This window comes from Burkholderia cepacia (assembly GCF_001039005.1).
In the GTDB taxonomy this organism is placed as follows: domain Bacteria; phylum Pseudomonadota; class Gammaproteobacteria; order Burkholderiales; family Burkholderiaceae; genus Burkholderia; species Burkholderia theae.
Genome location: NZ_LDWR01000089.1, coordinates 1 through 57671, shown reverse-complemented (window position 1 = coordinate 57671; position 57671 = coordinate 1). Strand labels below are relative to the sequence as shown.

At 64.7% G+C, this 57671-nt stretch carries 52 protein-coding genes (1 of these 52 running past the window's edge); 25 read left to right on the top strand and 27 right to left on the bottom strand.

Annotation, left to right across the window (positions count from 1 at the left end):
• From VL15_RS36895 to VL15_RS36885, 3 genes are all read right to left on the bottom strand, one after another.
• Positions 1-872: the 5' portion of a hypothetical protein gene (locus VL15_RS36895; RefSeq protein ID WP_048251799.1), read on the bottom strand. The gene continues 97 nt to the left of window position 1, outside the view; the window shows 872 of its 969 coding nt (coding positions 1-872); its start codon is at positions 870-872; the stop codon falls past the left edge of the window.
• Between the two features lie 108 nt (positions 873-980).
• Complete coding sequence (locus VL15_RS36890) at positions 981-2624, bottom strand: DUF2334 domain-containing protein (protein WP_048251773.1); 1644 nt, start codon at positions 2622-2624, stop codon at positions 981-983.
• A gap of 12 nt (positions 2625-2636) precedes the next feature.
• Entirely contained in the window at positions 2637-2942 is a 306-nt protein-coding gene (locus tag VL15_RS36885) for a hypothetical protein (RefSeq protein ID WP_230684607.1), read from the bottom strand.
• 958 nt (positions 2943-3900) lie between these two features.
• Between VL15_RS36885 and VL15_RS36880 the strand changes: the two genes are divergently transcribed.
• Entirely contained in the window at positions 3901-5862 is a 1962-nt protein-coding gene (locus tag VL15_RS36880; RefSeq protein WP_053077784.1) for a glycosyl transferase family protein, read from the top strand.
• On the top strand, positions 5859-7553 hold the full coding sequence (locus VL15_RS36875; protein WP_048251769.1) for a bacteriophage N4 adsorption protein A: 1695 nt from the start codon (positions 5859-5861) through the stop codon (positions 7551-7553). The genes VL15_RS36880 and VL15_RS36875 overlap by 4 nt, the downstream gene beginning before the upstream one ends.
• Positions 7554-7588: 35 nt before the next feature.
• Here VL15_RS36875 and VL15_RS36870 read toward each other — a convergent pair whose 3' ends face one another.
• Positions 7589-8536, bottom strand: a complete 948-nt coding sequence (locus VL15_RS36870) for a hypothetical protein (protein ID WP_048251796.1) — start codon at positions 8534-8536, stop codon at positions 7589-7591.
• Between the two features lie 608 nt (positions 8537-9144).
• On the opposite strand from VL15_RS36870, the gene VL15_RS36865 reads away from it, so the two are divergent.
• On the top strand, positions 9145-9555 hold the full coding sequence (locus VL15_RS36865) for a GNAT family N-acetyltransferase (protein WP_048251768.1): 411 nt from the start codon (positions 9145-9147) through the stop codon (positions 9553-9555).
• A gap of 75 nt (positions 9556-9630) precedes the next feature.
• Here the strand turns inward: VL15_RS36865 and VL15_RS42385 are convergent, their stop codons facing one another.
• A complete protein-coding gene (locus tag VL15_RS42385; protein ID WP_155420379.1) occupies positions 9631-10107 on the bottom strand; it encodes a hypothetical protein in 477 nt (158 codons plus the stop codon).
• 312 nt (positions 10108-10419) lie between these two features.
• Entirely contained in the window at positions 10420-12720 is a 2301-nt protein-coding gene (locus tag VL15_RS36860; protein WP_048251766.1) for an NADP-dependent malic enzyme, read from the bottom strand.
• Between the two features lie 136 nt (positions 12721-12856).
• On the opposite strand from VL15_RS36860, the gene VL15_RS36855 reads away from it, so the two are divergent.
• Positions 12857-13828 (top strand): LysR substrate-binding domain-containing protein, encoded by a 972-nt coding sequence (locus tag VL15_RS36855; RefSeq protein WP_048251765.1) that lies wholly within the window; start codon positions 12857-12859, stop codon positions 13826-13828.
• A gap of 87 nt (positions 13829-13915) precedes the next feature.
• Here VL15_RS36855 and VL15_RS36850 read toward each other — a convergent pair whose 3' ends face one another.
• The 3 genes from VL15_RS36850 to VL15_RS36840 form a co-directional block, all read right to left on the bottom strand.
• Entirely contained in the window at positions 13916-14593 is a 678-nt protein-coding gene (locus tag VL15_RS36850) for a hypothetical protein (protein WP_048251794.1), read from the bottom strand.
• Between the two features lie 191 nt (positions 14594-14784).
• On the bottom strand, positions 14785-16365 hold the full coding sequence (locus tag VL15_RS36845) for an isocitrate lyase (RefSeq protein ID WP_048251764.1): 1581 nt from the start codon (positions 16363-16365) through the stop codon (positions 14785-14787).
• Positions 16366-16877: 512 nt separating this feature from the next.
• Positions 16878-17267 (bottom strand): hypothetical protein, encoded by a 390-nt coding sequence (locus VL15_RS36840; RefSeq protein WP_155420378.1) that lies wholly within the window; start codon positions 17265-17267, stop codon positions 16878-16880.
• Positions 17268-17612: 345 nt separating this feature from the next.
• Between VL15_RS36840 and VL15_RS36835 the strand changes: the two genes are divergently transcribed.
• Positions 17613-18794, top strand: coding sequence for a serine hydrolase domain-containing protein (locus VL15_RS36835; protein ID WP_048251761.1), 1182 nt, complete (start codon positions 17613-17615; stop codon positions 18792-18794).
• 99 nt (positions 18795-18893) lie between these two features.
• On the opposite strand, the gene VL15_RS36830 is transcribed toward VL15_RS36835, so the two are convergent.
• The 4 genes from VL15_RS36830 to VL15_RS36815 all read right to left on the bottom strand — a co-directional run bounded on the left by VL15_RS36830 (position 18894) and on the right by VL15_RS36815 (position 23643).
• On the bottom strand, positions 18894-20066 hold the full coding sequence (locus VL15_RS36830; RefSeq protein WP_048251759.1) for an NAD(P)/FAD-dependent oxidoreductase: 1173 nt from the start codon (positions 20064-20066) through the stop codon (positions 18894-18896).
• 192 nt (positions 20067-20258) lie between these two features.
• On the bottom strand, positions 20259-21410 hold the full coding sequence (locus VL15_RS36825; protein WP_048251757.1) for a branched-chain amino acid ABC transporter substrate-binding protein: 1152 nt from the start codon (positions 21408-21410) through the stop codon (positions 20259-20261).
• 368 nt (positions 21411-21778) lie between these two features.
• Complete coding sequence (locus tag VL15_RS36820; protein WP_048251756.1) at positions 21779-21970, bottom strand: CsbD family protein; 192 nt, start codon at positions 21968-21970, stop codon at positions 21779-21781.
• Positions 21971-22110: 140 nt separating this feature from the next.
• Positions 22111-23643 carry a helix-turn-helix transcriptional regulator gene (locus VL15_RS36815; RefSeq protein ID WP_048251755.1) on the bottom strand — a complete coding sequence of 511 codons (1533 nt, stop codon included), beginning with the start codon at positions 23641-23643 and terminating at the stop codon, positions 22111-22113.
• Positions 23644-24011: 368 nt separating this feature from the next.
• On the opposite strand from VL15_RS36815, the gene VL15_RS42940 reads away from it, so the two are divergent.
• The 3 genes from VL15_RS42940 to VL15_RS36805 are packed head-to-tail and all read left to right on the top strand — an operon-like array spanning position 24012 to position 24836.
• Positions 24012-24176 carry a hypothetical protein gene (locus tag VL15_RS42940; protein WP_196319669.1) on the top strand — a complete coding sequence of 55 codons (165 nt, stop codon included), beginning with the start codon at positions 24012-24014 and terminating at the stop codon, positions 24174-24176.
• 57 nt (positions 24177-24233) lie between these two features.
• Positions 24234-24584, top strand: a complete 351-nt coding sequence (locus tag VL15_RS36810; protein ID WP_048251753.1) for a BON domain-containing protein — start codon at positions 24234-24236, stop codon at positions 24582-24584.
• A gap of 54 nt (positions 24585-24638) precedes the next feature.
• Positions 24639-24836: a CsbD family protein gene (locus VL15_RS36805; RefSeq protein WP_048251752.1), complete on the top strand. Its 198-nt coding sequence runs from the start codon at positions 24639-24641 to the stop codon at positions 24834-24836.
• A gap of 366 nt (positions 24837-25202) precedes the next feature.
• On the opposite strand, the gene VL15_RS36800 is transcribed toward VL15_RS36805, so the two are convergent.
• A complete protein-coding gene (locus VL15_RS36800; RefSeq protein ID WP_048251750.1) occupies positions 25203-26231 on the bottom strand; it encodes a DUF1338 domain-containing protein in 1029 nt (342 codons plus the stop codon).
• 225 nt (positions 26232-26456) lie between these two features.
• On the opposite strand from VL15_RS36800, the gene VL15_RS36795 reads away from it, so the two are divergent.
• Complete coding sequence (locus tag VL15_RS36795) at positions 26457-27404, top strand: LysR family transcriptional regulator (protein WP_048251749.1); 948 nt, start codon at positions 26457-26459, stop codon at positions 27402-27404.
• A gap of 106 nt (positions 27405-27510) precedes the next feature.
• Here VL15_RS36795 and VL15_RS36790 read toward each other — a convergent pair whose 3' ends face one another.
• Complete coding sequence (locus VL15_RS36790; protein ID WP_048251748.1) at positions 27511-29640, bottom strand: TonB-dependent receptor; 2130 nt, start codon at positions 29638-29640, stop codon at positions 27511-27513.
• Positions 29641-30595: 955 nt separating this feature from the next.
• Here VL15_RS36790 and VL15_RS36785 point away from each other — a divergent pair.
• Positions 30596-32224: an NADP-dependent glyceraldehyde-3-phosphate dehydrogenase gene (locus tag VL15_RS36785; protein WP_048251746.1), complete on the top strand. Its 1629-nt coding sequence runs from the start codon at positions 30596-30598 to the stop codon at positions 32222-32224.
• A 63-nt stretch (positions 32225-32287) separates the two neighbouring features.
• Here the strand turns inward: VL15_RS36785 and VL15_RS36780 are convergent, their stop codons facing one another.
• A complete protein-coding gene (locus VL15_RS36780; protein WP_048251793.1) occupies positions 32288-32920 on the bottom strand; it encodes a LysE family translocator in 633 nt (210 codons plus the stop codon).
• A 593-nt stretch (positions 32921-33513) separates the two neighbouring features.
• Between VL15_RS36780 and VL15_RS36775 the strand changes: the two genes are divergently transcribed.
• From VL15_RS36775 to VL15_RS36750, 6 genes are all read left to right on the top strand, one after another.
• Positions 33514-33837, top strand: coding sequence for a hypothetical protein (locus VL15_RS36775; protein WP_048251745.1), 324 nt, complete (start codon positions 33514-33516; stop codon positions 33835-33837).
• Between the two features lie 88 nt (positions 33838-33925).
• Entirely contained in the window at positions 33926-34159 is a 234-nt protein-coding gene (locus VL15_RS36770) for a hypothetical protein (protein WP_048251743.1), read from the top strand.
• Complete coding sequence (locus VL15_RS36765) at positions 34156-34701, top strand: hypothetical protein (protein ID WP_048251741.1); 546 nt, start codon at positions 34156-34158, stop codon at positions 34699-34701. Before VL15_RS36770 ends, VL15_RS36765 begins: the two co-directional genes overlap by 4 nt.
• Before the next feature lie 88 nt (positions 34702-34789).
• A complete protein-coding gene (locus tag VL15_RS36760; RefSeq protein ID WP_048251740.1) occupies positions 34790-35275 on the top strand; it encodes a hypothetical protein in 486 nt (161 codons plus the stop codon).
• A gap of 242 nt (positions 35276-35517) precedes the next feature.
• Positions 35518-36981: a PepSY-associated TM helix domain-containing protein gene (locus VL15_RS36755; RefSeq protein WP_048251738.1), complete on the top strand. Its 1464-nt coding sequence runs from the start codon at positions 35518-35520 to the stop codon at positions 36979-36981.
• A 38-nt stretch (positions 36982-37019) separates the two neighbouring features.
• Entirely contained in the window at positions 37020-39137 is a 2118-nt protein-coding gene (locus tag VL15_RS36750; RefSeq protein WP_048251736.1) for a TonB-dependent receptor, read from the top strand.
• 70 nt (positions 39138-39207) lie between these two features.
• On the opposite strand, the gene VL15_RS36745 is transcribed toward VL15_RS36750, so the two are convergent.
• From VL15_RS36745 to VL15_RS36730, 4 genes are all read right to left on the bottom strand, one after another.
• A complete protein-coding gene (locus VL15_RS36745; RefSeq protein ID WP_048251734.1) occupies positions 39208-39573 on the bottom strand; it encodes a copper resistance CopC family protein in 366 nt (121 codons plus the stop codon).
• A 16-nt stretch (positions 39574-39589) separates the two neighbouring features.
• Positions 39590-40507: a transporter gene (locus VL15_RS36740; protein WP_053077785.1), complete on the bottom strand. Its 918-nt coding sequence runs from the start codon at positions 40505-40507 to the stop codon at positions 39590-39592.
• Positions 40508-40615: 108 nt separating this feature from the next.
• Complete coding sequence (locus tag VL15_RS36735) at positions 40616-40999, bottom strand: DUF2946 domain-containing protein (protein WP_048251732.1); 384 nt, start codon at positions 40997-40999, stop codon at positions 40616-40618.
• A gap of 193 nt (positions 41000-41192) precedes the next feature.
• The gene (locus VL15_RS36730; protein ID WP_048251730.1) at positions 41193-42437 is read right to left on the bottom strand and encodes an NADH:flavin oxidoreductase/NADH oxidase family protein; all 1245 of its coding nucleotides are present in this window, start codon (positions 42435-42437) and stop codon (positions 41193-41195) included.
• A 77-nt stretch (positions 42438-42514) separates the two neighbouring features.
• Between VL15_RS36730 and VL15_RS36725 the strand changes: the two genes are divergently transcribed.
• From VL15_RS36725 to VL15_RS36715, 3 genes are all read left to right on the top strand, one after another.
• Positions 42515-42973, top strand: a complete 459-nt coding sequence (locus tag VL15_RS36725) for a MerR family transcriptional regulator (protein WP_048251728.1) — start codon at positions 42515-42517, stop codon at positions 42971-42973.
• Between the two features lie 104 nt (positions 42974-43077).
• Positions 43078-43773, top strand: coding sequence for a hypothetical protein (locus VL15_RS36720; protein WP_048251726.1), 696 nt, complete (start codon positions 43078-43080; stop codon positions 43771-43773).
• A gap of 113 nt (positions 43774-43886) precedes the next feature.
• A complete protein-coding gene (locus VL15_RS36715; protein WP_048251722.1) occupies positions 43887-44207 on the top strand; it encodes a DUF1330 domain-containing protein in 321 nt (106 codons plus the stop codon).
• 84 nt (positions 44208-44291) lie between these two features.
• On the opposite strand, the gene VL15_RS36710 is transcribed toward VL15_RS36715, so the two are convergent.
• The 3 genes from VL15_RS36710 to VL15_RS36700 all read right to left on the bottom strand — a co-directional run bounded on the left by VL15_RS36710 (position 44292) and on the right by VL15_RS36700 (position 47320).
• The gene (locus VL15_RS36710; RefSeq protein WP_048251720.1) at positions 44292-45017 is read right to left on the bottom strand and encodes a tetratricopeptide repeat protein; all 726 of its coding nucleotides are present in this window, start codon (positions 45015-45017) and stop codon (positions 44292-44294) included.
• Between the two features lie 203 nt (positions 45018-45220).
• Positions 45221-46054, bottom strand: a complete 834-nt coding sequence (locus VL15_RS36705; RefSeq protein ID WP_048251719.1) for an NAD-dependent epimerase/dehydratase family protein — start codon at positions 46052-46054, stop codon at positions 45221-45223.
• A 213-nt stretch (positions 46055-46267) separates the two neighbouring features.
• Positions 46268-47320, bottom strand: a complete 1053-nt coding sequence (locus VL15_RS36700; protein ID WP_048251789.1) for an RNA-guided endonuclease InsQ/TnpB family protein — start codon at positions 47318-47320, stop codon at positions 46268-46270.
• A gap of 90 nt (positions 47321-47410) precedes the next feature.
• Between VL15_RS36700 and VL15_RS36695 the strand changes: the two genes are divergently transcribed.
• On the top strand, positions 47411-48409 hold the full coding sequence (locus VL15_RS36695; RefSeq protein ID WP_048251717.1) for a LacI family DNA-binding transcriptional regulator: 999 nt from the start codon (positions 47411-47413) through the stop codon (positions 48407-48409).
• A gap of 84 nt (positions 48410-48493) precedes the next feature.
• Here VL15_RS36695 and VL15_RS36690 read toward each other — a convergent pair whose 3' ends face one another.
• A complete protein-coding gene (locus VL15_RS36690; protein ID WP_048251787.1) occupies positions 48494-49786 on the bottom strand; it encodes an MFS transporter in 1293 nt (430 codons plus the stop codon).
• Here VL15_RS36690 and VL15_RS42935 point away from each other — a divergent pair.
• Genes VL15_RS42935 through VL15_RS36680 form a run of 3 tightly spaced genes read left to right on the top strand, consistent with a single transcriptional unit; the run spans position 49785 to position 52124 of the window.
• The gene (locus tag VL15_RS42935) at positions 49785-50153 is read left to right on the top strand and encodes a hypothetical protein (RefSeq protein WP_196319668.1); all 369 of its coding nucleotides are present in this window, start codon (positions 49785-49787) and stop codon (positions 50151-50153) included. The genes VL15_RS36690 and VL15_RS42935 overlap by 2 nt on opposite strands.
• On the top strand, positions 50107-51594 hold the full coding sequence (locus VL15_RS36685) for a DNA-3-methyladenine glycosylase 2 family protein (protein WP_048251715.1): 1488 nt from the start codon (positions 50107-50109) through the stop codon (positions 51592-51594). Before VL15_RS42935 ends, VL15_RS36685 begins: the two co-directional genes overlap by 47 nt.
• On the top strand, positions 51591-52124 hold the full coding sequence (locus VL15_RS36680) for a methylated-DNA--[protein]-cysteine S-methyltransferase (protein WP_048251714.1): 534 nt from the start codon (positions 51591-51593) through the stop codon (positions 52122-52124). The genes VL15_RS36685 and VL15_RS36680 overlap by 4 nt, the downstream gene beginning before the upstream one ends.
• A gap of 28 nt (positions 52125-52152) precedes the next feature.
• On the opposite strand, the gene VL15_RS36675 is transcribed toward VL15_RS36680, so the two are convergent.
• Positions 52153-52971, bottom strand: coding sequence for an AraC family transcriptional regulator (locus VL15_RS36675; RefSeq protein WP_048251713.1), 819 nt, complete (start codon positions 52969-52971; stop codon positions 52153-52155).
• 77 nt (positions 52972-53048) lie between these two features.
• Between VL15_RS36675 and panB the strand changes: the two genes are divergently transcribed.
• On the top strand, positions 53049-53900 hold the full coding sequence (gene panB / locus VL15_RS36670) for a 3-methyl-2-oxobutanoate hydroxymethyltransferase (protein WP_048251712.1): 852 nt from the start codon (positions 53049-53051) through the stop codon (positions 53898-53900).
• 19 nt (positions 53901-53919) lie between these two features.
• On the opposite strand, the gene VL15_RS36665 is transcribed toward panB, so the two are convergent.
• Complete coding sequence (locus VL15_RS36665; RefSeq protein ID WP_048251710.1) at positions 53920-54411, bottom strand: Lrp/AsnC family transcriptional regulator; 492 nt, start codon at positions 54409-54411, stop codon at positions 53920-53922.
• A 156-nt stretch (positions 54412-54567) separates the two neighbouring features.
• Here VL15_RS36665 and glmS point away from each other — a divergent pair, with 156 nt between their 5' ends.
• On the top strand, positions 54568-56397 hold the full coding sequence (gene glmS, locus VL15_RS36660; RefSeq protein WP_048251708.1) for a glutamine--fructose-6-phosphate transaminase (isomerizing): 1830 nt from the start codon (positions 54568-54570) through the stop codon (positions 56395-56397).
• Between the two features lie 117 nt (positions 56398-56514).
• Here glmS and VL15_RS36655 read toward each other — a convergent pair.
• Positions 56515-57671, bottom strand: a 1157-nt coding sequence (locus tag VL15_RS36655) for a fimbrial protein (RefSeq protein ID WP_329955987.1), incomplete at its 5' end; no start/stop codon positions are given.

Sequence of the window (57671 nt, the reverse complement as noted above, 5' to 3'; positions counted from 1 at the left end):
AACAGATAGACCTGATAGCCCCGATAGGCCAGGAGCTGCTTGCTCAATTCGTCGGCGCTGGCCGACCGGAAGCCACCATGCTCGGCCGGCCGGAAGGCTTCGGCGATGACCCGCACGCGCCGTTTGCCCAGGCGTGCCGTCAGCTCGTCGAGGTAGGTGCGCGCGACGGACGACTCGCGGGCATAAACGCCGCAGCCGTCCTGGAAGAACACCCCGACGTCGGCGGGCAGCCACGATACGAGCCAGTCCGTCAGCGCCTTTCCGCCGATATTGGTCTGGTCGTAGACGCTCACCCAAAGCGGACGAGGCAGCCGCTGCAGGATCTCGGCAAGCTTGGGCGCGTCCTGCCAGGTCGGATCGATTTCGACCGGGAAATAGTAGCCGGTGACATGCAGCGGGATCGGCGCGCGTGCGATCTCGACTGACTGGTCCGCGAGCGTCGACAGATGGGTGCGCGCACGTTTTTCGTCCTGATAGCCGGCGAGGCCCAGGATCACGTTTCTGGCCCACGGCTCGCGGCCGATGCGTTCCCAGTCGGGAAGGTGCGCCGCGGGTCGGATGCGGGTGTTGGCAACGTACGCGGTATCGTCGACGACGACCCATTGAACCAGCAGATCGCGCACGCCGAGCACCTGCCAGTTGCCGACGGGATTCGTCGTCGTGTTGTCCACCTGCCAGACGATGCCGTCGGCGTGAACGTCGTGCGCAGTCCAGCTGCATGCGGCCACGACGAGCGATGCGCCGATTGCCGCAAGCGTCGCCGACCGGGGCGAACGCGGCGCATCAGCGCGCCGGCGCGGTCGCCCTGCCAGCCGGAACCGGCTCATACGCCGTTGAAGCTTGCGCAAGGCCGGGACGACGGACGTGGTCATCGTGTTGGCTCCCCGGAAACATTCTTGCGTGTCATCGTAGCCGACCCAACGCAAACGTGCGACCTGCATGGCCGATGCGGGTCGCACGGGGCTGCCGCCACGCTCGCGTCACTTGGCCGTCGTGCCGTCCACGAACTTGTAGCCGAGATTCGCAATGCCGTTGACCAGGCTCTGGAAGTCCTTGTAGGCCGGCAATCCGAGTTCGGGTTCAAGCCAGTACGGGTGGAAGAAGAAGGACGCGAAACCGTCCCGCACCGCCAGACCGTATTGCGCATTGGTGATGAGTGTCTGCCACGTGTACGTGATGCACGAGAACGGGTCGATATTGCAGATGTTGTACTGGATACTGCCCATGTTCTCCGGAACGATCCGCTCACCGTAGTAATCGGAGTTGATGATGTACGGGAAAAACTGCCCGGCCGAAAAGTCCTGGTTGGGCGCACCCGTTCCGAGTTGCGGATTGGTCGCGGTGTAGTAGACGGCCCGCTGGAACGTCGTCGGGAACGTGAGGGCCGTGGCGGCCGCTGCATTCGGCGACATCTGGTACTGCGGCGCGGCCCAGCCGACGATCTTGTAGCCGTTGGTCGTGAACTCGAGGGCGCCGGCGGCCATTCTGGCTTCCGCCCATGGGATGGAGTCCTCATCGACAGGACGGTTCTGGACCGCAAACCAGAACTCATAATCGCTGCCACTGACCGCATTCTGGAGATTCGGCGTCGAGTCGTACTGGTGCGTATAGCCGTGCATCACGATCGAGCCACCGCGCGCGACCGCGTAGTTCAGCGCACTCTTGAGGCCCGTTGCCTGCGCAAGATGGATCGTTTCCGGCACGCCGCCGTTGTAATAGCCGTTCGGATCCGTATACACGGGAATGGTGGCCATCGTGAACGGGATCCTCTTCGAGTACAGGAAGTTCGTCAGCAAGGTCATCGAACTCGTCGTCGTATACGCATCGAGGTCCTCCAGACGGACGAGCGCACGGTGATTCACCGGTGCATTGGTCTGCAGGATGTCATGCAGGATGTCGCATATCACCAGGTATCGATCCGTCGGGCCGATATAGGAAAACGGCACATCCGCGAAATACCAGAGCTTGCCCGAGCGCATGACGTATGGCGCGGTTGCGCCGCTCGTGCTGTTCTTGATCGTGACGAGGGCTTGCGCCTTGGTGGCATCGACGACCTGGGTCAGCCCGACATCCGGGTCCGCGTTGATCGCGCCGGTCGACGCGTTATACGCGTAGTACTTGACCATCGACAGGTTCTTGTACGTGACCGTGTCGTAGAAGCCGGGATTCGGATTGCTCGACGATGGCGTCGTGTTCAACCCGGCAATGCCCTGGAAACTGAACCCGTAGGTCTGGTTGAACGTATAGGCCGTGTTCCATGCCAGCTGCCACAAGTTGTACTTGAACCAGACCACGGTCTTCGTGGCGGTCATCACGTCGCTCATGAACGCCGTCGGAATCGGGTTGTTGTAGTAGTCGCCGATGTAGAACGTGACGTCGTGGTTCGCGACCATCCCGGCCGTGTAGTTCTGGATCGGAACCAGATCGACCGTCGCATTGAAATGGCCAAGCAGGTTACGCAACATGATGCTGTACATCAGGCCCAGCTTCGAATACGGGTCGTTGGCCGGGTTGTCGTACAGCACGAGCGTATGCGCGGTGGTGGCCTGCGCGTGCGCCGTGCCCGGCAACGTCATTTGCGCGAGTCCGGCAAGCAGGGCTATGACGAGCAAGATCTTTTTCATGGCCGTGTCTCCCTAGTCGCGTTGGACGTTGCCTGCGTTGGTCTTGACGGACTTCCTGTCGAACTTGGGGCGCCCCGTCTCCTTGTACGCGGCCTCCCAATCCTCCTCGGACATGCCGGGCTTCACGTTGACTTGCGCGGAACCGTTCGGCAACTCAGGCGGCTTGATCTTATGGCCAGATGAATCGCTTTTCCCCTGCGCATTCGCATCCTGAACCGCGACGGTGAAGGCGAGCGCAGAGATTAATGTGACGAGTGATCCGACGGTGCTCAACCCGCGCCGAATATATCGATTGCGATGAGAAAGCATGATTTTCATCCTTTGATATGCAAAATAAGTTCATCTCGTTGGCGAAACGAGCACGGCGGCGTGCCATTCATAATCGTGGCGTTATGTCGTGATTTTTCCCGTGTGCCTGATACCGGATAAAAATCCGGAATCGGATAGTTTTCCATTCAAGCTAGAACCGTACCAACGGTCGCAAATGGGCATAGGGCCGAGACACCGGAATTGACGTGTCGCGGCGGCCCGATATTGTCTCGATAAAACGTTTCAGCCATGCAACGTGGCCGGCGCCGCAAATTTAATCTGACAAACGAGTGAATCCTGCTCGGACGATTCAGGGAAAACCAGTTGCTCCGCGCGCTCCGTAAATTACGACGTGGCAATCGACTCGGTGGCTCGCACGTGCAACGACGACTGGAGAGCCGGATTTTCAGGTTCAACGCGAATCGTTCCGGCCCATGATCGTATCAATCGCGCGACGAGTTCCCGATCGCTGCAGTCAGGGCCTGGCAGAGGGTCGGAAAATCACTTTTCATTGGATCAATCGAACGCGTGTTTCAGCACTGAAACATTTGGCACGGATTCGGCGGGACGATCCCGTCCGGCATCTCCCGACGCCCGGAAGGTCAAGGGCGGCGCGGCGATGGCGCACGACTTGCTTGATGAGCAGTGTATTGAGTAAACGGTAAACGGGGCGTGCTGCGAGGAGCTGAATCGCGCGTGGCTGCAAGCGTTGAAAAATACGGGGACGGAGGTAAGCACGCGCAAAACCGGCTTTCAAAAGTCACCCACTGAACATGTTTCATCTTTAGCGATGTTACGTGGTCGCATCGAAAAAATTCGACGCCGGATCGAGCCTTTTTGCGAGCGACGGAAATGAATGTGGCGCGAGCCGCGAAGTGGGTATGACGGGGTCGACGAGGACGAGGATGGTTTCGTCCTGCGTTGGTATGCGGGAGACGAATTACATACAAGATAAAATCGCGGATAAATGATGGACAATACAATATGGATTGCATATTTATATGCACTTAACGTTATTGCCATTATGACCGCAATCGTCATCTTGGTAAGCACACTGGATGACCTCACGCTTGACGCCTGTTACTGGTCATTCGAGATCGGGCGCATGCTGCGCCGAGAAAAAACACAGACGATTGATATCGGTATGTTGCGCGCCCAGGAAGAGCGTTATTTGGCGCTGATGGTGCCGGCGTGGAAAGAATATGACGTGATCGCCAAAATGATCGAAAACACATTGGCGACCATCGAATACGAGCGATATGTCATTTTCGTCGGCACCTATCACAACGACGCCGAAACCACGGCCGAGGTCGAACGGATGGTTCGCCGGTATCCGGGCCGCGTGACACGCGCAACGGTCATGAACGACGGGCCGACCTGCAAGGCCGATTGCCTGAACTGGATCATCGAAGCCATCCTGCGCTACGAAGCGACTCATCATATTCAGTTCGCGGGCGTCGTGATGCACGACTGCGAAGATGTGATTCATCCGGTCGAACTCAAATACCTCAGTTATGCCGTTGCGGACAGCGACCTGGTCCAGCTTCCCGTCCTGTCATTGCCGCGGAAATGGAACGAGTTCGTGGCCGGCTGCTATATGGACGACTTCAGCGAAACGCACCAGAAGGACGTGCCGGCACGAGCCCGCTTGACCGGCGTCGTCCCGGGCGCGGGCGTTGCGTCCTGCTACAGCAGGCGCGCCATCGAAGCGGCGATGAAAGAGCGCGACGGTTGTCCGTTCAACACCAGTTCGCTGACCGAAGACTACGACTTCAGCTTTCGGTTGAGAGACCTCGGGATGAAAGAAACCTTTGCCCGCTTTCCGCTGACGGATATCACGCACGACGCAGGGGCCGCGCGTGCGGACGGCAGAGTCGCCAATCGAAACCTGCTGGCCACGCGCGAGTATTTTCCAAAGACATTTCGTACCGCCTATCGGCAGCGTGCGCGCTGGATTCTCGGCATCTCGTTTCAAGGCTGGGAACAACTCGGCTGGAAGGGCAATTTCCTCACCCGCTACATGTTCTTCCATGATCGCAAGGGCATCGTGACGTCGCTGTTCTCGGTGGTTGCCTATGGTGTGCTGATCAATTTCGTATCGATTGCGGCGCTTCAGAAATTCGGTCATGTCGTCCCCGTCAGCGGCGCTCTCGTCACGGTAGGCGACTGGATCGCCCCGCTGCTCTGGGTGAACACCGTCATGCTGTTTGCCCGTGCCGGGCAGCGCTACTACTTTGTCAGCAAGCTGAACGGTCCGGTCCAGGGGCTGCTGTCGATTCCGAGGATGTTCGTCAACAACCTGATCAATTTCTATGCGGTTTGCCGGGCATGGCGCATCTATATCGGCCACCTGGTAAGCGGCAAGCCCATCGCATGGGACAAGACCAGCCATACCTATTTGTCGAACGCAGAGCTCGGGAAAGCGCGCCTCAAGATTGGCGAGATCCTCGTCGGTTGGGGTGTGGTCTCGCTGGAGCAACTGCAGGCAAGCCTGGATAAACAGCTGACATGCGGCAGGCGGCTCGGCGAACTATTGATCGAAATCAGCGCGATCTCCACCGAATCGCTGGCGGACGCGATCGCGGAACAAGCGGAACTCCCCCGCGTGAGCCTGGGCAACGTGGCGGTCGGCCACTTCGCGGACTCGCTGGCGTTCGAACTGCAGTACTCGTATCGGGCGGTCCCGTTTTCGACCGCGGACGACGGTACGTTGAACGTCGCGGTCGGGCGGCCGCTCACGCCGGACGAACAGGATGTCGTGCGGCGCGGCGCAAAGGCGAACGTCGCCTATTTCATTGCCTGCGATGCCGAGATTGCAGCCGAACTCGCCCGACACTCGCGCTTCGTCGAACTCGCACGAGCACGCGACGCCGATGATGCAGCGTTGCACGGATCCCTGGTGAAAAAACCCTCGGGAGAACAGGCGTGAAACGTTCCCGACTCCCGATCCCGGCTGGCCTCTCGCGCTGCATCCGGCTGAGCGCCTTGGCGCTCGCCGTGTCGCTGGCCTGGCAAGGCCCGGCCTACGCCACGCAGCCGCTCACCCGCAACGCTTATCGCCTCGCCGATAGCGCATACAAGGCGATCAGCGCCGGCGACCTGCCTCGCGCTGAAGACTATGCGCGACGCGCCCTCAAGATTCAGCCCGGAAGCGAACAGCTCGGGCTGCTGCTCCTCGACGTCTACAAGCGGGAGGGAAGGATCGACGAAGCGGATGCGATGGTGGAATCGTTGCGCGTTCGTTTTCCGAAGAGCGCGGCGGTCATGGCCGAGCATGGCTACCTCGCGCAGCGGCAGCAGCGTTACGACGTGGCGTGCAGCGATTTCTCTGCCGCCGTCGCGACGGGCAAATGGAGCAAGGAGCAGCAGCGCAACCTGCGCCTTGCATGGTCGGATAGCGCGCTCGCGGCGAAGCGTCCGCATGAAGCCGGCGTTGCACTGGCGCCGTTGGCCGATGAACAATCAGCCGTGGTTCAACTGCGTATCGCGCAGTTGAGCCTGATGTCCGGCGATCGCGACAGCGCGATCCGCGTGGCGAATCTCGCCGCCAGCGACGCGACGACGGACGGCGAGCGGAAGATGGCCGAGTCGATCGTGACGCAGGCCCAGCAACCCGAGCAGTCGCCGGAAACGCCGGTGGACAATACCGCGCAACAGAAGCTGCAACAGGCCTATGACCTGCTGCGCGAGCACAAGGATCGCGAGGCGCTCGACGCGTTCCAGGAAGGTTTCGACGGCGGCGCGGGCAACGCGATGAACTACGCGGACGCAGGGTATGCGGCCAAGCGTATCGGTTTGAACGAGCAGTCCGTCCAGCTGTTCGAGCATAGTCTCGACGCCGACGAGGACGAACACAAGTTCGACGCGCAGCACAAGTTCGGCTATCGGCGAGAGGTCGAACAACTTCAGCGCACGTGGGGTTTCGTGCTGAGCGCGCCTTACCAGTCGGCCGCGTTCGGCCCGCAAGGCACCATCAGCGTGCTGCAGCCGGGTATCGAGGCGTACTGGCAGCCGCCGAAGATCGGTTACCAGAACGGACGCATTCTCCAGTTCTTCCTGCGCGGATACGGCACGGCCTACGACGGGACGGGCAACGTGACGGGCATGCCGACCGTACAGGGTTCGGTGGGCGTGCGTTACAAGCCGATACCCGACCAGAACGTCGTGTTGACGGCCGAGCGGCTTTTTCATGTGGGCAGCCTGTCGATGACGGACTGGCTGATGCGCCTGGGCTATTCGTCGGAAGCGGGCACCGACCTGCAGGTCACCGAACCGAGCTGGCGCAGCTGGCAGGCCTATGTCGAAGGTGCGTACTTCATCAAGGCAGGCCGATACATCATTTATTCGGAGTTACGTTACGGGCACACCTGGCGCCTGACGGCGATCAGCGACAGGCTGACCGTCTATCCGCATGCCGCGGTGGCCGGCGATCACGACAACCGCGAGCTGGACAAGACCGCAATCGGTGCGGGGCCCGGTGTCCAGTTCCGGTACTGGTTTCGCGAAGGCAAGTACAGCGCACCGGCGAGTTATCTCGATGTGACGGTGCAATACAGGTTCCCGTTGACGTCAGCGGCACGCGCACGTGGTCTCGTGGTACGCGCGACATTGTGGTTCTAACCGACTTCGCTGACGCTTGTGTACGGAACGCGCGATCAGTTGGGGGACTTAAGGGTGATGATGGTTTGACGCAGCAGCTGGAAGTACGAGCTCGTCGTGTACGGGAGCATCTGTTCGACGTAGTTCCACCAGAAGAAACCGCCGATGAAACGCGGGTCGTTCATGGTGTTGACCATCGGGTAGTACGTCTTGATCAGGTTCTGCTGTACCGACGCCGGCGCGGACGTTTCCGAGGTACCGATTTCGCCGAAGCCGACCTTCGCGTTCGGGAAGATGCTTTCCAGCGCCGCGAAATCGTTCTTCCACGTCGGGTTCAGCCCCGGGCAATCCTGGTACGGGTAGTAGCTGAACAGCGCGTAGTCGGCCTGCTGGCGAACCGTCGAGGACAGGAACGTCGTCGGCCAGGTCTTCCAGTAATCCAGGGGTTTCTCCCAGCAGTTGTTGCCCTTGCTGTCGTCGTTGTAGTACAGCGTGATCGCAGTCTTGCCGCCGTTCGATTTCACGATCGTGTTGGCCGCGGCGACCATCTGGCCGATCTGCTGCTCTTCCGAATTGACCACCGAGTTCGTGCCGCTCGGGTCGTTACGCAGCCATTCGCCGTTGATTTCGTTGGCGATCTCCCACACGTCGACGGTGTTCTTCAGTTGCGACACCAATTCCTGCGTTCTCGCCTTGTACGTGGCGAGATCCGTCGGGAAATAGTAAGAATCGTAGACCTCGCCCATCACGTATGCGACGGCGTGCAGGCGCAACAACGGAGCGTAGTAGTCGGCAGCCGACGTACCCGGATCGAACACGACACGCACGGTCGGCCGGTACGGCAGGTTCTGCAGCGACGCGATGATGGAATCGAGTTTCGTCAGGTCGTCGAGCGTGACGCCGTAGACGGGATTCTTCAGAGGTTCGACCTGGGCTTGGGCCGACTGGGACAAGGGCAAGAGCCCTGCATAGGCAATGCACGCGGCAATGGCCGTGCGCGAGATGTTTTTCGTCAGTTTTTTCAAAACGTCCTTCCGTCCGAAAGTAAGAAGAAGCGCGATTTTAGACGAAAATAAAAGCTAATTATCGGACGATATCGACAGAAATGGCGACGGAACGGCGCGAGGCCGGAATCCGAGGCGTGGGTGTCCGCGCATCACGCAGGGGAAGTTGCGACACGATGCCGCAGGGAGATATTTCCAGCATCCCTAAACGAATTTCCAACAACATTGGATCGCAACGCGGCCGAATAGTGAAACCGGTCACCACCCGGGTCCTGCTGCTGTGCGATGGATTGCGAACCGATCGTCGCCCTGCTTCGGACGGTCAATCAGGTAGATGCGTCGCGATCGGCTTCGATCGCAGTCAATGCCGCCATGTTCACGATCGGCTGCACCGTCGGGCTCGAAGTGAAGATGTTCACAAGGCGTATCGACGTTCGGACACCTGCCACGACAACAACGTGGACAGCCGGGAAAGCAAGATATCCTTCCCTCCCACGACCGCGGACTGAATGCGGACGCGCATGCCATTCTTCAATTGAGTTGGTCGGACCTGGCGCTGCTCGACGGGCACGCCCTGTCGGCCGGCGCGATCACCTGGAAGGGTTCACATGGAGTACGTCATCCATCAGGAAGTACCGTCAGTATCGACCTACATCGAGATTCGCCTCGCTGCCGGGTTGAGCAGAAAGTCGGAGCAAGCTGCGTCGATCGGGTTGAAGAACGGCCTCGTTAGCGTCGTGGCGTACTTGGGGAGTGTCCCGGTCGGCATCGGTCGAGTGATTGGCGACGGCGGGTGCTTCTTCGAGATCGTGGACATTGCCGTATTGCCGGCTCACCAGAAGAAAGGCGTGGGCGATCTGATCATGCGAGCGCTCATGCGCTACATTCACGAGAATGCGCCGCCTACCGCCTATGTCAGCCTGATGGCGGATCATGGGACGCCGAAGTTCTATGAGCGCTATGGCTTCCAGCCGTCAGTACTACCTGAAAAAGCGGGGATGTTTCTCCGCATCAAATAATGGAAAGGCCGCGCTCTGCGCGCCAAGCGAGCGGGAAACAACGACTGCTGCCGACCCAAAGCCGACTATCGAGACTCAGGAAAGCAGACGCTCAACGTGGAAATAACCGGACTGCGCGGCTTGCCGCGTGGGTCCGATTGATTGCAGGGTTAAGCATCGGCCGAAGCTTGGGCGGTAGCCGGTGACCGAAATTGCACGATGAACACCAATGCTGCCGAGAGCAGGCACGCAATGAATAGCAGAAGGATTCGAACAACATCCACTCCCGCCACGGACCACGCCCCCCCCGGCCACAACTGACGAGAACTCACTAAACAGCGTGCGGTAGCGTTCAAACGGGACGAAGACGCACCACGCCAAAGTAGCCCAACATCCCGCACGGATGTAAAAGAAAAGCGACGCGACAAGAAGCAGAACGACAACCAGATGCTTGACCATGGAGAAAAGCTGAGCACCTTCGAGATTGCCCCACTCAAGCCCGACAGCGGTCAACACAACGTAGGTAACCAGAGGCAGTGCCACAACGTACACGAACTTTGGTCGGTCGGACATCTTGCGATTTCCTGCTAAGTTTGAAAGACGCATGATTTTTGTTTTCGGAAGCAGTCTTGCTCCCTAACTCCTCGCTGTGCGCCGTTACTCCAGCCCGCCATATTGCCGAAGAACCTCCCCGGTGAGCGACATTGCGGAAGATGAGCTCGGAAATCACGGCCATTAAAACTCCGCAAAAATTGGCCACTCGGATCATGAGCATAACCGCATCGATCTGGAATGTCCGTAATCGGGGATATTCGCCACTGACCGCTCCTGGCCGATTGCCGGCAAACGTGGGGGGCCGTAGCCTCCCCCACAAAAGCCAATCAATCAGGCAGAAGCACCCCGATTCGCCTCGATCACCGTCAACGCCGCCATATTCACGATCCGCCGCACCGTCGCGCTCGAAGTGAGAATATTCACCGGCGCATTGACGCCGAGCAGGAACGGCCCGACCGCCACGTTGCTGCCCGCCTCGGTCTTCAGCAGGTTGTACGCGATGTTCCCCGCATCCACGTTCGGGCAGACCAGCAGATTGGCCGCCCCCTTCAGCGGCGACATCGGCAGCAGCCGCGACCGCAGCCCTTCATCCAGCGCGCAGTCGCCGTGCATCTCGCCGTCGGCTTCGATATCCGGCGCCTGCTCCCGGACGATCTCCAGCGCCCGGCGCATCTTCACGCCCGAAGCCGCACTCCCCGAACCGAAATTCGACCGCGACAGCAACGCCACCTTCGGCGTCAGGTCCAGCCATTCCATCTGCCGGGCCGCGGCGATCGTGAATTCCGCGATCTGCTCGGCATCGGGGTTGTCGTTGACGTGCGTATCCACCAGCGCCACCGTCCGCTGATCGAGCAACAGGATGTTCATCGCCGCGTAGGTCGACGCACCGGGCTTCCTGCCGATCACTTCGTCGACGAAGCGCAGGTGGTTGTGATACTCGCCCACCGTCCCGCAGATCATCCCGTCCGCATCGCCGAGCCGCACCATCATCGCGCCGATCAAGGTCAGGCGACGCCGCATCTCGACCCGCGCCATTTCCTTCGAAATGCCATCGCGGCACCGCAGCTCCCAGTACGTCGTCCAGTATTGCGGGAACCGCTCGTCATATTCCGGATTGGTCACCTCGACATCCTGGCCGAGCCGCAGGCGCAGGCCGAATCGCTCGATGCGCGCCAGCAGCACCTCCGGGCGGCCGACCAGGATCGGACGGGCCAGCTTCTCGTCGACGATGACCTGCACGGCGCGGAGCACACGCTCGTCTTCGCCTTCGGTAAAGACGATCCGCGCCTTGCCGCCGTCACGCACGAGCCGACGCGCCGTCGCGAACAACGGCTTCATGAACGCGCCGGAGTGGTAGACGAATTGCTGCAGCTGCTCGACGTAGGCATCCAGATCCGTCAGCGGGCGCGTCGCCACGCCGCCTTCCATCGCCGCCTTGGCCACGGCCGGGGCGATACGAACGATCAGGCGCGGGTCGAACGGCTTCGGAATCAGGTATTGCGCGCCAAACGCGACGTCGTATGCGCCATAGGCCGCCGCCACGACTTCGTTCTGCTCTTCCTCGGCCAGCCCGGCGATCGCGTGAACCGCGGCGATCTCCATTTCGCGGGTGATCGTCGTCGCGCCCACATCCAGCGCGCCGCGGAAGATATACGGGAAGCACAGGACGTTGTTGACCTGGTTCGGGTAGTCCGAGCGGCCGGTCGCGATGACGACATCGTCGCGCGTCGCATGCGCCAGTTCCGGAAAGATCTCCGGCGTCGGATTGGCCAGCGCGAGGATCAGCGGACGCGGCGCCATCGCCTTCAGCATCTCCGCGCTCAGGATCCCGCCGACCGACAGGCCCAGGAACACATCCGCGCCGCCGATGACTTCAGCCAGCTTGCGTGCATCGGTTTCCTGCGCAAAGCGCGACTTCGCCGGGTCCATCAGCGTGGTCCGGCCGCGATAGACGACCCCTTCGATATCGGTCACCCAGATGTTTTCGACCGGAAGCCCGACGTCGACCAGCAGGTCCAGGCAGGCCAGCGCTGCCGCGCCGGCGCCCGACGTCACGACCTTCACTTCCTTGATCGACTTCCCGACGACCTTCAGCCCGTTGATGAACGCGGCGGAAACGGTAATGGCGGTGCCGTGCTGATCGTCATGGAAGACGGGAATCTTCATGCGTTCGCGCAGCTTCTGCTCGACCGTGAAGCATTCCGGCGCCTTGATGTCCTCGAGATTGATGCCGCCGAAGGTCGGTTCGAGGCCGGCGATGATGTCGACCAGCTTGTCCGGATCGGTTTCGTTGATCTCGATGTCGAAGACGTCGATCCCCGCGAACTTCTTGAAGAGCACGGCCTTGCCTTCCATGACCGGCTTGGACGCGAGCGGACCGATATTGCCCAGACCGAGCACCGCGGTGCCGTTCGTGATCACGCCCACCAGATTGCCGCGGCTCGTGAAGCGGTGCGCCTGCAGCGGATCGGCCGCGATCGCCTCGCACACCCCCGCGACACCCGGGGTGTAAGCGAGCGCGAGATCGCGCTGGGTCACGAGCGGCTTGCTCGCGACGACCGAGATCTTTCCCGGGGTCGGAAATTCGTGATAGTCGAAGGCTGCCTGCTGCTGCGTCTCGGTCTGTTTCATGTTTTTCGGTCCGGGCACGGGCGCCAGGCCAGTCCCGGCGCGATCCATGAAGGTGATTCTAGGGATCCGCCATAAGGGGATGATTCTGTTTTAATATCGGTCCATCACTTTTTCATGATGGTTGCGTGGTCGGCCGATGACATTCGATGCGAACGACGTGGTCAGGCGGCTGAGCGCGCGCCTGAAGATGCGGCATCTGGTGCTGTTGCTGCAGATCCAGCAGCACGGGTCGCTGACGCGCGTCGCGGAGCACATGGCCAGCAGCCAGCCCGCCGTGACGAACGCGCTGTCCGAACTGGAGAGCATGTTCGGCACGCCGCTGTTCGAGCGCTCATCGCGCGGCATGCGGCCCACCGCGCTCGGCGCGGTCGTGCTCGAACGGGCGAAGGCGATGATCAAGGATCTCGATCACCTCGCCCGCGAAATGGAGACCGTCGCCGCCGGGCATGCGGCGCACCTGCACATCGGCGTGATTCCGTTCATTTCCGGCCAGATGCTGTCGGCGGCGCTCAAGCGGCTGCAATCGCGCATGGAGCGGCGCCTGACCGTGACGATTCACGAAGGCACCAGCGATCAGCTCCTGCTGCAGCTCAAGGACCACAGCGTCGACATCGTGATCGGGCGCGCGTCCTCGGCGATCGATCTGGGCCAGGTTTCCTTTGAAGTCCTGTACCAGCAGCAGCCGCGCATGATCGCGAGCCGGCGTCTTGCCGCCAAACTGGCCCGCACGACGCTGGACTGGAACAAGCTGCACGCGCTCGACTGGATTCTCGGCGCGCCGCATACGCCGATGCGGGAACAGGTGACCGACCTGTTTCTGTCGGCGGGCATTCCACCACCGGTTCCGGTCGTCGAAAGCTACTCGTCGAAGCTGATCGGCGAAATGATCGCGTCGAGCGACGAGGCCGTATCGATCGTGCCGGCCGATATCGCGGAGGAACTGGTGCGGATTGCCGGCGTGGCGATCGTGCCTTACTCGCTGGTCTGGACGCTGCCGCCGATCGCGCTGTTTACCCGCGCCGCCGACTCGCACTCGCCGGCGCGCGATCTGCTCGTCGACGCGCTGCGCGAGGTATGCAAGGCGACGTACGGGGATGCGCAGCGGTAACGCTTCCGGCGCCGGCCTTGAACGGCGCTTCGGGCCCGCCGGGAACGGTCATTCGCCCCGACGGATACTCGATGCACCCGCGGCAAGCTACTGGCCAGCGGCGAGGCGGCGCAGTATTTCCCCACGCTCGGCGCTCAGCACATGATCCGAGCCCTCGCCCCTGTCATAGCGCGTGGCTGTCCGGTAGGAAAACCGCTTTTTGTACTGACGGGTTGCGGGATCGAACGTCCATGCGTCGACGTCGAAAAAATGCTTGTCGAAGTGACTCTCGTCCTTGGCCCACACATAGTCGGCCCGAACAAACAGCGGATACGGCGAGATGTCCGGCACCTTCCACATCGCGCGATCGGCCATCTCCGTTTCGGTGATGACCGGCATCAGGTTCTCGATCGTTCCGTTCGCGCCGTAACGCAATACCGCAACGCGCTCCAGCATCCCGCTGCCACCGCCCGAGAACATCCCCGAGAAGAACACCCACGACCCGCCCGATGCAATCGGCAGCCGTTCGGACCGTGGGTTCAGGCCGAACTGATACCGCTCCTTTGTGGAACCGGGAACCGGAGCCGGTGGCATCTCGAAGCACGGGGCACGGTCTGGAAGCATGCAGAGTTTCACGCCGGACAGCGGGAGCCCGTCGGCATCGAGCTTGCCTTCCGTCTGGGTGAAGCGCGGGAACGCAGGTTCGCCGGCCGCCGCTCGAACATCGGCGATGCCGACGACAGAAATGCTCAAGATCACCCCGAGCGCCTTACCGACCCAGCGCATGCACGCCCCCTCTCTCATGTATTGATTGCCGCGGATTGTCGATGATCCGGCCGCGCCTGTCGAATGGACGGTGGCGGCGCTGCCCATCGAAGCGCACAAGAGCATGTTTGACGAGAACCGCGCGAGCCATCTCTCCGAACAAAAAAAACGCCAACCCGAAGGTTGGCGTTTTGCCCGAGGTACGACCGGTATCAGAACTGATTCATCGTGTTGTCCTTACCCGCCGCCTTCAGCGCCGCTTCGCCGCTGAAGTATTCCTTGTGGTCGTCGCCGATGTCCGAGCCGGACATGTTCTGGTGCTTGACGCAGGCGATACCCTCGCGGATTTCCTTGCGCTGCACGCCGGCCACATAACCGAGCATGCCCTGGTCGCCGAAGTATTCCTTGGCCAGGTTGTCCGTCGACAGTGCGGCCGTGTGGTACGTCGGCAGCGTGATCAGGTGGTGGAAGATACCCGCTTCGCGCGACGCGTCGGCCTGGAACGTCCGGATCTTTTCGTCGGCGAGCGCCGCCAGTTCGGTCTGATCGTATTCCACGCTCATCAGCTGGGCGCGGTCGTATGCCGACACATCCTTGCCCTCGGCCTTCATCGCGTCATACGCCTGTTGACGGAAGTTCAGCGTCCAGTTGAACGACGGGCTGTTGTTGTACACCAGCTTCGCGTTCGGGATGACCTTGCGAATCTCGCTGACCATGCCGCCGATCTGCGCGATATGCGGCTTTTCGGTTTCGATCCACAGCAGGTCGGCGCCGTTCTGCAGCGACGTGATGCAATCCAGCACGCAGCGCGCTTCGCCCGAGCCGGCGCGGAACTGGAACAGGTTGCTCGGCAGGCGCTTCGGACGCAGCAGCTTGCCGTCGCGCTTGATGACGACGTCGCCGTTGCCCAGTGCGTCGGCCGAGATTTCGTCGCAATCGAGGAACGCGTTGTATTGGTCGCCCAGGTCGCCCGGCGTGGTGGTCACGGCGATCTGCTTGGTCAGGCCGGCGCCCAGCGAGTCGGTACGCGCCACGATGATGCCGTCGTCCACGCCCAGTTCGAGGAACGCGTAGCGGATCGCGCGGATCTTGGCCAGGAAGTCCTCGTGCGGCACCGTGACCTTACCGTCCTGGTGGCCGCACTGCTTCTCGTCGGACACCTGGTTCTCGATCTGAATGCAGCATGCGCCCGCTTCGATGAACTGCTTGGCCAGCAGGTAGGTGGCTTCCGCGTTGCCGAAACCCGCGTCGATGTCGGCGATGATCGGCACGACGTGGGTGACGTGGTTGTCGATCTTGTCCTGGATGGCGGCCTTGGCGGCGCCTTCGGCTACATCCAGCTGGCGGAACAGGCCGCCCAGTTCACGGGCGTCGGCCTGGCGCAGGAACGTGTACAACTCGCGGATCAGCGCGCTGACGGAGGTTTTTTCGTGCATCGACTGGTCCGGCAACGGGCCGAACTCGGAGCGCAGCGCAGCCACCATCCAGCCGGACAGGTACAGGTAGCGGCGCTCGGTGCTGTTGAAGTGCTTCTTGATGGAGATCATCTTCTGCTGCCCGATGAAACCGTGCCAGCAACCCAGCGACTGCGTGTACTTGGACGGGTCGGCATCGTACGCGGCCATGTCGGCGCGCATGATCTTCGCGGTGTACTTGGCGATATCCAGGCCCGTCTTGAACTTGTTCTGTGCACGCATGCGAGCGGCGTACTCGGGGCTGATGGCATTCCACGCGCTGCCGTGGTTTTCTTTCAAACCGGCAACTGCCTTGATGTCGTCTTGATACTGGGCCATGTCAATCTCCTGGGAGCAAAGCGCGTTTGAGTAAATGGTTGAGCCTGCCGCTCCGTTTCTCGAAGCGAACTGCATGACTCAATAGTAACGCCGCCTCGATGCGCTTCGGTGAAGTCTTATATAAGACATAAGAGATAATTTTCCGTTATTTTTCAATGAGATAGGCATCCGTTTTTGCGATGCAAAACAAGTTTTCAAGCGGCGAAAAAGGGACACTGCGGGAATTCGACGTGGATTCCGCAATGCGAAACGCCCTTTCGGCTGCTGGAGGAAGGCGCAAACACGGATGGCTCGGGCAGCGATTGCCGGCGCCGACAGCAGCCCCTCCCGCCAGCCAATAAAAAAAGCCCGACAAAGTCGGGCCAATGAGCGAGATACAAGGAGAGATCCCGCTCACCCCACATCGAGCGGTCACGCCGCGCTACACGATGTCATTGAGATCCGGGCGCGCATGAACCTGCGATCGATCATCGGTCACCATGCTTGGCCGGGAAGAGTTCGGTGATAAGTGGCTATTGCGAAACGGGCGCGCCGGATGCCCCGTCCGCCGGCATTGTCGGGAGCGGCACGGCCGCCGTGTTGTTCGCGCCGCCGCCCGTTGCACTCGGGGTGCCCGTGGTGCCGGATTGTCCGCGGCGGCCTCGGTGCGAGCCACGCACGACCGCAGGCTCGCTCGCTGCGATCGGCCGCATCGGCGGATGCGCGATGTACTGGAAGTTTTCATTGATCGCGCTATTGCCCGTGTCGTACTGCGGGTGCACGAACACGCTGCTGACGACGGGCGCACTGGCCTGCGCGAACGCGGCCGGCACGACGAACATCGCGGCGCTTGCCGTCGCCGCGCTCAACGCGACGATGCGCACGAGCGAACCGGCATCACGACCTGTCGGGCGTACTGTCACGCTACGTTTCTCCAATGTGCATCCGGTCGGCGACGGTTCGATCGCCTGTCACGCCCGCTCGAAAAATGGGCCCGCGCGAGAGCGCGCGGGCCGAGCGGAGGTATCACAACACCTTGGGGGGACAAGGCGAGGCCAGTCTAGCCCGTGTCGCCGAAAAGAAGATTTCATGCCGGATTACAGCTATTACCTCATATGACGAAGCATTGGCCGCCGTCGTTCGTCAGCCCGCGTAACCGCGTGGCGTGTTACTCGCCGGCTTCGCTTCGGGCCGATGGATGGGCGTCGTGGCATATCCGGCGAATGCCACCTAATATGTCGACCAGCCCCCTCACGACGGAGCGCTTGATGATCCCCTCCCCAGCATCGTCACAACAGTCTCCTGCCGATCCGGCGCTCGCCGGGCGCGTCGACGCGGTACTGTCCCGTCAACTCGACACGCAGCGCCTGGTCGGCGCGGTCGTCCTCGTCGCACGGCACGGCGAACTCGTCTATCGCCGCGCGGCCGGGTTCGCGGATCGCGAATCGCGCACGCCGATGCGCGAAGACACCCTGTTCAGACTCGCATCGGTGACGAAGCCGATCGTGTCGACGGCCGCGATGGCGCTCGTGGCACAACACAAGCTGTCGCTCGACGACGACGTCACCCGCTGGCTGCCCGATTTCCGTCCGGCCCTGCCCGACGGCAGCGTGCCGGCGATCACGGTGCGCCAGCTGCTCACGCATACCGCCGGCCTCGACTATCGCTTCGCGGAAGCCGACGCGAATGGCGCGTATGCACGCGCGGGCATCTCCGACGGGCTCGATGGCGCATCGATCACGCTCGGCGAAAACGTGCGCCGGATCGCGAGCGCACCGTTGCTGTACGCACCCGGCACAAGCTGGAACTATTCGGTCGCGCTCGATGTAGTCGGCGCGCTGATCGAGGCCGTCTGCGGCGTGCCGCTCGCGGACGCCATCGATGCGCTCGTGCTGCGCCCCCTCGGTGCCCGCGACACGAGTTTCGTCGCGGCTGATCCCGCACGGCTCGCGACACCCTACGTCAACAACACGCCGCATCCGCACCGGCTCGCCGAGAACGAGACGGTCCCCATCTTCGAAGGGATGGTCGGCGTGACGTACTCGCCGTCGCGCGCGCTCAATGCGAAGGCTTTCGCGTCGGGCGGTGCCGGGATGGTCGGCACGGCCGGCGACGTGCTGAATGTGCTGGACACGCTGCGGGCGGGCGGCGGCGCACTGCTGCCTGCCGCGCTGGTCGACGAGATGGGCCGCGTACAAACCGGCGACCTCGATCTGCCGGACCTGCCCGGCGCGGGTTTCGGGATCGGCTTTTCGGTGCTGCACGACCCGCAGGCAGCCGCATCGCCGGAGTCCCCGGGCACCTGGCGCTGGGGCGGCGTCTACGGTCACTCGTGGTTCGTCGACCGCGCACGCGGGCTCACCGTCGTGTCGCTATCAAACACGCTCTACGAAGGCATGAACGGCCAGTACACGGTCGATCTGCGCGACGCCATCTACGGCGCCCCGTAACAGGCGAAAAAAGACGAAAAAAGGCCCGACACAGTCGGGCCAATGGGTTTGAGACACAAGGAGAATCCCGCCCACCCCATACCGGGCGGTTACGCCGCGCTACACGACGTTCTTTTCGACGATCGGCCGGTTTTCCAGCACACGCGCCCAGCCGAGCGACGACAGGTCGAGCGTTTCATAACGCCCGCCCAGAATCAGTTCACTGACACCACGCCCGGTCGCGGGCCCCTGCTGCAGCCCGTGCCCGCTGTAACCATTCGCGAACACGACGTTGTCGAGCGCCGGGTGATAACCGATGATCGCGTTGTGGTCGAACACGTTGTACTCGTAGTACCCGGACCAGCAGTTCTCCACGCGCAGCGCCTCGAACTCGGGCACGCGATTCGCGAGCGTCGGCCAGATCACCTCGTCGAACAGGTCATGGTCGACTTCATCGAGCGGCAGGTCGTCCGGGTCGCGGTCCGGGCTCGGCGACGTGCCGCAGATGTACGTGCGCCCTTCCGGCCGGAAATACACGCCGGTCGGGTCGATCAGCAACGGGCAATCGGTGAGCTTCGCCGGCGACGACACGTTGAAGATGCTGCGGCGCCGCGCATAGACGGGAATATCGATGCCCATCATCGACGACAGCGTGCGCGTCCATGCACCGGCCGCGTTGACCAGCGTGTCGCACGCATGGCGCTCGCCGTCACCCGTCACGACATGCGTGATCTTCCGTCCGTCGCGCACCACCGACTTCACATCGGCCGGCACATACCGCACGCCCAGCGACTGCGCTTTCTTGCGCAGCGCCTGCACGAGCCCGTAGCCGTCGAACCAGCCTTCGCCGCTCACGCCATACGCGCCCGACACGAGATCGTCGACGTTCAGCCACGGAAACTTCGCGCGCAGCGCATCGCAATCCATCAAGCGGATATCCGCGCCGAGGCGGGTCTGCAGCGCATGATTCTCGCGCAGCGTCGCATCGCCCGCCGGCGTCGCGAGGAACAGGTAACCGCCTTCGTGCAGATCGATCGACGGCCGGTTGCCGTCCACTTCGAGCCGTTCGCCGATCGTGCGCAGGAAGTCGATGCCGAACAGCGACATCTCGATCGACAGCGGCGTCGAGAACTGCTGGCGAATCGACGCGGCCGACAGCGCCGACGACGATCTTGCATAGGTGGGGTCGCGCTCGATCACGGTCACGGATACCGTGGGATCGGTGGCGCGCAGGAAATAGGCGATCGAACTGCCGATCACACCACCGCCGACGATGACGACTTGAGAACTCACGACTGACTCCAGTTGCACATAAAAGGCGCGGCCAGCCGGCCGTGCCCGAAGGTTGTTCGTGCCGCGTCGTGCGCGGCGCCGCGCGGGCAGACTTCCCGGCCAAGGCCCCCGGCGTGCGCCGCGATCGCAACCGATCGCTCAGGGTATTTCAGCACGTCCGGCAGCGCCGCGAAAGCCTGCTCGCGCTCGGGTTCAGTCCGCCGATTTCGTCGTGACGGGCTGCCACGCGGCATTCTTCACTTCATACAGCGTCGAGCTCGGGTTCTTCAGGTCGCCCGTGTTCGTGAACGCGATCGTGCCCGTGATGCCGTCGTAGCGCGTGCCCTTCAGCGCGCCGTTGAAATCGGCCGGCTTCGTCGAGTTCGCCTTCTGCATCGCGTTGATCGCGATCCACGTCGCGTCGTACGCGAACGGTGCATACGCGAGCATGTCGACGCCGTACTTCTGCTTGAATTTCGTTTCGAACTGCTTGCCCTTCGCGAGACGCGACAGCGGCTGCCCGTATTCCCACACGGCCGCGCCTTCCGCCGCATTGCCGGCCAGCTTGATGAAGTTCGCGTTCATCACGCCGCCGCCCGCGAGGAACTGCGCACGGATGCCGAGCTGGCGCATGCGCTTCACGAGCATCGCCGACTGTGCGTCGAGCCCGCCGAAGAACACGAGATCGGCATTCGTGCTCTTGATCTTCGTGAGCTGCGCGCTGAAGTCGACGGCCTTGTCGTTCGTGAATTCGCGCGCGACGATCGTGCCGCCGTTCGCCTTCACGGCCTTCTCGAACTCGTCGGCTTCGCCCTGGCCGAACGCGGTGCGGTCGTCGATGATCGAGATGCGCTTCGCCTTGGTCACGCTCGCCGCATAGGCGCCCGCGTTGCCGGCGTTCTGCGTGTCGGTCGCGATCACGCGGTACACGGTGCCGAGCCCGGCGCGCGTGATGTCGGGATTGGTCGCCGACGGCGTGATCATCGGAATGCCGGCCTTCGCATAGATCTTCGATGCGGGCAGCGTCGTGCCCGAATTGAAATGCCCGATCACGACGGCCACCTGTGCATCGGCGAGCTGCTGCGCAGCCTGCACGCCGGTGCGCGGATCGCTCTGGTCGTCCTGCGACGCGACGACGAACTTCACGGGCTTGCCGCCCACCGTCGTATGCGCGGCGTTCGCTTCGTCGACGGCCATCCGCACGCCGTTCTCGATGTCCTTGCCGTATGCAGCGCCGCCGCCCGTCAGCGGGCCGGCCACGCCGACCTTGACGACCGTCTCCTGCGCATGGGCCGCGCCCGTCTGGAACGCGAGAAGCGCGGCAGTCAATGCGACGCCGGAAAGCGAACGAATACGGAACGTCATGGCAGTCCTTCTTCTGTGAGTCGGGATGCAACGCGCGACTGCCGCGCGTCGGCGACCTCCCGCACGCCGGTGATTGCGTCCGCCGCCGAGGCGCCGTTCAATGCGCCCGACCCGCCGGCCGATCACCGCGGTTCCGTCTCCGAAGAACCTTACGCCGCGAAAGAGGTGAATGGATTGTGGGTAGCCAATACCGGAGCAGCAAACGAAATATCGGAACTATGTAGTGAGGATTTGTCATCAAGTTTCGCGCGCCCGAACGGCACACGGCCCGCGCGACGGCGGGCCGTGAATCGATGACATCAAAGGGGTATCGCGCCGGCGCCCGCCCATCAAGGCCGGTCGTGGTCATGCCGACGGCGCATCATCGATCAGTGCCGATCCGTGCGCGTAGGCTTGCGCACCGCATCGGCCGCCGCGCCGGCCTTCTCCTGGATCTTGCCGGCCTGCTGTTCGGCGACGCCGTCCGCTTCCGTCTTGCGGTCGCCCGTCACCTTGCCGAGCGCTTCCTTGAGCGATCCCTTGACCTGCTTCAGCTTGCCTTCGATACGATTCCTGTCCATGGTCGTCTCCTGCGATGGTGGGAGAGAGCCGGCGGCGTGACGGCCCGCGCCGCACCGCCGAGTGAACAGGTTCGCAGGCCTGCGCCGCGCGTGGCAGATGCGAATGCACCGGCACGCATGGTGCATTCGTACCGACGGCGTCAATCCTTGCCTTTCGCGCCGCCCTTCTCGCCGCGCGCGCCGTTCGCTTCGGCCGCGCCGACGATCCCGCGCTCGCGCGCCCACACGATCGCCTCGCCGCGACTGTGCACGTCGAGCTTCGCGTAGATCGTCGCGACGTGATTGCGCACGGTGTTCGGCGCGAGCCCGAGGCGGCCGGCGATTTCCTTGTCCGCGAGGCCGTGGCACAGCAGGTCGAACACGTCGCGCTCGCGCGCGGTCAGGTCCGACAGTTGCGCGCCCGCGTCCGGCGCATTCGCGCGCCGCACGTTCGCGAGCTTCTCGATCAGCGTGCGGCTGAACCACGACGCATCCTGCATCGCGGTCTCGATCGCGTAGACGAGCTCCATCTCGGTGCGCTTGCGATCGCTGATGTCGAGCAGCGCGACGAGCAGGCAGTCGCGCCCGTGAATCGCGACGGGGTCGGCCGACACCACGCAATCGCGCACGTCGCCGTCGCGCGTGCGGATCTGCACGTCGGCGTTGCGCACGTTGCCGTCGCGTGCGAGCCGCGCCTCGATACGCTGCCACGCGCCGCGTTCGGCCCACAGCCCGATCTCGTCCGCGGATTTGCCGAGCAGGTCGTCCTGCGCATGGCCCGTCATCGCGGCGAACGCGCCGTTGACGTCGAGCAGCTCGAAACGGTCGGCCGTGACGATCGCGGTCGCGACCGGCGCCATCCGGAACGCCGTCGCGAACCGCTCCTCGCTCTGCCGCAACGCGCGCTCGGCCTGCTTGCGCGGCTCGAGATCCATGAACGTGAACAGCATGCAGGCCTCGTCGTTCATGTCGATCGGCTGCCCGGCGACGACCACCGCCTTCGTGCTACCGTCCGCGCGCTTCAGCACGGCCTCCATCTGCGGGATCGTCGCGCCCTCACCGAGCCGCTCGATCGCGAGTTCGCGCCGCTCGGCCTGTTCGAGCACGTCGACCTCGTACACCGAACGGCCGAGCACGTCGTCGCGCGCGTGGCCGGTCATGTCGAGAAAGCCCTGGTTGACCTTCACGTAGCGCAGATCGTCGAGCCGGCAGATCACGGCCGGCGCCGGGTTCGCGTTGAAGGTGCGCTCGAAACGCTCCTCGGCGCTCGCCCATTCGGTCGCGTCGTGCAGCACCAGTGCGAGGCAATCGGGCTCGCCTGCCGCGTTCGTCAGCACGAGGCTGCGGATCCGGTGAACCCAGCTCACGGTTTCGTCGGCGGCCGATTCGACTTCGACCGTCACGTCGCTGAACGCCTCGCCCGCGATCACGCGATCCATCGGATAGTGGCCCTCGCGCACCGGGTGGTTGTTCCGGTAGCGCAGCCGGAAACGCTCGCGATATTCGGTGACGGTCGCGCCGAGCGCCTTCAGCTCGGTCACGCCATGCATCGCGAGCGCGGTCTCGTTCGCCCAGACGATCCGCTGGTCGGGCTCGACCAGGATCACGCCCTCGGTGAGCCCCGCGATGATCTGATGCAGCTGGCGCCGGTCGGTATGCGACTTGAGCGCCTGTTCGTTCACTTGTTCGTTCATCGAATCGTTCCACGTGATCGGTATGGCCGCGGCCGCGTCGCCTCTTCGTCGACGCGCGCCGGACGGCGCGTGTGGCGATGATCGCTTGCCGCGCATGGGCGCAACAGGCGCGAATGCACTATCCGCCATAGTACATTCGCACGGCACGCCACCGCCGTACGGTACCCCGCCGATCCGGCAAGCATCCGCCGCGCACGCATTTCCCCGCACCGCCGGCAACACGTACCCACCCGCCCCATCTCCGCCCCCCGTGCAAACGCACTAGCCGATCCGGTGAATTTGCGCGATGTCCGCATGCGTTCGCCCCGGTACGCTGGTCCTGCATCGGCGCTCATGCGCTGCCTTCCGAACCGCAGAGGAGAAGCACGATGAAACTTCATCAGACACCCGATCCGACGCGGCCCGAACCGCATCCGGACAGTCCGCCCGAACCGCCGCCCGGCACGGACCCGCCGATTCCGCTGCCGCCCGACTTTCCGCGCCCGGACATCCCGCCGCGCGAACCCGGCTACGACACGCCGATCGTCCGGTAACGGATCACGCGGTTCGCACTCACCCATTCAACACGTCAACCGACGGAGAACCCGACCATGAACAAGACCCAGCCCCTTTCGACGCTGCTCGCCGTCAGCGCGGCTTTCCTGCTGAGTGCCGCACCGCTCACGAACGCGATTGCGCAGGACGCGTCGGCCGACAACGGCATGAAGGCCGAATCGAGCCAGCCCGTTACCGACACGTGGATCACGACCAAGGTGAAGAGCCAGCTGGCCGCCACCGACGGCGTGAAGAGTTTCGACATCGGCGTGAAGACGGTCGACGGCACCGTCACGCTGACGGGCGTGCTGCCCTCGAGGATCGCCGTGAAGAAGGCGATCGCCGTGTCACGCGCGGTCAAGGGCGTGAAGCACGTCGACGCATCCGGCCTGAAGGCGAAGGCCTGACCTCCCGCGCGGCGGCTGCCGCGCGGTTATCCCCCTTTTCGACAGGAGCACACGATGAACGAGGACAAGATCAAGGGCCAGTGGAAGCAGCTCACCGGCAAGCTGAAGGCCAAGTGGGGCAAGCTGACCGACGACGATCTCGCGGTCGCGGAAGGCAATCGCGACTATCTGGCCGGCAAGATCCAGGAGCGTTACGGGATCGCCCGCGATGCGGCTGAGAAGCAGTTGAAGGAATTCGATCGCGAGTTGTAACGCCACCGGTAGCCTCACCCCGCCGCGGCGCCGTCGGCGTCGCGGCCACCAGGACGACGACATGGGCAAATATCTGATCGCCTGGCTGCTCGGCGTGCCGGCCGGGCTGCTGGTACTGTTCTACCTGATCACCCACATCTTCTGACGGCTCGGCGCCCGGCGCGCTCCGCCTGTCTCTGCAAACTCCCCACCCACCCGACTACGCGATCGACGGTGGCACGGCGATCCACCGTTGCCGACCGAACGGCCGCGCGCGTTCCGCCGCATCGCGGCCGCCCAACGCAAATCGGGCAGGACGCATACGCGCCCTGCCCGATCGGCTCATCGCTTCGGCAGCGGGGCGCGACGCACCCCGCTTCACGTCCGTTATTTCGCCGCGTTCGCCGTCATCTTGAAGATGCCCTGCGCGTTGCCCGCATCGAAACGCAGGTCGGTCACCCAGCGGCGCGCCGCCTGGTCGAACGTGCGCTTGCGCGTGATGAACTCGTAGAACGAACCCGGCACGTTGCGCTTCACCGTGCCGCCGTCGCGCGTGCGGAATTCGCGCTCGACGGTATCCGCGCGATAGGCGGTCTGGAACACGCGGCCCGAGCGCGAGCGCTCGACTTCCGGCTTCATCGGCCGGCCCTTCGCCTTCTCGTCGTCGGACAGCTTGAACACGTCGGTCACGCGGTCGGTCGCATGGTTGAACGCGTTGCCTTCGGTCGAGATCCACGCCATCTCGGCCGATTCCAGCAGCAGCGTTTCGTAGTCGAGCTCGTTCGGCAGGTCGTGCTGGCGGGAGAATGCGCCGACGATCTCCGGCAGCAGTGCGTGCGCCGCGTCGAGCGACAGCCAGCCTTCGCGTTCGACTTCCCACAGCATCGCGACGGCTGCCGGCGACAGCGGATCGCGCGACGAGCTGACGACGTTCGTCACGGCCTGCTGGAATTCTTTCGAGAAACGCTCCGGATGCAACTCGCTGACGAAGAACTGCGCGATCTCGTCCGGTGCGTCTTCATGCGCATACGCGCGGCCGGTCATGCCGAGCTTGTCGAGCGGGTAACGGCCGTTCAGGCGGAAACCGAGCGGACGCAGGATGCGCGTGAACGCGGCTTCGCCCGGCGGCAGCGCGCCCGTGTGCGGCCAGCGCACCGTGCGCAGCGCGCCGTGATCGAAATAGACCGAGCCGCCGCTTTCGATCGCGTCGGCCGTGTACGCGCGGCCGTTCGCCGAACGTTCGAGCAGCCCTTCGAACAGCGCCATGTTCATCGCCTGCGCGATTTCCGCGCGCGTCACGACGCCGTCTTCCCATTCTTCGAGGATGGCCGGCATGTTCAGGGTCGAGAACAGGGCGTCGGTCTTCGCCTGTCCCAGCAGCTTCGTCAGCAAGCTCTCGATATTCGGATTGCGCATCAGGATTCTCGTCTCGGGGGACCGCCGGCAAACGTGCCGGCAACTCGTCGGCCGGCCGCCCCACGGGCGCCTGACCTTGCGTGGGGAGCATTATTCAAAGGGTTGCAGCCGGGCGTAAAGCGAGATTAAATTGACACGTGATGAGTTTTTGGAATTATTGGCCGTCCCCGATCCCGCTCGCCGGCCCGCGCCGGGCGGGTCCGTTCGTCAGACAAATCGAGCATCATGCGTAAATTCAAGATTCCCAACATGGGCGCGCTCGTGGCTTTCGAAGCCGCCGCGCGCCACGAGAGCTTCACGCACGCGGCCAAGGAGCTGTTCCTGACCGAAAGCGCGGTATCGCGCCAGATCGCGACGCTCGAGGCCAGCCTCGGCGTGCGGTTGTTCGCGCGCGTGAAACAGCGCGTCGTGCTGACCCGCGCCGGCAAGCTGTACGGCACGCAGGTGCGCCGCGCGCTGGAAACGCTCGACCGCGACACGCTGTCGATCATCGCGCACGGCAGCGGCGGCGGCTACCTGGAGCTTGCGGTGCTGCCGACGTTCGCATCGCACTGGCTGATCCCGCGCATCAAGAGCTTCTACGACCGCACGCCGGACGTGCGCGTGAACATGGGCAGCCGCACCGACCTGTTCTCGTTCGAGGACACGCACTTCGAAGCCGCGATCCACTACGGCAAGCCGACCTGGCCCGGCACGTCGTCCGACTACCTGTTCGGCGAGGAAGTCGTGCCGATCTGCTCGCCCGCGCTGCTCGACGGGCCAGTCGAGCGCGTGGAGGATCTGCTGGCGTACCCGCTGCTGCACTCGACGACGCGCCCCGGCGCGTGGGCGCAGTGGTTCGAGGCGCACGGCGTCGAGGACATCCGCACGATGCAGGGCGTGCGCTACGAGCTGCATACGATGCTGATCAGCGCGGCCGCGGCCGGGCTCGGAATCGCGCTCGTGCCGAAGTTCTTCGTCGAGGAACAGTTGCAGCAGCTCGGCCTGATCGTGCCGTGCGACGCGGCGACGGTCGGCGATTCGGCGTACTACCTCGTGTATCCGACGGAGCTCAGCCACAGCAAGCCGCTGGAGCTGTTTCGCGGCTGGCTGCTCGAGCAGGCGAGCGCGTATGCGGCGCCGGAGGGGGATGTGGATGGCGTCGACGTGGAGGACGACGAGGACGTTGAATAGCGGCGCTACCCGCCTTTCATGCTCGACACGTCATCGCTTTCCGGATCATGAGCAGTGAAATGCAGGTCATCCTGAAGAAGACCTGCATTGTCGCGCAGCGCGTGCGTTACATGTGCCACTTCACCGTGGCGGTCAGCGTCCGCGGATCGCCGGGCATGTTGTACAGGTCCGCGTTGCCGTGCGCGGCGATGAAGTAGCGGCGATCGAACAGGTTGTCGAGCGTGAGCGTCACGTCGACCTTCTTGCTGCGATAACCGGCACCGAGGTTGAACACAGTGAACGACGGCAGCGTGACGAGATCGCTCGCCGACGTATAGCGCGCCGACTGGAACTGCATGCCGGCCGCCGCATAGAAGCCGTACGGCAGCTCGCGCTTCAGCCACAGGTTCGCGCTGTGGCGCGGCATCAGCCCCGGCGTGTTGCTCGACACCGCGAGGCCGGCCGCCGTCGATTGCGCCGAACCGTCGACCGTGCCGTTCAGGTACGCGTAACCCGCATACACCGACCACTTCGGCGCGATCTCACCGGTGAAGCCGAGCTCCATCCCGTGCACGTGCTGCGTGCCGATCGGCAATGCATAACCGGGATTCGCGGGGTCGCCGATCTGCTGGTTGGTCTGGCGCATGTCGAACAGCGCGACGCTGGCCGTCGCCTTGCCGCCGAGATCGAAACGCGAGCCGAGCTCATACGCGGTGGTCTTCTGCGGTGCGAGCGCCGCGCCGTTCGCGAATGCGCCGGAGCTGATCAGCGTATCGGCGAGCGGCGAGAACGACTGGCTGAACGACCCGTACAGCGTCAGCCAGTCGAGCGGTTCGTAGATCAGGCCGACACGCGGGCTCCACGCGTGATCGGTACGGTCGAGATTGACGTTCGACGACGTGTAGTCGTGGCGGATCTGGTTCAGATAGTCGAAGCGCAGTCCCGCGAGCACCTTCCAGTGTTCGGTCAGCGAGATCAGGTCCTGCGCGTAGACGCCCGCGAGCCCGACGACGGTCGACGCATTCGTCTTCGCACGCGCGCCGGTCGGCACGCCGGGCAGGATCACCGGCTGCGGATTGAACAGATCGTAGGTCGCGACCTTCGACACGCTGTAGATCGTGTCGAACTTCTGCTGCTGCGACAGCTCCAGCCCGTACAGCAGTTCATGGCGCATGCCGAACAGCGACGTCTTCTGCGTGATCTCGAACAGGCCGTCGATACCGTGGTCGGTGCGTTGGCGGGTCGACTGGTCGAGCGTCACGACCGGGCGCGCGGCGGTCTTGATCGGCTCGTACGTGACGTAGTTCTTGCGTTCAAGCGAGAAGTCGTACGCGCGGATCGCGCCATGGAACGACAGCGAATCGCTGAAGCGATGATCGAGCGACACGGTCGCGCTCTTCGCGGACACGTCGTTGTACGAGCTGCTCGCCGCATCGGCCGAGCCGTAATACGTGTTGATCGGCACGTCGACCGGCCGGCCGAGATACGCGGGCAGGCCTTGGTCGGACGTGCGGCGGTCGTGCAGGTAATCGAATTCGACGTTCAGCACCGTGTCGCTGTCGAGCTTGAACTGCGCGGACGGCGCGATTGCCTGGCGGTTGAGCTGGAACTGGTCGCGAAAGCTGTTCGAGTTCTCGGCCGCGCCGGTGATGCGGAAACGCGCCGCGTCGTTCGCGTTCCAGCCGAGGTCGAATTCGCCGCGCCGCTCGCCGTGCGTGCCGAGCGTCACGCCCACGTCGCGCACGGGGTTCGCCTCCGGCCGCTTCAGCACGCGATTCACGATGCCGCCCGCCGAACCGCGACCGTACAGCACGGCCGCCGGCCCCTTCAGCACCTCGACGCGGTCGACGTTCGACAAGTCGCGATAGTAGAGCGCATCGTCGCGAATACCGTCGACGTACTGATCCGTGATGCTGTTGAAGCCACGGATCGTGATCTGGTCGCGCTGGCCGTCGCCGACCGAGAAGCCGACGCCCGGCACGTTGCGCAATGCGTCCTGCATCGACGTCGCGTTCTGGTCCTCGATCACCGCGTGCGGGACGACGTTCACCGTCTGCGGCACGTCCATCAGCGACATGTCGGTCTTGGTCGCCGCGCGCGAGTGGCCCGCGTCGTACGACGCATGCTCGGCGGCCGCGTTGACGGAAATGGCAGGCAAGGTCGCCGCGGCGTCGCTCGCTTGCGCGGATGCGGTGCGTGCGCCGGCCAGCGACGTGGCGATCAGAAGCGCATGGCAGGCGCTTTTGTTGAGTTTCATCGTTGAAGTAGAAGCTGAAGGAAAACGGCGAACGGAAACGCGTCCGGCCAACGCGCGAACCCCGCGACGCATCGACCGGCGAAAGCCTTTCCGTGAAGACGAGAGGGCGCGCGGGGGATCGCCCCGCCGCGCATGCCGACCGGCGAACAGCCGGCGCGGATGGATGCCGGCCGGCGCAACCGGCACGAAAAAAGCCGTGACATCGGGTTACGGCTCGTAACGGAGCGAAATATTAAACGAGAATGATTCGTGTTTTCGATTAATTTTTTGTGTCGCGTGCGACGTGTCGCCTGCCCGCAACGTGCGGACGCATTGCGCTCCGGATTCCTGACGAATGCCTTTCGTTTTCGCGATATCGATTCACGCGCCGCCGAAAGCTCAGCGAAAGAATTCGATCTACCGCATCAAGTACATCGTGCGGAAACGGTCACGCAGAAGGTGGGATTCGGGATACGGCGACGGGGAGATTGGAGAGGATCACGAAGGATCCGGTGAAGCTGGCGGCACGCATTCGAGGTCCGGTGCGCGCCGGACCGGGCAATCCCGACCCGGCGCTCCGGGCAGCCGACCTCGCATCGGCAGCGCGGCGGACCTTCTTCTCTTATTCACTACGTCTGCTCTCTCAGGCTCGCTTCATTTTTTTCTTCGCCGCGCCGCGCCATTATCCGCCCAATCTGGTCAGCGGGAAACGTTTGCGGGTGCGCCGGGCACGTTATTCCCGCTATTCGGCAACAGTCTTTCTGAATACTTACGGATCGCGCGACACAGTTCGGCAATTCTTGCATTCGCGTCGGCGTTCCTTTTTAATGGAACTGGTTCCAGTCGCTGATTCGGCCATGTCCTCGCGTGACGCTTCGTCGTGTGCGCGTCATCATGCCGATTCAGGATCGAGGATCGCTCAGCTCAGGATTCGCATCGCCCGCCCTTCCCGGACACCCCGTCAAACGAGACCGTCATGCCCGATTCCGCCTCCCTGCAGCAGCTGTTTCCCGCCTATCAGGACATCCCCGCCGAATTCCGGCTGAGTTCGCCGATCCACCAGCGCGTGTCGCTCGTCGACGGCGAACTGCGGCCGTGGGACGGCACGACCAAGACCGTGCTGTCGCCCGTGTGCGTGCGGCAGGCGGACGGCAGCGTCGAGCAGATGGAGATCGGCAGCTACCCGGTGATGGGCGAAACGGAAAGCGACGCGGCGCTCGACGCTGCGGTGCGCGCGTACGACTCGGGCCGCGGCGAGTGGCCGACGATGAAGGTCGAGCAGCGCATCGCGTGCATGCAGGACTTCATCAAGCGGATGGTCGCGCAGCGCGAACTGGTCGTGAACCTGATCATGTGGGAGATCGGCAAGAGCCTCGCCGATTCGCAGAAGGAGTTCGACCGCACCGTCACGTACATGACGCAGACGATCGATGCGCTGAAGGAGCTCGACAACGCGAACTCGCGCTTCGTGATCGCGGAAGGCACGATCGGCCAGATCCGCCGCACGCCGCTCGGCGTCGTGCTGTGCATGGGCCCGTACAACTATCCGCTGAACGAAACCTTCGCGACGCTGATCCCCGCGCTGCTGATGGGCAACACCGTGGTGTTCAAGCCGCCGCAGTACGGCACGCTGCTGTTCGAGCCGCTGCTCGAAGCGTTCCGCGACGCGTTCCCGAAGGGCGTGATCAACACGATCTACGCACCGGGCGCGGTGGTCGTGCCGCACATGCTCGCGTCGGGCAAGATCAACGTGCTCGCGCTGATCGGGTCGAGCAAGGTGGCCGATCACCTGAAGAAGCAGCACCCGAAGTCGCACCGGCTGCGCGCGATCCTCGGCCTCGACGCGAAGAACGCGGCGATCGTGCTGCCCGACGCCGATCTCGATCTCACCGTGAAGGAATGCCTGCTCGGCGCGCTGTCGTTCAACGGCCAGCGCTGCACCGCGCTGAAGATGCTGCTCGTGCACCGCTCGATCGTCGACGAATTCCTGAAGCGCTTCACCACCGCGCTCGAACAGCTGAAGATCGGCATGCCGTGGGAAAAAGGCGTCAGCATCACGCCGCTGCCCGGCATGCATCGCACGGCCTACATGACGGACGCGATCGACGATGCAAAGGAAAAGGGGGCGCAGGTCGTCAACCACTCGGGCGGCGAGTTCAGCAAGACGCTGTTCTATCCGGCCGTCGTGTACCCGGTGTCCGAAGGGATGAAGCTGTACCGCGAGGAACAGTTCGGGCCGATCATTCCGGTCGCGCCGTTCGACGACGTCGACACCGCGCTCGACTACGTGACGACGTCGGATCACGGCCAGCAGGTCAGCATCTTCGGTTCCGACCCGGCGCAGATCGGCGCGCTCGTCGATCCGCTCGTGAACCAGGTGTGCCGCGTGAACATCAACTGCCAGTGCCAGCGCGGGCCCGATGTGTTCCCGTTCGCGGGCCGCAAGGATTCGGCCGAAGGCACGCTGTCGGTGAGCGACGCGCTGCGCGCGTTCTCGATCCGCTCGATGGTCGCCGCAAAACAGACCGACGGCAGCAAGCAGCTGCTCGACTCGATCGTGTCGGACCACTACTCGAAGTTCATCAATACGGGCTTCATTTTCTGAAGCACCCGTGATGCGCGAACCCTTCGCCGTGCGCCGATGCGGCGGAGGGTTCGTTCCGGCAAGCTACACGTTCGACGCCAGCAGCCGGATCCCCGCCACGCCGAACACCACGGCGAGACACGCTTCCATCGCGCGCCGGCCGCGCACGTACAGCCGGCGTGCGCCGTCCATCGAGAACACGAGCGCATAACCGCCGAACACCAGGCACCCGATCACGAGGCAGCCCGGCACGACGGCACCGTGCGACGCGCCCGCGCCGTTCGACGACAGCGCGACGATCGATACCCATACGAGAATGGCTTTCGGATTGGTCAGGTGCAGCATCGCGCCGCGTACGTAGAAACGCGACAGCCGCTGCTCGCGCGCCGCATTCACTGATGCCGCCGCCGGGCCCGCCAGTGCCGTGCGCCCCGACTTGAACGCGAGCCACAGCAGATACAGCCCGCCGAAGATCTTGATCGCGACCAGCAGTTTCGACCACGCGAGCAGCGCGGCCGACACGCCGAGCGCCGCCACCGTCGCCCAGCACATCGACCCCGAAATGACGCCGAGCGCGAACGCCAGCGCTGCCTTGCGACCCTGGTTCGCGGCGACCGACATGATCGCGAGATTGCTCGGCCCGGGGCTGGCCGTACCGATGAAATAGGCCGTGTAGGCAAGCAGCAGGTTGGCCGAGAAGAAGGCGTGGACGCTCATGTCGAACCTCGCAGGGATGATCCGCAGATTGTTGGCAAACGCGCGCCATCTGCCCATGGACAATTGCGCGGCCAATCGCTGGGCCAGTTCGATGGCGGCGCGGCCGGAGCGCCGCTCGCGAAACCGTCTCGGTTCTGAAACAACTGGCGCATTCGCCGCCGGTTCCGCCGAGCGAGGGCGGCCCTCTCACACCATGCTTCCGACAAGCCGAACGCGTTGCCGGCGCAGGCGGCACGCGCGGGCCGGCACGTTTCGGCCTTCCGCCGGTGGCAACGCGCAACGCGTTTTATTCCGGCGTTACGTTACATCCGTGAAGCATTTCACTGCATCGAGCCGCTCGGTACGCCCGACGTCTTCCGCGCCCCGCCTGTAGACGCCCTCCTCGGCCGCCTCCGCAACCCAGTACCAGCGGGACTCGCCGACCGGTGCGGTAGCGCGGCTCAACATTGCTCAACAATCGGATCGCGGGGCTGGTACGGAACCTGCATTCCGTTCCGATAAACGCCGCGCCGGTCATCGCGCGGCCATGAGTCCACCCTCGGGCGCGTCCACCGGATACGCCCGAACGATCCGCGCAAGCAACGAGGCCCTTCATGGATGCGCTGCCCAATTCGTCCGACACGTCGTTCCAGCTCTTTCTCGCGAAGCTGCTCGAACAGCCGTTGCCCGACTGGACCGAAAAACAGCAGATGGAGCTCGAGATGGCACGCACGCTGTCCACCGAGATGGTTCACCTCGCCGAAGACATGCGTGCCCGCACGCCCGATCTCGCGCGCTGCCTCGTGCTGCTCCGCTATGCGAAGGTGCTCGACTTCATGCTGACGTCGCTCGCCGCGCACCGCGACATTCACCCGCAGACGCTGCGCACGCTGTTCCGGCTCGCGAACCTGAAGGTCGACGACGCGTATCCGGCTTGAGCCGGCGCCACGCATCGGCCGCCGCGGCCGGCAATCACGGCACGGGCGGCCCTTCCCGCTTCGCGCGAATGCCCGACGACATCGCCGCATGAGCATCAGGAACCGACAATCCCGGTTGGTCGGCGAACTCGGCATCTTCGTGAAGCGCTACGGACGTCGGGCGCAGAAGCATGTCGATCCGAACGATCGCCGCTACGATCACGACGTCGAGCGCACGATCGCGCGGCTGTCGCCGGCCGCCCTCTCCGATCTGCTGGTTGGCGATGATTTCAGCGAAGACGACGCCGCGGCCGGTTCCGCCGATACGAGACGCATCCCGTGAACGCCGCCGACTTCGACCGGATCTGGCCGGCCATCTGCGATACGCCCGCGTGGTCCGTGACGAAAGGCCAGGGCAGCTTTCTCACGTTCGAATTCGGGGAACCCGCGCTGCATGTCAGGGAGCCGCTCGTCGGTTCGCCCGACCTGTCCGCGGCGGCGCGCGACCGGCTGGCGTCGCGGCACGTGACCGTCGCCGGCAACGGGCATCTGTGGATCTGCTACTGCCACTGGTCGATCGCGCTCGACGGTCGCGAGCTCGCACACAGCGAATCGCGGTCCGGCGACATCGCGGCCGCCGCGCAACGTCTCGACGGACAGATCCTGCAATCGGTCATGCCGCGTGCCCAACCGGGTTCGTGGGCATTCGACTTCGACCTCGGCGGCAAACTGACGACCTGGCCATACGGCGACGACCCGGCCGATGAACAGTGGCATCTGTACGACCGGCGCTCGGGCAACGTGCTGACCGCACGCGCGGACGGCACCTGGTCGTACGGCCCCGCGAACGCGCCGCTAGGCGACGGACCGTTCAGCCCGGCCTAGCAGCCCCGTTTCCGCTTGTCCGCGACTTGTGCCGCCCATCAGCGCTGCCGCCGGCCCGGCCCCACAAACGGATGTACAATCGCGCGCCATGAATGCACTTCGCCGCTTCCTGCTCCGGCAAGGCGTCGCGCGACAGCTGCTGTGGGGGTTCCTCCTCGTGACGCTGCTGTCCCGCGCGCTGATGTCGGGTGCCGTGATGCTCGATCCGGACGGTCCGGATGCGGGCTCGGTGGTGCTGTGTTCGGGCCGCGGCCCGCTGATCGTCGACGTGGCCGCGCTGAGCGCCCGTTTCGATGCGGGCGCACCGATCACACCGGCCAACGATGCGCTGGCGCTCGTCGATGCGCTCAAGCATGACGCGCACGCCGGCAAGACGGCGTCCTCCGGGAACGGCGACAGCCTCTGCGCGTTCGGTGCGGCGCTGTTCACGGCGCTGGCGTCGTTCGCGCTGCTGGTGCTGTTGTTCCCCGCCGCAGCGCCGCGGCGTGTCCGGATTCACTTCGACTCTCTTCCTTTCGTGCGATCGATATTCGACGATCGCCCGCCTTCCCGCGCCCCTCCGCTGTTCTGCTGAACGTTCCGCCTAGCGGCTCGTGCACATCGATGTGCATGAGCCTTCACGTCGTTCGTTTCACATCACCCGATTCAAGCGTTCACCCGAATGCCCGCGCCGCGCGGGCGACGCCGCCCTGCGCACCGCGTGCGCATGACGCCGCGTCGCCCGTTCCGTCGGCGCGTGCCCGCGGGTGTGCCGCACGTTGACGACAGCCGGCTCGCGCTGGCTTGACCGCTCGACGACCACGAGGAGCTGACACCATGTCGACCACCGTCGAGCAGGCGATCTCGCCTGCCCGTTCCGCAAGCGCCGGTTACCGGACGCTCTGGCGCTGGCACTTCTATGCCGGCCTGTTCGTGATGCCGTTCCTGGTGATCCTCGCGATCACGGGGACGCTCTATTGCTTCCAGCCGCAGATCGAGCCGCTGCTGTATCCGCAGCGGCTGGTCGTCGAGCCGCGCGGCACGCCGCGGCTCGCCCCCGACACGCTGCTCGCGAACGCGCGTACCGCGATGCCGGCCAGTGCGACGCCGGTTTCGGTCCAGGTATCCACCGCGCCGGACCGCAGCGCCGAGTACGTATTCCGGCTGCGCGACGGCAGCCGCGAGAGCGTGTACGTGAACCCGTACGACGGCAGCGTGCTCGGCACGCTGAGCGTCGAGCGCCGCTTCATGCAGGTCGACCGGATGCTGCATCGCAAGCTACTGCTCGGCAAGACGGGCGAGTTGCTGATGGAGCTCGCCGCGTGCTGGACGTTCGTGATGATCGGGACCGGCATCGCGCTGTGGTGGCCGCGTGGCACAGCGCGCGTCGGACGTGCGCTGCGGCCCGACCTGTCGCTGCGCGGCCGGCCGCTGTGGAAGAGCGTCCACGCGACGGCGGGCATCTGGCTCGCGGCCGGCACGGTGGCGTTCATCCTGACGGGGCTGCCGTGGTCGGGCTCGTGGGGCAAGAACTTCAAGGCGCTGGCCGCGACCGTGAACCTCGGCGCGCCGGACGGCGTATGGGGCGGCGCGTCGTTGCACTCGACACGCCCGGGCGCACCCGCCGAGCCTATGCACGCGCCGGCCGCCGCACCGGCCGGCCATCATCACGAATCGGGCGAGTCGATGCCGGGGATGGTGATGGACGACCTGCCGTTGCCGCAAACGCCGTGGGCGGTCGGCAACGTGCCCGTGCCGCATTCGCCGTCGGCACCGACGCCGGCACCGCTGCCGCTGGCGCGCGCGATCGAGATCGTTGCGGGGCTCGGCGTGACGAGCGGCTACACGCTTGCGTTGCCGTCGGGCCCGGACGGCGTGTTCACCGCGTCGTACTTCCCGGCCGACCCGAAAGCCGAGCGGACGATCTACATCGACCAGTACAGCGGCGCGGTGTTGAAGGACATCCGCTATGACGACTACGGCGCGGTGTCGCAGGCCGTGTCGTACGGCACATCGCTGCACATAGGTCGTTATTTCGGGCTCGCGAACCAGATCGTCTGCGCGGTGCTGTCGCTCGGGCTGGCCGCGATGGCCGTCACCGGCACGGTGATGTGGTGGAAGCGCCGCCCGGCCGGCAAGCTGGGCGCGCCGTCGCGCGAACGCGGCACGCCGCCGATGCGCGGCTGGATCGCGGGGCTCGTGCTGCTCGGGATCGTATTCCCGCTGATGGGGATCACGATCGTCGCGGTCTGGTTGATCGATCGTTTGCTGTTCGGCCGTGCGGCGCGCACGGCTGCGTGATCGAAAAACGATTAGATAGATTCAAAGGATTCCGAAACATGAAGTTCAGATTGATACTGCCCGCCGCCGTTCTCGCGACTTTTGCGCCAGCCGGGCAGGCACAGGAAAGCGACATCAAGGGCACCGGCACGACGCTCGCGCCGATTCGCGTTGACGCGCAGAAGCCGGCCCCGTTGACGCAGCCGCTCGACACGGGCAGCCATCTCGGGCTGTCGTCGCTCGAAACGCCCGCGAGCGTCGAGCAGATCGACCGCGCGACGCTCGACACGCGCGGCGACAGTTCGATCGTCGATGCGGTAAGCCGCGCCGCCGGCATCAGCGAATCGCCGCACCCCGGCAACGGCGGATCGGAACTCGGCGCACGCGGCTTCGTCGGCGCGGCGTCGGTGACGCAGCTCTACGACGGCGTGCGCCCGTATGGCGCGATCGGCGTCACGTTTCCGTTCGATACGTGGTCGGTCGACCATATCGACGTGCTGCGCGGCCCGGCGTCGGTGGTCTACGGCGAAGGCGCGATCGGCGGCGTCGTCAACATCGTGCCGAAGAAGCCGAACCGCACGCCGATCCGGAACGAACTGCAGGTCGGCGGCGGCACCGAAGGCACGGCGCGGGCTGCGTTCGGCAGCGGCGGCGCGATCAACGACACACTGTCGTACCGCTTCGACATCAGCGGTAATCGCTCGTCGAACTGGGTCGATCGCGGCGATTCGCGCAACCTGTCGATCTCGGGCGCGCTGCGCTACGACGTGACGCCCGACCTGTACGTGACGGCCTCGTACGCGCAGGGCTTCCAGCATCCGATGCAGTATTTCGGCGTGCCGCTCGTGAACGGCGTACGCGATCCGGCGCTCGACAAGAAGAACTACAACGTCGGCGACAGCGACATCGCGTTCCGCGACAGCTGGGCGACGGTGTCGGCGAACTGGCAGCCGAGCGACAGTCTGAACGTGACGAGCACGCTGTACCGGATGAAGAGCAACCGTCACTGGAAGGACGCCGAGAACTACACCTACCTGCCGTCGACCGCACAAGTCCGGCGCAGCAACTACACGGAGATCTTCCACGACCAGGCGCAGTACGGCAACGTGACGACGGCCACCGTGAGCAGCGCGCTGCTCGGGATGCGCAACACGTTCTCGGCGGGTTTCGAGTTCAATCACACGACTTTCCAGCACGACAACAACTCGCCGTATTCGGGCACGTCGACGGTCGATCCGTTCAGCTTCGATCCGGGCAGTTTCATCAACGCCGCGGGCACATATCCGAAGTACCGCAGCCAGGCGAACCAGTACGCGCTGTTCGCGGAGAACCGGCTCGAAATCACGCCGCGCTGGTCGGTGATCGGCGGGCTGCGCTACGACCACGCGAGCGTGAACCGCGACGATCTCGTAAAAGGCGGCGCGTTCACGAAGGTGTTCGCGAACACGGGCTGGCGCATCGGCACCGTGTATGACGTGCGACCCGGTCTCGCCGTGTACGGCCAGTACTCGGTCGCGGCCGATCCGGTCAGCTCGCTGCTGTCGCTGAATGCGTCGAAGGCGAACTTCACGCTCGCGACCGGCAAGCAGATCGAGATCGGCGTCAAGCAGTCGTTCCTGGATGGCAAGGCGGAATGGACGCTGGCCGCGTACCGGATCGTGAAGAGCAACCTCCTGACGGCCGATCCGCTGAACCCGAACCAGTCGATCCAGGTCGGCCAGCAGTCGTCGCGCGGGCTGGAAGCGACGGTCGGCGCGGAGATCGCGAAGGACTGGCGCGTCGACGCGAACGTGTCGATCCTGCGCGCGAAATACGACGATTTCCAGCAGGTGTCCGGCGGCACGATGGTCTCGCGCGCGGGCAACGTGCCGGTGTCGGTGCCGCAGCGTCTTGCGAACCTGTGGGTAAGCTGGCGTTTCGCGCCGGACTGGACGGGTATTGCCGGTGTGAAATACGTCGGCAAGCGCTTTGCCGACACGGCGAACCAGCTCGTGATGCCGTCGTATACCACCGTCGACCTTGGTCTTGCATGGAAGCCGCGCAAGGACACGACGATCACGGCACGCGCGTACAACGTGTTCAACCGCCGCTTCGTGCAGTCCGCGTACTACAACGAAACGCAGGTTCTGCTCGGCAACGACCGGCGGCTCGAAGTGCTGGCGAACTACCGGTTCTGACGCCGCGCGATGCGGTACGACATGCCCGCCGGCGCATGCGCGGCGGCGGGCACGGCCATCGTCACGTCAATCACTTCACCGTGAACGCGTAGTGACCCTGCGTGCGGTGGCCGTCGAGCGCGACGGCCACCCACGCGACCGTATAGACGCCCGGCGTCAGCGGGTTCAGCGCCACGGACATGTGCTTCCGGTTCGATGCGTCGACTTCGGCCTTGCCGTTCGTGACGGCGCGGCCCTGCGCATCGGTGACGGCGATCGAGCTGAACGCGGGTTCGAGCCCGTCGTCGAAATCGATCGCGACGCGCTTCGGCGACGCGGTCACGGTCTCGCCCGCGGACGGCGCCTGATGCGTCGGATAGGCATGTGCATGCGCAAGCTGCGCGCCGGCGAGGAGCAGCGCGGTGGCGGCCGTGCGCATCGTGGTCAGGACGTTCATGCGGTTTCTCCCTGGATCAGAAGAGCGGCTTGCCGAGCGAGCCGGGGAACAGGTCGTCGAAATACAAGTGCGCGTCGAAGAGCACGCCGATATGGTTGCCGCTCGCGCGATTGACTGGAATCTGCGCCTCGACACCGAACTGCCCATAACGATTGAGCCACAGTAGGCCCGGGTTGATCGTGCCGGTAGTCTGGCCCGAACACGCACCCGCCGTGCAGGTGCTCATCGGCGCCTCGACGACGAAGATCATGTTGCTGAGCGGCTGCGGCAGGCCGAGGTTCTTCACCTGCTGCTGCAGGTACGGGATGCTGTATTGCAGCGTCATGCCCCAGCCGAGCGAATTCGGGCCCTGGTCGGACGACGCCGTGGTCAGGTTCGGCCCGACCTCGGCCGTGATCGCGAACGGGCGCAGATAGCCGAGCGACGCGGGCAGATCGCCGAAGCCCTTGCCGAGATAGACAGCCGGCGTGAACGTGGAATACGGATTCGCAATCGACTTTGCGCCGGTGCCGCCGATCTCGGTCTTGAGGCCGACCGATGCCATGAACTCGTGCGCCGGATTCGTATAGGCGAGGTACTTCACACCGAGCGTGACGTTGTCCCAGCCCTTCGCGGAACCACCGTCCGGGGCGTTCTGCGACACGTACTGGCTCGCGACGCTGAACGCGAGGTTCTTCGTGATCAGCTTGTCCCACTCGTACGACACGGTGTTGACGTTCACGTTGTTGCCGCTGTCGTCGGTGGTCTTGATGTGGCCGAACTGCGTGTCGAATTCGTCGCCGACGCCTGGATCGTCGACGGTCATCGTGGCGGGAAAGACGCGATCGCCGACCACGGCGTGTGCGTTCGCGAATGACGCATGGGACAGGCCGGCGATGGCGGCCAGCAGCGCGGCGCATGCGCGAGGCGCGTGCCGTTCGGTAAAGCGGGGCATGGATGTGTTCTCCAGTTGTCGTTCGATGCCGTCGCGCATGCGCGCGACGAACGGCCGCTCGCTTCGGTCGCGAAGCGGCGGCTAGTCAGAGGGAAAGCTCAGACGAACTCAGGAGAACGCGGGAGGCGCGCGCGATTGCGCGATGGTATGGACGACACGAATGCGGGCCGGAATCGATGCCGACACGACCGGCATCTGCGAGTCGGCAAGCGGCGCGGCGAAAGCGACCGGATGGCCCGGCAGCACGGTCGCATGTGCGACGAAGCTGCAATAAGGACACGCTTGCCAGTGCGCGTTGGCGTGATGCGCGGACTTGCCGTCGTCGTGCGCGACCGGCGCCTCGTCGATGCTGGCCGAGCAATAAACGGCCAGCACATCGACGAGCCGGTGACGCGACGCCATCATCTGCGAAACCGCGGGGGCGAGCGCCATCATCAGGATTGCGATCAATCCGATCAGGCTGCCGGGTTTGCGGAAACGAGCGACGTGCATGACGCGCGAAGGGAGTGGAATGCAATGAAGGTGGCAAATTATGCCACGCTGAAATTGCATTCACGCGCCTGAATAATGCAGTAAACGAACCCGATATTTCAGCAAGCAATCCGAAAGTATCGACCCGGAAAATGACCCGCCGGGCGGCGGGTCATTCAGTCCGGAACAGGCGCTTCAGATGCGCCCATGCGCATCACGCGCGCGCCGCCGCCGCGCGCCCCGCCATCCACTTCCGGTAGCGCCGCGTCTGGCACTGCGCGGCCAGTTGTTGCCTGACCAGCGCGCGCAGCGGCGACACCTGCGGGTGCGTGCGACGCCCTTCGCTGAGCCGCGTGAGCTGGAACTTGACGACGGCCATGTTGGCCAGCGCGCCCAGCGCCTTGTTCTTCCACCGGATCGGCTGCAGCACCGGCGCGCTGTCCTTGCCGGCCCGCCACTCGCGCGGCAGGTTCGGCTCGATCGACAGCGCGGTCGCGATGCCGACCATCGCCACGCCGCTGTCGACCACCTGCTCGGCGACCGCGCGGCGCCGGATGCCGCCCGTGACCATCAGCGGCATCCGCGCGACGGCCGTGATGTCGCGCGCGAACTCGAGGAAATACGCTTCGCGCGCGAGCGTGCGCCCGTCGCGCGCTTCGCCCTGCATCGCCGGTACTTCGTAGCTGCCGCCCGACAGTTCGACCAGATCGACGCCGAGCGGATTCAGCAGTTCGACCACGCGCTTCGCGTCTTCCGCGCTGAAGCCGCCGCGCTGGAAATCGGCCGAGTTCAGCTTCACCGCAACGACGAATGCCGGCGACACCGTCGCGCGCACCTCTTGCACGATATCGAGCAGCAGGCGCGCGCGATTTTCGATGCTGCCGCCCCACTGGTCCTGCCGGCGGTTCGTCAGCGGCGACAGGAACTGGCTCAGCAGATAACCGTGCGCCGCGTGAATCTGCACGCCGGTAAAGCCGCTTTGCTCCGCGAGCTGCGCGGCCCGCACGAAGCGCTGCCGCACCTCGGCGATATCGGCTTCCGTCATCTCCTTCGGCACCGGGAACTGCTTCGACAGCGCGCCGAGCGCGAGCGGCACGGCCGACGGCGCGAGCGTCGTCTGGCCGAGCGCCGCCTGCATCTGGCGCCCCGGATGGTTGATCTGCATCCACACGTGCCCGCCGCCCGATCGCGCGATCTGCGCCCAGCGGCGGAAGTGATCGAGATGCGCATCGCTCTCGAGCACGACACCGTTCGGCCCCGTCATCGCGCGGCCGTCCACCATCACGTTGCCGGTCAGCATCAGGCCGACCTGTCCGTCGGCCCACGCCTGGTACAGGCGCAGCAACGCGTCGGACGGCGCGTGATCCGCATCGGCCATGTTCTCTTCCATCGCGGCCTTGGCCAGCCGGTTCGGGATCACCGCCCCGTTGGGCAGTGTCAGGGGCGTAAACAGGTTCATGGAGGGCATCCTCGATTGACGATGCCCAACGATAACTTTAAAGTCAACTTTAAGGTCAAGCCCCTTTGGAGCACTGCATGAAAATCGGCGAACTGGCGCGCGCCAGCGGCATCGCGGCGTCGCGCATCCGTTTCTACGAAGCGAGCGGGTTGCTCGAACCGGCCCGCCGGCAGGCGAATGGCTATCGGGAATACGGGTCGGAAGCGTTGACGCGCCTCGCGATCATCGACCGCGCACAGCGCGCGGGCTTCGCGCTCGACGAAATCCGCGCGGTGCTGCCGCCCGATCTCGGCGCATGGCCGCGCGACGAACTGCTGGTCGCGTTGCGGCACAAGGTTGACGAAATCGCGCTGCTCGAACAGCGTCTCGCGCAGAACCGGCGCCATCTGGAGACGCTGATCGACGAGATCGAGAACAAGCCGGCGGGCGAGGATTGCGCGGGCGCCGCGCAACGCATGCTCGACCGGCTGTGCGAACAGGCCAGCGAACCGCTGGCGCCGGCGCCCGTCGCACGGCCGACGCGCAAGCGCGCATGACCGAATGCACGGCGTCACCCACCAATCAATCCACCCGCGTTGCGGCGAGACGAGCCGACGCGTGCGCGTCGGCTTCCGCATCACGACCTCATGACTCGAACCGCATGACGATCCCCCGCTTCAAAGGACTCCTCATCGCCGCGCTGCTGACATTCGGCATCGGCAATGCATACGCCACGCAGTGCGGCGACACATCTTCGTCGATCCGCTGCCCGGACACCTCCGATCTTCCTGACGACATCGTCGCGCAGCTTCCCGCCGGTTACGAAGCACTGGACGCCGCATCCGGACGCCTGACCGACAGCGCCCGCCCCGGCTACGTCGTCGTCGCGCATCAGCCCGGCGATTCGATGCGCACGCCGTCGTTGCGTCCGCTGCTGGTCTTCCTGCAGGGCAAGGACGGGCGCTACCGGCTGGCCGCGCGCAACGACACCGTGATCATGAAAGCCGACGAAGGCGGCATGGGCGACCCGTATCTCGATGGCGTCGCCGAGAACGCGCTCACGGTCGAGCCTCGTACGTTCACGATCGAACAGGGAGTATTCGCGGGCCATAACCACTGGCGCGACCGCGTGACGTTTCGCTACGACGTCGCGCACCGCACGTGGGTGTTCCATCGCGAAGTGTTCCGCAACTGGCGATTCAACTATGAGCAGGACGGCGATGCGCTGAAGGCCGACCCGGTGCGCGTCACGCGTGCCGATGCGGCCAAGGCCGTCGCGTTCGAAGCGTGGCGGCCGAGTTACTGGTGCGATTCGGCCGAGCGGCGCGAAAGCGATCCGGTGTGCCGCAAGCATTGATGCCGGCGCGGCCGCACGGATTCGCTTACGTCGCAGGTAATCGACGTGCGCCGTGCGCGCCGCGATCATGGCTCCATCGACGCACGAACCGCGTCACGACAAGGAGCCCCGCCATGACCGCCTACGCCATCGCCCACCTGCACGACGTCGACATGTGCGACGACATCGTCGAGTATCTCGAACGCATCGACGGCACGCTCGTGCCGTTCGACGGCCAGTTCGTCATTCACGGCGCACGGCCGGAGGTGCGCGAAGGCGTGTGGCGCGGCGACCTGATCGCGATCGCGTTTCCCGATCTCGACACGGCGCGCGCGTGGTACGAATCGGATGCGTACCGGCAGATCCAGCCGCTGCGCGCACGGCACGCGAGCGGCCCGCTGATCCTGATCGACGGCGTCGATGAACGGCACAAGGCGACCGACGTCCTGCGCTGATCTGCGACGCCGGCAACGCTTGCGACACGTTCGTGCCATCGGCCTGCAAGGTCGCCGGTGCGCGCCGCGCGTCCTGATACCGCGTTACATTCCCTTGAGCGGCTGCCCCGGTTGCCACGCGTCGATGGTCGCCTTCGCCCGCGCGCGGTCACGCGCCGGCAAGACGGTATCGAGTTGGCTGACCATCGACTCGGAGAACCTGACCATGTGGCTGCCGTTCCCCGCTTTCACCGCGGCAAGGTAGAACGTATACGCGGTCGGCAGACTCTCCTTCACGCCACGCCCCTGCTGATACAGCGTCCCCATGCTTTCAAGCCCCAGCGGGTCGCCCTGGCGCGCGGCCGCACGATACAGTGCAATCCCTTTGCCGAGGTCTTCGGGCAGCTTCATCCCCTGGTCGTACATCATGCCGAGCGCACTCTGCGCGGGCGCGTAGCCACGATCGGCCGCCAGCTGCAAGCAGTCCGCGGCCACGCGGAAATAGCGCTTGGCCGGATTCTCCTCGTACCGGAACAGCTGCCAAGCGATATCGTCGATCCGCATGCCCATGTCGTACTGCATCTTCACGTCGCCGTGCTGGGCGGCGATGAAGCTCCACTTCACCGCATCCTCCTTGTCCCCGTGCCCGTATTGGTAGTACTCGCCGAGCAGCGCAGCCGCTTCGGCGTTACCCGCGTTCGCCGCGGTCGTCAGTTCGGGGATGGCGGCCTGGTAGTCCTTCTTCTCATAGGCGTCAAGGCCGGCCTGCAGGTCGGCAAACGCCGGCGCCATGGCCAGCACGAGGCTCAGCGTCAACAGGGTTTTCTTCATTGCTCTCGATATTGTGATTATTCGATCGGATTGCGGCGAAGCGCGACGTCGTGCCCCCGAGCGTCGCGCAACGCATGCAGCCTTCCGGCGTGTTCGTCGTTTTGCGGCCCCGCATGGCGGAACCTGTCGCACCGGATGGTTTTCCTTTTACCGCAACCGCAAATCCGTCGTCAATGAAGCGGCCCCTCGGCCGACCGTGCCGCCTACGCCTTCCGCTCCATTGGCTCGCCAACAACGAACCCGCCGCCCTGGAACCGCTGCGCAGGATCGTCGTAGTCGGCGGTCGGCGCCGCGACCGGGAACAGCCCCGCGAACTGCTCGGAGCTGTCGCGCGGCCGGAAGCCGAGGAAACCGGCCTTGGTGTTGTCCCACCACTTCACCGGGTTGTCCGACGCGCCGTAGACGATCGCGTGCCCGACGCGGTTCGTCAGCAGCGAGCAACGCACCAGCTCGATGAAGTCGCGATAGCTGAGGAACGTCACAAGCATGCGCGGGTTCTTCGGCACCTCGAACGACGAGCCGATCCGCAGGCACACGGTCTCGATGCCGAAACGGTCGAAGTAGTAGCGCGACAGCGATTCGCCGAAGCACTTCGTCACGCCATACAGGCTGTCGGGGCGCAGCGGCGAATCGGCGTCGAGCACTTCCGTGACCGGGTGGAAGCCGATCGCATGGTTCGAGCTCGCGAACACGACGCGCTTCACGCCGTGCTTGCGCGCGGCTTCGTACAGGTTGTACGTGCCGGTGATGTTCGCATCGACGAGATCGTCGAACGGCGCGTCGACCGAAATGCCGCCGAGGTGGACGATCGCGTCCACGCCGTCAACGAGCTGCATCACGGCCGGCCGGTCGGCCAGATCCACGACGCGGGTTTCTTCATGCGCAGCCGCGTCGTCCAGCACCGCGATGTCGCTGACGCGCACGACGTCGGCCCAGTCGGCGAGCGCGCCGCGCAACTGGCGGCCGAGGTTGCCGGCCGCGCCCGTCAGCAACAGGCGCCCGAACGGTTTGCGCGCGCCGGTAGATGAGGCGTTCATTGAATCTCCTGTTGACTCTGATCTGGAATTAGTTCAATTTTGGAAAACGTTTTCCTACTATACGCGGAAGGAAAGCGATGCGTCAATGGCCGATCTCAATTGCAGCCATCCGCACTTTCCCGATATCAACTCGGGATCACTTGCTCGTTTTTTCTGCCACAATCCGGCGCAATGGAACGAAAACGTTACCCTCCCGTTGACGTCCTCCCCCGCCTAGCGGCGGGTGATTCCCACATCTGGCGATGCACGTCCGCATCGGAGAATATTCAGCGCAGCATTGGTATCACGATCATGCTCGACACCGCAGTGACTGCAGGTCCATTCTCTTATTCGCAATCCCGCGATACCTTTCGGCCGCGTCGTGCCGTCTTTCGACCCGCACGACGAACAGGATTGGGTAGAACCGTTTTCGTCCACTTCGTCGAACGTGACTCCGTGCGCGATCGCCTTGTAGCGGAGCCTGTTTCGGAAGGACGACCAGGATGCGTCGTAGACACTCTTCGCCATCCTGGTTTTGGCGAGTTTCGCGGCCGACACATTGCCGACCGCGATGTAATCGAAGCGCCGCACCAGATCGAGCGCGAGCTTGTGCTGGAAATCGGCGCGGGCGTTCGCCACCTTGGCATGAAGCTTCGCGATGTGCCGCTTGTGCTTTCTCGCTCGTTGCGCCTTCGCCAGCTTTTCTGCCCCTCGCCGGCCGAACCGGTCGTTGGGCAGCTTCTCGCCGGTCGAAAGTGTGGCGAAGTCTTTCAGGCCGAGATCAATACCGACACCGGAACGGATCGGCCGGGCTTGAACATCGGGCATCTCGATCACAATATTCAGGAACCAGTTGCCGCGCGCGTCCTGCGCGAAATTGGTGCCGTCCTTGATCTTGCCGTCAGGAAGCGGCCGGCTATTGAACACACGGAAGGTCCTGCCAGCGAAGCGAAACGCATCTCCTTCGCGCTTCAGGTCACGCCCCTTCAGCGGCACCCAGCCAAGCGATTTCCTACCGCGATAGCGCAAGTAGGGCCGCCGGCGCTGGCTGCGCGACTTCGCAAATTGCTCGCAGGTTGCGTTGATGGTACCGGAGTGGATACCAAGCTCCTTGCTGCTGCCGGTCGTCAGCACGTTCAGGTCGAAACCCGTCGGCCACTTTTTGTTCCACTTGAGCGCATGCTTCTGCGTGTCGTTGCAGAAGTTCCAGACGTAGTTCACCGTATGGCTCTGCTGGTTCAGCAGGCCGTTGAGCGACTTCACCCGGTAGCGGTAAACAAGGATCATGCCGGTCATCCTAGCCGGCGGAAGAAGCTGCCTGTCAAGTGCACTCCGTTCCTGCCGGCCATCGTCTGCGATGGTTTCTTAGAGTAACTGATGAAAAAAGTTTCCCCGACGATCCGCGACGTGGCCGCGGAAGCCGGCGTGTCGGTCGCGACGGTATCGAAGTACGTGAACGGCACGCAGCGTTTCTCGCCGACCGTCGAGGCGCGGCTCAAGGAAGCGATCGAGCGGCTCGGCTACCGTTCGAACCCGCTCGCGCGTTCAATGATCACCGGGCGCACGCGCACCATCGGCCTCGTGATCCTCGACATCAGCAACCCGCACTTCACGAACGTGGTCAAGGGCGCGAACCGCATCGCACTCCAGCATGACTACACGCTGCTGCTCGTCGATACCGAAGAGAGCCAGGCGCGCGAACGCTCGCTGATCGAGGCGCTCGCGCAACGGGTCGACGGGCTGATCGTCAGCACGCGGATGCCCGACGACGAAGCCGGCTGGATGCTCGATCTCAACAAGCCGCTCGTGCTGCTGCGCCGCAGCCCCGGCCTGCCGATTCCGAGCGTCGGCATCGACAACCGGTTGTCGACCTACATGCTCGCGCGTCACCTGCTCAATCTCGGGCACACGCGCATCGCGTATCTCGGTTTCGGCACGGCGCGCGTGAACGACGAGCGGATCCAGGGCGCGCGCGACTGCCTCGCCGAAGCGGGGCTCACGCTCGACGTGCACGACGCGCACGCGCCGACCGCCGAGGCCGGCGAGCGCGCATGTTCGCGCGTGATGCTCGGGCCGCAGCGCCCGCAGGCGGTGATCTGCTACAACGACCTGATCGCGCTCGGCTTCATGAAGGAGGCCGCGTCGCTCGGCTTCCGGCTGCCGCAGGACGTATCAGTCGCGGGCATCGACAACGTGCCGTACGGCGAATACGCGGCGCCCGCGCTGACCACCGTCGACATCCAGAGCGAGAACATGGGCGAGCTCGCGATGCAGAAGCTGATCGACGCGCTCGCCGGGCGCACCGATGCGAGTTATTCGACGTTCGAGCCGCGGCTGATCATGCGCGCGTCGACGGCCGCGGCCGCCGCCGGTTGAAGCGCGCGGGGTGCACCGCTTCCCCGAACGCCAAAACAAAACGCGCCGCCCCAGGGGCGGCGCGTTCGCTTGTACGGCGCACCATCACGCGTCGAGTTTCGCGGGCTTCATCTTCGGCGTGAGCACATGCATCACGGCCAACGCGATCAGGTAGGCCGACGCGCCGATCGCGAACAGCACCCAGTAGTGGCCCGTGCGTTGCAGCACCTGGCCGATCACTTCCGAGAACAGCACGCCGCCGATCGAACCGGCCATCCCGCCGATGCCGACCACCGACGCGACCGCGCGGCGCGGGAACAGGTCGGATGCCGTCGTGAACAGGTTCGCCGACCAGCCCTGGTGCGCGGCGGCGGCGAGGCCGACGATCAGCACCGCGATCCACAGGCTCTGCACCTGCGACACGAACGCGATCGGCAGCACGCAGCACGCGCAGATCAGCATCGCTGTCTTGCGCGCGCCGTTCACGCTCCAGCCCGCGCGCAGCAGCATCGACGACAGCCAGCCGCCGCCGATGCTGCCGACCGTCGTCAGCGCATAGATGCAGACGAGCGGCAGGCCGATGTGCTGCATGTCCATCCCGCGCGACTCGTTGAGCCACTTCGGCAGCCAGAACAGGTAGAACCACCACACCGGATCGGTCAGGAACTTGCCGATCAGGAACGCCCACGTCTCGCGCTTGCGAATCAGTTCGCCCCAGCGCGGCGCGCCGGCGTTCGCGTTCGCCGCGTCGAGCGCTTCGGCCTCGTCGCGCGGTTCGTCGTATTCCGCGGCGAGCGCGCGCGTGTCGGCCTGGCGATAGAGCACGAGCCACACCACGAGCCATACGAGGCCGATCGCACCGATGATCACGAACGCCGCGCGCCAGCCGTAGGCCACCGCGATCGCCGGGATGATCGCCGGCGCGAACACCGCGCCGATGTTCGCGCCCGAGTTGAAGATGCCGGTGGCGAGCGCGCGTTCGCGGCGCGGGAACCACTCGGCCGTCGTCTTGATCGCGGCCGGGAAGTTGCCGCCCTCGCCGATCCCGAGCAGCGCGCGCACGAATGCGAAGCCCATCACCGAGCCGACCGCCGCGTGCAGCATCGCGGCGATGCTCCACACCAGCATCGCCAGCGCGTACGAGATGCGCGTGCCGAGCCAGTCGACGATGCGCCCGAAGCCGAGCAGCCCGAGCGCATAGAACGCGGAAAACGCCATCACGATGCGGCCGTACTGCACCTGGCTCCAGCCGATGTCGTGCTGGAGCATCGGCGCGAGCAGGCCGAGAATCTGCCGATCCATGTAGTTGATGACGGTCGCGAAAAACAGCAGCGCACAGACGGTCCAGCGGTAGCGGCTGGCGACGGCGCGGACCGTGCCGACGACGGCAGATTGCATGAATGTCTCCGATGCGCGGCCGCGCCCGTCGCGCCGCACGATGTTCGTTGACCGGCGACCGGCGCCGGGGCGGGCCGCGGGCACGCTGTCGCGGCACGGCCGATCGCCAATCAATCTGGAAAACGTTTTTCAAAGGATAGAGCGCCTGACAGTGCGCTGTCAGTCGGGGATTTCGATGAGTCATCTCAAATTCGTCGCGGCAAAAGAGACGACTGTTTCGCAGCCCGGCATTAACCGTTTTTCCCGGATTTTCCAACGCGCGGACGGCGCGCGCGGCGGCCGATACACATGTCCGATTCCAGCCAGAATCGGTCGCGCGGATGGTTTACAGTCGTTTCATGCGCCTCGATCCCGACACCTGCTATGACGCCCTGCTTTCGCGGAACCGCCGTTTCGACGGCTGGTTCTTCGTCGGCGTGTCGACGACCGGCGTGTATTGCCGCCCCGTCTGCCCGGTCAAGCCGCCGAAAGCGCGGAACTGTCGTTATTACCCGACCGCCGCGGCCGCCGAGAAAGCGGGCTTCCGGCCGTGCATGCGGTGCCGCCCCGAGCTCGCGCCCGGTCACGGGCTGCTCGACCTGTCCGGCAATCTCGCCGACGCAGCCGCCACGCTGATCGAGGACGGTTTCCTGAACCTGCATTCCGTCGACGCGCTCGCGCAGCGGGTCGGCGTGACCGAACGCCATCTGCGCCGGATCTTCGCCGCGCAGTTCGGCGTGTCGCCGGTCGAATTCGCGCAGACGCACCGGCTGCTGATGGCCAAGCGGCTGCTGACCGACACCGCGTTGCCGGTGGCCGTCGTCGCATCGACGGCCGGGTTCGGCAGCGTGCGGCGCTTCAACGACCTGTTCCGCCAGCGCTACGGCCTCAATCCGTTGCGGCTGCGTAAAGGGGCCGGCCCCTCCGCCGAGGGCGACATGACGTTCCCGCTGCCGTACCGGCCGCCGTTCGCGTGGGCCGACCTGATGCGCTTCCTCGCGCAGCGGCAGATCGACGGCGTCGAGCGGATCGACGCGCAGCGTTATGCGCGCGTCGTCGAACTGCCGAACCCGAACCCGAATCCGAACCGCGACGGCGGCACCGGCCGCGTGACGGGCTGGCTGTCCGTCGCGCACGTGCCGCAGCGGTTCGCGCTGGCCGTCACCGTGTCGCCCGCGCTGACGCCGGTCGTGCCGGCCGTGCTCGCACGCGTGCGGCGGCTGTTCGATCTCGACAGCCGCCCCGACGTGATCGACGCGCATCTCGGCGAACTCGCGAGCGGCTCGCCCGGCCTGCGTGTACCCGGCGCGTTCGACGGCCTCGAGATTGCGATCCGCGCGATCGCGGGCGAGCAGCTCGCGGCAGCGCAGGCGAGTGCCGTGCTGGCACGCATCGCCGAACGCTTCGGCACCCCGGTGGACGGCGCGCCGCCGGGGCTCACGCATGCGCTGCCTTCCGCAGCGATGCTGGCTGCGTTGCCGCCGGCCGCCCTCGATGCACTCGGCATCGCACGCGAAGTGGCGCAGGCGATCGTGTCGCTCGCTCGTGCGGTCGCCGACGGCACACTCGCGCTCGAACCGATGGCGCCGCTCGACGCGACGCTCGCCGCGCTGCGCGCGTTGCCCGGCTTCGACGAGCGCGCGGTGCAGTACGTCGCGATGCGTGCGATGGCCTGGCCGAATGCGTTCCCGGCCGACGATGGGTTGCTGCCTGCCCGCACCGAACGCGCACGTGTGCCATCATCTGCGCCGCATGCCGCGCGCTGGGCGCCCTGGCGCGCGTATGCCGCACTGCATGTGTGGCGCCTTCATGGAGAAATATCGCGATGACTCCCGCTCACCTGATTCCGAGCCCGCTGGGCGACATCGCCGTGCGCATCGAGGACGATGCGCTGACAGGCCTGTACTTCGTCGGCCAGAAATACTTCCCGTCGCTTGCGATCGCGGATAAAGCAGACGCGCACGCGTCGTCGCCGATCGCGCGCAAGGTCGCGGAAGAAATCGCGGAATACTTCACCGGCATGCGCGAAACGTTCTCGGTGCCGATCCACCTGCGCGGCACGACGTTTCAGCGGCGCGTGTGGAAGGAACTGCTCGCGATTCCGTTCGGCGAACTCGTGACGTACGGGGACATCACCGAACGCGTCGGGTTGCCGATGAGCGGTGCACGCGCAGTGGGCGGTGCCGTTGGCCGGAATCCGGTATCGATCATCGTGCCGTGCCATCGCGTGGTCGGCGCGTCGGGCAGCCTGACCGGCTATGCGGGCGGCATCGACCGCAAGCGCGCGCTGCTGTCGCTCGAAGGCGCCGGGTTCCAGCGCGGCGCAGCTCATCCAGTGCAGACAGCGCTCGCGTTCTGAACGACCGTGAGCGGCGCGCGATGCCGCGTCACGCAGTCAAGACAGGCCGGCGCGCTTCACGCTTCGCATACGCACCGGGCGTCATGCGGAACTTCGCCTGGAACAGCGCGATGAACGACGACGTCGAGTCGTAGCCCAGTTGCGCGGCCACCGCGCCGATCGGCTCGCCCGCATCGAGCAGCGGCAGCGACGCGAGCAGCCGCACGGCCTGCCGCCATTCGGTGAACGACAGCCCCGTGTCCTGCCGGAACAGCCGCGACAACGTGCGCCGCGTCGCGCCCACCTGATGCCCCCATTCGTCGAGGCTGCGCGTATCGCCCGGATACGCATGCAACGCGCGTGCGATTTTCAGCAGGCGCGGATCGCGCGGCAGCGGCACCGTCAGCGGCGCCGGGCGCATGCGCGCGATCCGGTCGGCGATCAGGCAGACCAGCGCGCCGTCCGGCCCCGTCTCGTCGTAGTTCACCGGCAACTCGCCGGTCGCGATCACCAGTTCGCGCAGCAGCGGCGTCATGCAGAGAATCGTGCAGTCGTCGTTCGCGTCGTCGCGCGCGATCGCTTCGTCGAGATACAGGCTGTGGAACGCGACGCAATCGCGCGTCGACACCGCATGCGGTACGTGCGGCGGAATCCACATCGCATAGTGCGGCGGCAGCAGCTGCCGGCCCGACGGCGTCGACACCTCGAGCACGCCGCTCGTCGCATACATCAGCTGGGCCCACGGATGACTGTGCGCGTCGACGCTCGCGTTGCCGGGAATCTCGAACGCACGCACGAACAGCGGCCTCGGCAAGCGCGCCATCGGCGGCACTGCGTAAGGGTCAACCGATTGTCCCGCCAGCAACATAAGACGTCCTCCGAAGGTCATTGCACGAACGAGCGCGATGCTACCGTGACGGCTCTTCTTTCACACGGCTTCCGCTCATGAGCGCTCACACCCGCACCACCCGCAAGACCGTCACCGCGATCCGCTCGACCAAAGGCATCGGCAGCCTCGTGTCGCTGACCGCGTATTCCGCGCCGATGGCGAAGCTGGTCGACGACGTGGCCGACGTGATCATCGTCGGCGATTCCGTCGGCATGGTGCTGTACGGGATGCCCGATACGCTGCGCGTCACGCTCGACATGATGATTGCACACGGTGCGGCCGTCGTACGCGGCGCGGCGCAAGCGTGCGTCGTCGTCGACCTGCCGTTCTCGACGTACCAGGAATCGCCTGCGCAGGCCTATCGTTCCGCGGCGCGCCTGCTTGCGGAAACCGGCGCGCAGGCCGTGAAGCTCGAAGGCGGCAGCGAGATGGCCGACACGATCCGCTTCCTGACCGATCGCGGCATCCCGGTGATGGCGCATGTCGGCCTCATGCCGCAGCAGGCCAATGCAACAGGCGGCTTCCGCGCGCAGGGAATGGACCCGCGTTCGGCCGCGCAGGTGTTCGACGCCGCGTGCGCGGCCGAGCGGGCCGGCGCGTTCAGCGTCGTCATCGAGGGCACCGCCGAAGCGCTCGCACGCCACCTGACCGAAACGCTGACGATCCCGACGATCGGCATCGGCGCATCGCCCGCCTGCGACGGGCAAGTGCTCGTGACCGAAGACATGATCGGTGCATTCGATGCGTACACGCCGCGCTTCGTGAAGCGTTACGCCGATGCGAATGCGGTGACGCGCGACGCGATCCGCCAGTACGCGCACGACGTGCGGCAGCGCGTGTTTCCCGAACCGGCGCATTGCTTCGGGTACGGCAAGCCGCTGCAACTGGTGGACGTGTCCGCCGCGTGACGACGAGCGAACGACGCGATCACGTGCGCTTGCGCATCGCATGCGCGACCCGCGCGTTCGCTTCGAACTTCGCGCGATGCGTCGAGAAGAATGTGCGCACGTTGCGGACGTTCGATGCGCCGGTGAACAGCCGTCGCGCGAATTCGTCGTATTCGGCGACATCGGCCAGATCGGCCACCACGACGAAATCGGGCCCCGGCGACACGCGATAACACTGCGTGACAGCCGGCTCCGCGCACACGTACGCTTCGAATGCGTCGTAGTCTTCGGCTGTCTGCCGGTCGAGGCTGATCTCGATCAGCGCCGTGACGGCCGTGCCGATCGCCACCGGGTCGAGCACCGCGACCTGCCGGCGGATCACGCCGGCCTCGGTCAGCCGGCGCACGCGACGCATGCAAGTGGGCGGCGACGACAGTGCGCGCTCGGCCAGTTGCAGGTTCGACACCGACGCGTCGTCCTGCAGGATCGCGAGGATGCGCAGGTCGAGATCGTCGAGGGTGATGCCGGCCATTGGCAGCTCCTTCCGGTCAGGGTGTGAAATTTAATTTCAATATGATAGACGATCTGCTGTTCGTTTCATTTTTTCTTGTATTTTGAAATTTAATTCCATTCGACCGCCTCTACCATCGCTCTCACTGGTCCAGACAGGACATTTACGGAGCGCGATATGTGTGGAATTGTCGGGGCGGTCGCCCAGCGGGACATCCTGCCGAACCTTGTCGACGGCCTGAAGCGGCTCGAATACCGCGGCTACGACTCGTGCGGCGTCGTGGTCTATCGCGACCGTGCGCTGGCGCGTGCCCGCAGCGTCGATCGCGTCGCGAACCTGCAGCGCGAGATCGCCGATCATGCGTTGTCGGGCTACACCGGCATCGCGCATACGCGCTGGGCCACGCACGGCGCGCCCGTCACGCTCAACGCACATCCGCACTTCTCGCCGAGCGATGCCAACGCGCGCATCGCGCTGTCGCATAACGGGATCATCGAGAACTGCGACCCGTTGCGCGCGGAACTGCAGGCGCACGGCTACGTGTTCGCGAGCCAGACCGACAGCGAGGCAATCGCGCACCTGATCGACCACCTGTACGACGGCGACCTGTTCGACGCGGTGCGCCGCGCCGTCGCGCGATTGCGCGGCAGCTACGCAATCGCGGTGATGTGCCGCGACGAGCCGCACCGGATCGTCGGCGCGCGCGACGGGATGCCGCTCGTGGTCGGCGTCGGCGAAGGCGAGAATTTTCTCGCGTCCGATGCGATTGCGCTGTCGGGCATCACGGATCGCATCGCGTATCTGGAGAACGGCGACGTCGCCGATATCCAGCTGCATCGCTACTGGATCGTCGATGCGGCCGGCCAGCGCGTCGAGCGCGCGGTGCAGCGGGTCGCCGCGCATAGCGGCGCGGCCGATCTCGGGTCGTACCGCTACTACATGCAGAAGGAGATCTTCGAGCAACCGCAGGCGGTGGCCGATACGCTGCTCGACGTCGCGTCGATCATGCCCGAGCTGTTCGGCGACGGTGCGTGGCGCGTGTTCAACGATGTCGACTCGGTGCTGTTGCTCGCATGCGGCGGCAGCTATCACGCCGCGTTGACCGCGAAGTACTGGATCGAGAGCATCGCGAAGCTGCCGGCCAGCGTAGAAATTGCCAGCGAGTTTCGTTATCGCGACAGCGTGCCGAATCCGCGCACGCTCGTCGTCGCGGTGTCGCAAAGCGGCGAGACGGCCGATGTGCTCGGCGCGGTGCATGTCGCGAAGCAGAGCGGGATGATGCATACGCTCGCGATCTGCAACGTCGCGACGAGTGCGTTGATGCGTGAGTGTGCGCTGCAGTTCGTCACGCGCGCGGGGATCGAGATCGGGGTGGCTTCGACGAAGGCTTTTACGACGCAGCTCGTTGCGCTATTCCTGCTCACGCTGTCGCTTGCGCAGGTGCGCGGGCGGTTGAGTGACGACGAGGAGAAGGAACATCTGCGCGCGCTGCGGCATCTGCCCGATGCGATGTCGAAGGTGCTCGCGCTGGAGCCGCAGATCATGGCGTGGTCGGAACTGCTCGCAAGGCGCGACAACATGCTGTTTCTCGGGCGCGGGATGCATTACCCGATCGCGCTCGAGGGTGCGCTGAAGATGAAGGAGATCTCTTATATTCACGCGGAGGCTTATCCGGCGGGGGAGCTGAAGCATGGGCCGCTTGCGCTCGTCAGCAACGAGATGCCGGTGATTGCGGTTGCGCCGAATGACATGCTGCTCGAGAAGCTCAGGTCGAACATGCATGAGGTCAGTGCGCGGAATGGAAGGCTTTTTGTGTTTGCGGATGTGGACTGCGGGTTGGTGCCGAGTGACGGGATCGAGGTGATTCGGCTGAATGAGTACTACGGGCCGCTTTCGCCGATTCTGCATACGGTGCCGATGCAGTTGCTGGCGTATCACGCGGCGTTGGCCAGGGGGACGGATATTGACAAGCCTAGGAATTTGGCCAAATCGGTGACGGTGGAGTGAACTACCGCTCGCCACGCGCGAGTCTCGCCCGCAAGCGAACTCCCCAACCGCAGCGTGACCACGCGCCTGGTCATGCAGGGGCAAGTTCCGTATGCGTCAAAATCCGCTGCGCCTGCCTTACTGATACGTCATGGTGAAGGTCAGCACCGCATTCGCGCTGCCGGCCTTCACGCTGGCGGACGTCTGGTAGTACGTGGCCTTGAGCGGAATCGTGTAGGAGCCGCCTGTCGATTTGCTGTAGCCCGTCAGCGTGTACTGCGTGTTGTATTTCAGCGCATTGCCGCTGTTGTCCTTCAGTTGCAGGCCGATGCCGCTGGCCGTCGAATCGCTCGACAGCGCCAGCACGCCGTTGGTGCTGTCGAGCACGGCGTTGACCGGGATGAACTGGTACTGGATCGTATTCAGGCCCGACGGGCAGGCATTGACAGCCACGGTGACCGGAATAGCCGGCGAGGTGGTCGAGCCGATGCCCTTGAATGCCGACTGCATATACGAGCCCATGTTGACCGTCACGTTCGGCGTGGTGCACGCCGCCACGTTGACGATGGTCGGGGTTAGCGAGAACGACACGAGGGGCGACGCGGCGACCGTATAGACGGAGCCGCCGGTATTCGTTGCAGACGCCCCCACGGCCAGCACGCCGCCCGTCACGGTGCCCGCCGTGATCGGACCGGTCTTGACCAGCGCCGCCTGGACCTGGCCACCGTTGGTGATCGAAGTAACGATGCCGTTTGAGTTGCAGGCGGAGCCCGTCCACGGGCTGGGGAATATCGAAAGCGGAACGCCGAGATCCCTCCAGGGCTGGTTTCCGCATTGGTTCGCGAAAGTAGCCGCGCCGATCGCGATACCGACGCCAGGCACATTGGTATTCCAGACGGTATAGGTTCCACCATTTTGCGCGGCCACGGTCATGCCGGCCCTGGTCATCGACTGCGGTTCGAAGACCATACCCGAGGACACCACACCCGACACCGTGCATGTGTAGTAGTTGGGAACGTTCGAGGTACTGAACCAGCCGGTTAGCAGGGTGCCGACCGCTGCATCGCGCGGGATCGTCACCGAGGCCGGCATCGCCAGCGTTACCGTCTGCGCTGTTCCCGAGCAGCTTATGCTCGCGGCGAACACGGTACGTGTGCCAAGGCCGAGCATCAGCACTGCCAGCGTGAGCAGCCAAACCGCCAGGCGGCCCGAGCCTCGCGCCGATCTTGCGCGCCTGCGCATCGAGGCCGGCGTCTCGTTTCGTTTCATGATTTCTCCCAGGTCCATCGCGCCCG

What these genes read in the sequence shown, in the direction of transcription:
- VL15_RS36890 (WP_048251773.1), bottom strand. Translation starts at nt 2,624, where the DNA reads ATGAAAAAGATCTTGCTCGTCATAGCCCTGCTTGCCGGACTCGCGCAA.
- VL15_RS36885 (WP_230684607.1), bottom strand. Translation starts at nt 2,942, where the DNA reads ATGAAAATCATGCTTTCTCATCGCAATCGATATATTCGGCGCGGGTTG.
- VL15_RS36880 (WP_053077784.1), top strand. Translation starts at nt 3,901, where the DNA reads ATGATGGACAATACAATATGGATTGCATATTTATATGCACTTAACGTT.
- VL15_RS36865 (WP_048251768.1), top strand. Translation starts at nt 9,145, where the DNA reads ATGGAGTACGTCATCCATCAGGAAGTACCGTCAGTATCGACCTACATC.
- VL15_RS42385 (WP_155420379.1), bottom strand. Translation starts at nt 10,107, where the DNA reads ATGTCCGACCGACCAAAGTTCGTGTACGTTGTGGCACTGCCTCTGGTT.
- VL15_RS36860 (WP_048251766.1), bottom strand. Translation starts at nt 12,720, where the DNA reads ATGAAACAGACCGAGACGCAGCAGCAGGCAGCCTTCGACTATCACGAA.
- VL15_RS36855 (WP_048251765.1), top strand. Translation starts at nt 12,857, where the DNA reads ATGACATTCGATGCGAACGACGTGGTCAGGCGGCTGAGCGCGCGCCTG.
- VL15_RS36850 (WP_048251794.1), bottom strand. Translation starts at nt 14,593, where the DNA reads ATGCGCTGGGTCGGTAAGGCGCTCGGGGTGATCTTGAGCATTTCTGTC.
- VL15_RS36845 (WP_048251764.1), bottom strand. Translation starts at nt 16,365, where the DNA reads ATGGCCCAGTATCAAGACGACATCAAGGCAGTTGCCGGTTTGAAAGAA.
- VL15_RS36835 (WP_048251761.1), top strand. Translation starts at nt 17,613, where the DNA reads ATGATCCCCTCCCCAGCATCGTCACAACAGTCTCCTGCCGATCCGGCG.
- VL15_RS36825 (WP_048251757.1), bottom strand. Translation starts at nt 21,410, where the DNA reads ATGACGTTCCGTATTCGTTCGCTTTCCGGCGTCGCATTGACTGCCGCG.
- VL15_RS36820 (WP_048251756.1), bottom strand. Translation starts at nt 21,970, where the DNA reads ATGGACAGGAATCGTATCGAAGGCAAGCTGAAGCAGGTCAAGGGATCG.
- VL15_RS36815 (WP_048251755.1), bottom strand. Translation starts at nt 23,643, where the DNA reads ATGAACGAACAAGTGAACGAACAGGCGCTCAAGTCGCATACCGACCGG.
- VL15_RS42940 (WP_196319669.1), top strand. Translation starts at nt 24,012, where the DNA reads ATGAAACTTCATCAGACACCCGATCCGACGCGGCCCGAACCGCATCCG.
- VL15_RS36810 (WP_048251753.1), top strand. Translation starts at nt 24,234, where the DNA reads ATGAACAAGACCCAGCCCCTTTCGACGCTGCTCGCCGTCAGCGCGGCT.
- VL15_RS36805 (WP_048251752.1), top strand. Translation starts at nt 24,639, where the DNA reads ATGAACGAGGACAAGATCAAGGGCCAGTGGAAGCAGCTCACCGGCAAG.
- VL15_RS36800 (WP_048251750.1), bottom strand. Translation starts at nt 26,231, where the DNA reads ATGCGCAATCCGAATATCGAGAGCTTGCTGACGAAGCTGCTGGGACAG.
- VL15_RS36795 (WP_048251749.1), top strand. Translation starts at nt 26,457, where the DNA reads ATGCGTAAATTCAAGATTCCCAACATGGGCGCGCTCGTGGCTTTCGAA.
- VL15_RS36790 (WP_048251748.1), bottom strand. Translation starts at nt 29,640, where the DNA reads ATGAAACTCAACAAAAGCGCCTGCCATGCGCTTCTGATCGCCACGTCG.
- VL15_RS36785 (WP_048251746.1), top strand. Translation starts at nt 30,596, where the DNA reads ATGCCCGATTCCGCCTCCCTGCAGCAGCTGTTTCCCGCCTATCAGGAC.
- VL15_RS36780 (WP_048251793.1), bottom strand. Translation starts at nt 32,920, where the DNA reads ATGAGCGTCCACGCCTTCTTCTCGGCCAACCTGCTGCTTGCCTACACG.
- VL15_RS36775 (WP_048251745.1), top strand. Translation starts at nt 33,514, where the DNA reads ATGGATGCGCTGCCCAATTCGTCCGACACGTCGTTCCAGCTCTTTCTC.
- VL15_RS36770 (WP_048251743.1), top strand. Translation starts at nt 33,926, where the DNA reads ATGAGCATCAGGAACCGACAATCCCGGTTGGTCGGCGAACTCGGCATC.
- VL15_RS36760 (WP_048251740.1), top strand. Translation starts at nt 34,790, where the DNA reads ATGAATGCACTTCGCCGCTTCCTGCTCCGGCAAGGCGTCGCGCGACAG.
- VL15_RS36755 (WP_048251738.1), top strand. Translation starts at nt 35,518, where the DNA reads ATGTCGACCACCGTCGAGCAGGCGATCTCGCCTGCCCGTTCCGCAAGC.
- VL15_RS36750 (WP_048251736.1), top strand. Translation starts at nt 37,020, where the DNA reads ATGAAGTTCAGATTGATACTGCCCGCCGCCGTTCTCGCGACTTTTGCG.
- VL15_RS36745 (WP_048251734.1), bottom strand. Translation starts at nt 39,573, where the DNA reads ATGAACGTCCTGACCACGATGCGCACGGCCGCCACCGCGCTGCTCCTC.
- VL15_RS36740 (WP_053077785.1), bottom strand. Translation starts at nt 40,507, where the DNA reads ATGCCCCGCTTTACCGAACGGCACGCGCCTCGCGCATGCGCCGCGCTG.
- VL15_RS36735 (WP_048251732.1), bottom strand. Translation starts at nt 40,999, where the DNA reads ATGCACGTCGCTCGTTTCCGCAAACCCGGCAGCCTGATCGGATTGATC.
- VL15_RS36730 (WP_048251730.1), bottom strand. Translation starts at nt 42,437, where the DNA reads ATGAACCTGTTTACGCCCCTGACACTGCCCAACGGGGCGGTGATCCCG.
- VL15_RS36725 (WP_048251728.1), top strand. Translation starts at nt 42,515, where the DNA reads ATGAAAATCGGCGAACTGGCGCGCGCCAGCGGCATCGCGGCGTCGCGC.
- VL15_RS36720 (WP_048251726.1), top strand. Translation starts at nt 43,078, where the DNA reads ATGACGATCCCCCGCTTCAAAGGACTCCTCATCGCCGCGCTGCTGACA.
- VL15_RS36715 (WP_048251722.1), top strand. Translation starts at nt 43,887, where the DNA reads ATGACCGCCTACGCCATCGCCCACCTGCACGACGTCGACATGTGCGAC.
- VL15_RS36710 (WP_048251720.1), bottom strand. Translation starts at nt 45,017, where the DNA reads ATGAAGAAAACCCTGTTGACGCTGAGCCTCGTGCTGGCCATGGCGCCG.
- VL15_RS36705 (WP_048251719.1), bottom strand. Translation starts at nt 46,054, where the DNA reads ATGAACGCCTCATCTACCGGCGCGCGCAAACCGTTCGGGCGCCTGTTG.
- VL15_RS36700 (WP_048251789.1), bottom strand. Translation starts at nt 47,320, where the DNA reads ATGATCCTTGTTTACCGCTACCGGGTGAAGTCGCTCAACGGCCTGCTG.
- VL15_RS36695 (WP_048251717.1), top strand. Translation starts at nt 47,411, where the DNA reads ATGAAAAAAGTTTCCCCGACGATCCGCGACGTGGCCGCGGAAGCCGGC.
- VL15_RS42935 (WP_196319668.1), top strand. Translation starts at nt 49,785, where the DNA reads ATGAATGTCTCCGATGCGCGGCCGCGCCCGTCGCGCCGCACGATGTTC.
- VL15_RS36690 (WP_048251787.1), bottom strand. Translation starts at nt 49,786, where the DNA reads ATGCAATCTGCCGTCGTCGGCACGGTCCGCGCCGTCGCCAGCCGCTAC.
- VL15_RS36685 (WP_048251715.1), top strand. Translation starts at nt 50,107, where the DNA reads ATGGTTTACAGTCGTTTCATGCGCCTCGATCCCGACACCTGCTATGAC.
- VL15_RS36680 (WP_048251714.1), top strand. Translation starts at nt 51,591, where the DNA reads ATGACTCCCGCTCACCTGATTCCGAGCCCGCTGGGCGACATCGCCGTG.
- VL15_RS36675 (WP_048251713.1), bottom strand. Translation starts at nt 52,971, where the DNA reads ATGTTGCTGGCGGGACAATCGGTTGACCCTTACGCAGTGCCGCCGATG.
- panB (WP_048251712.1), top strand. Translation starts at nt 53,049, where the DNA reads ATGAGCGCTCACACCCGCACCACCCGCAAGACCGTCACCGCGATCCGC.
- VL15_RS36665 (WP_048251710.1), bottom strand. Translation starts at nt 54,411, where the DNA reads ATGGCCGGCATCACCCTCGACGATCTCGACCTGCGCATCCTCGCGATC.
- glmS (WP_048251708.1), top strand. Translation starts at nt 54,568, where the DNA reads ATGTGTGGAATTGTCGGGGCGGTCGCCCAGCGGGACATCCTGCCGAAC.